52 protein-coding genes and 4 tRNA genes (2 of these 56 running past the window's edge) are annotated in these 56,219 nt (G+C 65.6%); 25 read left to right on the forward strand and 31 right to left on the reverse strand.

From position 1 onward, the window contains the following. Window positions 1-407, reverse strand: the 5' portion of a protein-coding gene (locus OEJ37_RS16100) for a heme-degrading domain-containing protein (RefSeq protein WP_034184078.1). The gene continues 91 nt to the left of window position 1, outside the view; the window shows 407 of its 498 coding nt (coding positions 1-407); the start codon lies at window positions 405-407; its stop codon lies off the left edge, out of view. Window positions 408-604: 197 nt separating this feature from the next. Here OEJ37_RS16100 and OEJ37_RS16105 point away from each other — a divergent pair. From OEJ37_RS16105 to OEJ37_RS16135, 7 genes are all read left to right on the forward strand, one after another. Continuing rightward, window positions 605-681, forward strand: a tRNA-Met gene (locus OEJ37_RS16105). 184 nt (window positions 682-865) lie between these two features. After that, window positions 866-1,411 carry an NUDIX hydrolase gene (locus OEJ37_RS16110; RefSeq protein ID WP_124454923.1) on the forward strand — a complete coding sequence of 182 codons (546 nt, stop codon included), beginning with the start codon at window positions 866-868 and terminating at the stop codon, window positions 1,409-1,411. A 10-nt stretch (window positions 1,412-1,421) separates the two neighbouring features. Continuing rightward, complete coding sequence (aat, locus tag OEJ37_RS16115; RefSeq protein WP_034184077.1) at window positions 1,422-2,186, forward strand: leucyl/phenylalanyl-tRNA--protein transferase; 765 nt, start codon at window positions 1,422-1,424, stop codon at window positions 2,184-2,186. 33 nt (window positions 2,187-2,219) lie between these two features. After that, entirely contained in the window at window positions 2,220-3,050 is an 831-nt protein-coding gene (locus OEJ37_RS16120) for an arginyltransferase (RefSeq protein WP_174421453.1), read from the forward strand. A gap of 98 nt (window positions 3,051-3,148) precedes the next feature. After that, window positions 3,149-4,186: a quinone-dependent dihydroorotate dehydrogenase gene (locus OEJ37_RS16125; protein WP_174421452.1), complete on the forward strand. Its 1,038-nt coding sequence runs from the start codon at window positions 3,149-3,151 to the stop codon at window positions 4,184-4,186. Window positions 4,187-4,292: 106 nt separating this feature from the next. Then, window positions 4,293-5,087, forward strand: a complete 795-nt coding sequence (locus OEJ37_RS16130; protein ID WP_152861510.1) for a cystine ABC transporter substrate-binding protein — start codon at window positions 4,293-4,295, stop codon at window positions 5,085-5,087. Between the two features lie 122 nt (window positions 5,088-5,209). Beyond that, window positions 5,210-5,902 carry an amino acid ABC transporter permease gene (locus OEJ37_RS16135; RefSeq protein ID WP_152861508.1) on the forward strand — a complete coding sequence of 231 codons (693 nt, stop codon included), beginning with the start codon at window positions 5,210-5,212 and terminating at the stop codon, window positions 5,900-5,902. Between the two features lie 52 nt (window positions 5,903-5,954). Here the strand turns inward: OEJ37_RS16135 and OEJ37_RS16140 are convergent, their stop codons facing one another. The 6 genes from OEJ37_RS16140 to rnr all read right to left on the reverse strand — a co-directional run bounded on the left by OEJ37_RS16140 (window position 5,955) and on the right by rnr (window position 13,184). Further along, window positions 5,955-6,941, reverse strand: coding sequence for a Gfo/Idh/MocA family protein (locus OEJ37_RS16140; RefSeq protein WP_175920329.1), 987 nt, complete (start codon window positions 6,939-6,941; stop codon window positions 5,955-5,957). 101 nt (window positions 6,942-7,042) lie between these two features. Then, window positions 7,043-7,759 (reverse strand): FadR/GntR family transcriptional regulator, encoded by a 717-nt coding sequence (locus OEJ37_RS16145; RefSeq protein WP_034184071.1) that lies wholly within the window; start codon window positions 7,757-7,759, stop codon window positions 7,043-7,045. Between the two features lie 289 nt (window positions 7,760-8,048). Then, window positions 8,049-8,744 (reverse strand): ribose-5-phosphate isomerase RpiA, encoded by a 696-nt coding sequence (gene rpiA, locus OEJ37_RS16150; RefSeq protein ID WP_152861502.1) that lies wholly within the window; start codon window positions 8,742-8,744, stop codon window positions 8,049-8,051. 91 nt (window positions 8,745-8,835) lie between these two features. Next, window positions 8,836-9,708 carry an N-acetylmuramoyl-L-alanine amidase gene (locus tag OEJ37_RS16155; protein WP_175920328.1) on the reverse strand — a complete coding sequence of 291 codons (873 nt, stop codon included), beginning with the start codon at window positions 9,706-9,708 and terminating at the stop codon, window positions 8,836-8,838. A 97-nt stretch (window positions 9,709-9,805) separates the two neighbouring features. Then, entirely contained in the window at window positions 9,806-10,549 is a 744-nt protein-coding gene (rlmB, locus tag OEJ37_RS16160) for a 23S rRNA (guanosine(2251)-2'-O)-methyltransferase RlmB (protein ID WP_034184068.1), read from the reverse strand. 148 nt (window positions 10,550-10,697) lie between these two features. Next, entirely contained in the window at window positions 10,698-13,184 is a 2,487-nt protein-coding gene (rnr, locus tag OEJ37_RS16165; protein WP_175920327.1) for a ribonuclease R, read from the reverse strand. Between the two features lie 248 nt (window positions 13,185-13,432). On the opposite strand from rnr, the gene OEJ37_RS16170 reads away from it, so the two are divergent. Continuing rightward, window positions 13,433-13,519, forward strand: a tRNA-Leu gene (locus tag OEJ37_RS16170). 70 nt (window positions 13,520-13,589) lie between these two features. Here OEJ37_RS16170 and OEJ37_RS16175 read toward each other — a convergent pair. After that, a complete protein-coding gene (locus OEJ37_RS16175) occupies window positions 13,590-13,880 on the reverse strand; it encodes a MarR family winged helix-turn-helix transcriptional regulator (RefSeq protein ID WP_263344886.1) in 291 nt (96 codons plus the stop codon). Between the two features lie 126 nt (window positions 13,881-14,006). Here OEJ37_RS16175 and OEJ37_RS16180 point away from each other — a divergent pair, with 126 nt between their 5' ends. Continuing rightward, complete coding sequence (locus OEJ37_RS16180) at window positions 14,007-14,996, forward strand: aliphatic sulfonate ABC transporter substrate-binding protein (protein ID WP_175920325.1); 990 nt, start codon at window positions 14,007-14,009, stop codon at window positions 14,994-14,996. A gap of 110 nt (window positions 14,997-15,106) precedes the next feature. After that, window positions 15,107-15,193: transfer RNA gene (locus OEJ37_RS16185), tRNA-Leu, on the forward strand. Between the two features lie 191 nt (window positions 15,194-15,384). Here OEJ37_RS16185 and OEJ37_RS16190 read toward each other — a convergent pair. Further along, entirely contained in the window at window positions 15,385-15,948 is a 564-nt protein-coding gene (locus tag OEJ37_RS16190) for a flavodoxin family protein (RefSeq protein ID WP_174421459.1), read from the reverse strand. Between the two features lie 446 nt (window positions 15,949-16,394). Between OEJ37_RS16190 and OEJ37_RS16195 the strand changes: the two genes are divergently transcribed. The 6 genes from OEJ37_RS16195 (at window position 16,395) to OEJ37_RS16220 (ending at window position 22,780) form a co-directional block, all read left to right on the forward strand. After that, window positions 16,395-16,481: transfer RNA gene (locus tag OEJ37_RS16195), tRNA-Leu, on the forward strand. 352 nt (window positions 16,482-16,833) lie between these two features. Then, window positions 16,834-18,081, forward strand: a complete 1,248-nt coding sequence (locus OEJ37_RS16200) for an ROK family protein (RefSeq protein ID WP_174421445.1) — start codon at window positions 16,834-16,836, stop codon at window positions 18,079-18,081. Continuing rightward, on the forward strand, window positions 18,068-19,621 hold the full coding sequence (locus tag OEJ37_RS16205) for a sugar ABC transporter ATP-binding protein (RefSeq protein WP_263344838.1): 1,554 nt from the start codon (window positions 18,068-18,070) through the stop codon (window positions 19,619-19,621). Before OEJ37_RS16200 ends, OEJ37_RS16205 begins: the two co-directional genes overlap by 14 nt. 41 nt (window positions 19,622-19,662) lie before the next feature. Then, a complete protein-coding gene (locus OEJ37_RS16210; protein WP_263344839.1) occupies window positions 19,663-20,700 on the forward strand; it encodes an ABC transporter permease subunit in 1,038 nt (345 codons plus the stop codon). Between the two features lie 84 nt (window positions 20,701-20,784). After that, entirely contained in the window at window positions 20,785-21,729 is a 945-nt protein-coding gene (locus tag OEJ37_RS16215; protein WP_174421442.1) for an ABC transporter substrate-binding protein, read from the forward strand. A gap of 115 nt (window positions 21,730-21,844) precedes the next feature. Further along, window positions 21,845-22,780, forward strand: coding sequence for a carbohydrate kinase family protein (locus tag OEJ37_RS16220; RefSeq protein ID WP_175920324.1), 936 nt, complete (start codon window positions 21,845-21,847; stop codon window positions 22,778-22,780). A gap of 22 nt (window positions 22,781-22,802) precedes the next feature. On the opposite strand, the gene OEJ37_RS16225 is transcribed toward OEJ37_RS16220, so the two are convergent. The 3 genes from OEJ37_RS16225 to OEJ37_RS16235 all read right to left on the reverse strand — a co-directional run bounded on the left by OEJ37_RS16225 (window position 22,803) and on the right by OEJ37_RS16235 (window position 25,857). Next, window positions 22,803-24,533 carry a SulP family inorganic anion transporter gene (locus OEJ37_RS16225; protein WP_174421440.1) on the reverse strand — a complete coding sequence of 577 codons (1,731 nt, stop codon included), beginning with the start codon at window positions 24,531-24,533 and terminating at the stop codon, window positions 22,803-22,805. Between the two features lie 24 nt (window positions 24,534-24,557). Next, window positions 24,558-25,184 (reverse strand): ParB-like protein, encoded by a 627-nt coding sequence (locus OEJ37_RS16230; protein WP_152861480.1) that lies wholly within the window; start codon window positions 25,182-25,184, stop codon window positions 24,558-24,560. 130 nt (window positions 25,185-25,314) lie between these two features. Continuing rightward, complete coding sequence (locus tag OEJ37_RS16235) at window positions 25,315-25,857, reverse strand: GNAT family N-acetyltransferase (protein ID WP_175920323.1); 543 nt, start codon at window positions 25,855-25,857, stop codon at window positions 25,315-25,317. A gap of 282 nt (window positions 25,858-26,139) precedes the next feature. Between OEJ37_RS16235 and OEJ37_RS16240 the strand changes: the two genes are divergently transcribed. The 4 genes from OEJ37_RS16240 to OEJ37_RS16255 all read left to right on the forward strand — a co-directional run bounded on the left by OEJ37_RS16240 (window position 26,140) and on the right by OEJ37_RS16255 (window position 31,256). After that, complete coding sequence (locus OEJ37_RS16240; protein ID WP_174421438.1) at window positions 26,140-27,360, forward strand: MFS transporter; 1,221 nt, start codon at window positions 26,140-26,142, stop codon at window positions 27,358-27,360. A 215-nt stretch (window positions 27,361-27,575) separates the two neighbouring features. After that, entirely contained in the window at window positions 27,576-28,394 is an 819-nt protein-coding gene (locus tag OEJ37_RS16245; protein WP_174421437.1) for a TetR/AcrR family transcriptional regulator, read from the forward strand. Between the two features lie 157 nt (window positions 28,395-28,551). Continuing rightward, window positions 28,552-30,306, forward strand: a complete 1,755-nt coding sequence (locus tag OEJ37_RS16250) for an AMP-binding protein (protein ID WP_174421436.1) — start codon at window positions 28,552-28,554, stop codon at window positions 30,304-30,306. Window positions 30,307-30,335: 29 nt separating this feature from the next. After that, window positions 30,336-31,256, forward strand: coding sequence for a DUF1571 domain-containing protein (locus OEJ37_RS16255; protein WP_263344842.1), 921 nt, complete (start codon window positions 30,336-30,338; stop codon window positions 31,254-31,256). 27 nt (window positions 31,257-31,283) lie between these two features. On the opposite strand, the gene OEJ37_RS16260 is transcribed toward OEJ37_RS16255, so the two are convergent. After that, the gene (locus tag OEJ37_RS16260; protein WP_174421434.1) at window positions 31,284-31,568 is read right to left on the reverse strand and encodes a hypothetical protein; all 285 of its coding nucleotides are present in this window, start codon (window positions 31,566-31,568) and stop codon (window positions 31,284-31,286) included. 293 nt (window positions 31,569-31,861) lie between these two features. Between OEJ37_RS16260 and hfq the strand changes: the two genes are divergently transcribed. Beyond that, complete coding sequence (gene hfq, locus OEJ37_RS16265) at window positions 31,862-32,446, forward strand: RNA chaperone Hfq (protein WP_174421458.1); 585 nt, start codon at window positions 31,862-31,864, stop codon at window positions 32,444-32,446. Window positions 32,447-32,528: 82 nt separating this feature from the next. On the opposite strand, the gene OEJ37_RS16270 is transcribed toward hfq, so the two are convergent. From OEJ37_RS16270 to OEJ37_RS16335, 14 genes are all read right to left on the reverse strand, one after another. Then, window positions 32,529-33,236: a DUF2968 domain-containing protein gene (locus tag OEJ37_RS16270; protein WP_175920321.1), complete on the reverse strand. Its 708-nt coding sequence runs from the start codon at window positions 33,234-33,236 to the stop codon at window positions 32,529-32,531. A gap of 56 nt (window positions 33,237-33,292) precedes the next feature. Then, window positions 33,293-34,684: a sigma 54-interacting transcriptional regulator gene (locus OEJ37_RS16275; RefSeq protein ID WP_174421432.1), complete on the reverse strand. Its 1,392-nt coding sequence runs from the start codon at window positions 34,682-34,684 to the stop codon at window positions 33,293-33,295. A 108-nt stretch (window positions 34,685-34,792) separates the two neighbouring features. Continuing rightward, window positions 34,793-36,826, reverse strand: coding sequence for a pilus assembly protein TadG-related protein (locus OEJ37_RS16280; RefSeq protein WP_263344845.1), 2,034 nt, complete (start codon window positions 36,824-36,826; stop codon window positions 34,793-34,795). A 5-nt stretch (window positions 36,827-36,831) separates the two neighbouring features. Continuing rightward, on the reverse strand, window positions 36,832-37,161 hold the full coding sequence (locus tag OEJ37_RS16285; protein ID WP_263344846.1) for a DUF3613 domain-containing protein: 330 nt from the start codon (window positions 37,159-37,161) through the stop codon (window positions 36,832-36,834). A gap of 20 nt (window positions 37,162-37,181) precedes the next feature. Continuing rightward, window positions 37,182-38,024, reverse strand: coding sequence for a tetratricopeptide repeat protein (locus OEJ37_RS16290; protein ID WP_263344847.1), 843 nt, complete (start codon window positions 38,022-38,024; stop codon window positions 37,182-37,184). Between the two features lie 18 nt (window positions 38,025-38,042). Further along, window positions 38,043-39,035, reverse strand: a complete 993-nt coding sequence (locus tag OEJ37_RS16295) for a type II secretion system F family protein (RefSeq protein WP_174421429.1) — start codon at window positions 39,033-39,035, stop codon at window positions 38,043-38,045. Between the two features lie 4 nt (window positions 39,036-39,039). Continuing rightward, entirely contained in the window at window positions 39,040-40,038 is a 999-nt protein-coding gene (locus tag OEJ37_RS16300) for a type II secretion system F family protein (RefSeq protein WP_263344848.1), read from the reverse strand. Continuing rightward, window positions 40,031-41,401, reverse strand: coding sequence for a CpaF family protein (locus OEJ37_RS16305; RefSeq protein ID WP_174421427.1), 1,371 nt, complete (start codon window positions 41,399-41,401; stop codon window positions 40,031-40,033). Before OEJ37_RS16305 ends, OEJ37_RS16300 begins: the two co-directional genes overlap by 8 nt. Before the next feature lie 3 nt (window positions 41,402-41,404). Continuing rightward, window positions 41,405-42,679: a fimbrial protein gene (locus OEJ37_RS16310; protein ID WP_263344849.1), complete on the reverse strand. Its 1,275-nt coding sequence runs from the start codon at window positions 42,677-42,679 to the stop codon at window positions 41,405-41,407. 60 nt (window positions 42,680-42,739) lie between these two features. Then, the gene (locus tag OEJ37_RS16315) at window positions 42,740-44,071 is read right to left on the reverse strand and encodes a type II and III secretion system protein family protein (protein ID WP_263344850.1); all 1,332 of its coding nucleotides are present in this window, start codon (window positions 44,069-44,071) and stop codon (window positions 42,740-42,742) included. A 65-nt stretch (window positions 44,072-44,136) separates the two neighbouring features. Continuing rightward, complete coding sequence (gene cpaB, locus OEJ37_RS16320; RefSeq protein ID WP_263344851.1) at window positions 44,137-45,060, reverse strand: Flp pilus assembly protein CpaB; 924 nt, start codon at window positions 45,058-45,060, stop codon at window positions 44,137-44,139. Window positions 45,061-45,153: 93 nt separating this feature from the next. Continuing rightward, entirely contained in the window at window positions 45,154-45,600 is a 447-nt protein-coding gene (locus OEJ37_RS16325) for a TadE/TadG family type IV pilus assembly protein (protein ID WP_263344852.1), read from the reverse strand. Beyond that, window positions 45,597-46,097, reverse strand: coding sequence for a prepilin peptidase (locus OEJ37_RS16330; RefSeq protein WP_263344853.1), 501 nt, complete (start codon window positions 46,095-46,097; stop codon window positions 45,597-45,599). Before OEJ37_RS16330 ends, OEJ37_RS16325 begins: the two co-directional genes overlap by 4 nt. A 117-nt stretch (window positions 46,098-46,214) precedes the next feature. Continuing rightward, window positions 46,215-46,424, reverse strand: coding sequence for a Flp family type IVb pilin (locus tag OEJ37_RS16335; RefSeq protein ID WP_174421951.1), 210 nt, complete (start codon window positions 46,422-46,424; stop codon window positions 46,215-46,217). Between the two features lie 677 nt (window positions 46,425-47,101). On the opposite strand from OEJ37_RS16335, the gene OEJ37_RS16340 reads away from it, so the two are divergent. The 4 genes from OEJ37_RS16340 (at window position 47,102) to OEJ37_RS16355 (ending at window position 52,461) form a co-directional block, all read left to right on the forward strand. Continuing rightward, window positions 47,102-48,694 (forward strand): collagen-like triple helix repeat-containing protein, encoded by a 1,593-nt coding sequence (locus OEJ37_RS16340; protein WP_263344854.1) that lies wholly within the window; start codon window positions 47,102-47,104, stop codon window positions 48,692-48,694. A gap of 40 nt (window positions 48,695-48,734) precedes the next feature. Continuing rightward, window positions 48,735-50,003 carry a collagen-like triple helix repeat-containing protein gene (locus OEJ37_RS16345; RefSeq protein ID WP_263344855.1) on the forward strand — a complete coding sequence of 423 codons (1,269 nt, stop codon included), beginning with the start codon at window positions 48,735-48,737 and terminating at the stop codon, window positions 50,001-50,003. Between the two features lie 144 nt (window positions 50,004-50,147). Continuing rightward, window positions 50,148-51,833, forward strand: coding sequence for a ShlB/FhaC/HecB family hemolysin secretion/activation protein (locus tag OEJ37_RS16350; RefSeq protein WP_175920313.1), 1,686 nt, complete (start codon window positions 50,148-50,150; stop codon window positions 51,831-51,833). A 166-nt stretch (window positions 51,834-51,999) separates the two neighbouring features. Continuing rightward, window positions 52,000-52,461 carry a DUF2147 domain-containing protein gene (locus OEJ37_RS16355; RefSeq protein WP_152863236.1) on the forward strand — a complete coding sequence of 154 codons (462 nt, stop codon included), beginning with the start codon at window positions 52,000-52,002 and terminating at the stop codon, window positions 52,459-52,461. A 103-nt stretch (window positions 52,462-52,564) separates the two neighbouring features. On the opposite strand, the gene OEJ37_RS16360 is transcribed toward OEJ37_RS16355, so the two are convergent. The 4 genes from OEJ37_RS16360 to odhB all read right to left on the reverse strand — a co-directional run. Continuing rightward, window positions 52,565-52,975: a transposase gene (locus OEJ37_RS16360; RefSeq protein ID WP_174421947.1), complete on the reverse strand. Its 411-nt coding sequence runs from the start codon at window positions 52,973-52,975 to the stop codon at window positions 52,565-52,567. Window positions 52,976-53,119: 144 nt separating this feature from the next. Further along, window positions 53,120-54,217, reverse strand: a complete 1,098-nt coding sequence (zapE, locus tag OEJ37_RS16365; protein WP_174421946.1) for a cell division protein ZapE — start codon at window positions 54,215-54,217, stop codon at window positions 53,120-53,122. Window positions 54,218-54,314: 97 nt separating this feature from the next. Continuing rightward, complete coding sequence (gene lpdA, locus OEJ37_RS16370; RefSeq protein WP_174421945.1) at window positions 54,315-55,745, reverse strand: dihydrolipoyl dehydrogenase; 1,431 nt, start codon at window positions 55,743-55,745, stop codon at window positions 54,315-54,317. A gap of 82 nt (window positions 55,746-55,827) precedes the next feature. Then, window positions 55,828-56,219 carry the end of a 2-oxoglutarate dehydrogenase complex dihydrolipoyllysine-residue succinyltransferase gene (gene odhB / locus OEJ37_RS16375; protein ID WP_174421944.1) on the reverse strand. 880 nt of this gene lie beyond the right edge of the window, so the window shows 392 of its 1,272 coding nt (coding positions 881-1,272); its start codon lies off the right edge, out of view; the stop codon is at window positions 55,828-55,830.

Consider the following 56,219-nt stretch of genomic DNA (forward strand, 5'->3'; position numbering starts at 1 on the left):
AGCCCCGACGCGGTGATCGAGCCGATCACGCCGGCGCCCGCGACAGTCAGCGGAAACGAACCGCCGTGCGGCGAATATTCGGCGATCGGCAGCCCGTGCTTGTCCGCCAGCGTGGCGCCGGCCTGCTGCATGCGCAGGCCGATCGCATACGAGCTGCGCCGGAAATGCGCGACGACGTTGCGCTTGCGGCGGACCCAGTCCGCGTTGTCGGGTGTCGCACCGGCGAGCGCCGCGTAGAACAGCGGCTGGCCGAACGTGACGATGTCGATCGCGATGGCATGGCCGCGCGACGTCGCGAGCGCATGCATCCGGTTGCCGAGCGCCCATGCGCGGGCCGGGTCGAAATGGGGAAACACGAGCGCCTGTTCCTGCGCGCCGATCGATTGAAGATCGTGAGCGATGTCCATGAATCCGTCGATGCAATAAGGTGAGTTGCAATGGTGCCGATGCGATCGCACACGACGCCGCTGCTGAAGAGACGAAACAAACCGCTCGATTCTAGCGCACGCCCCCACCGTGCCGTCCCCACGAGACGCGACACGCGATTGTCAGAAAGTGCTTGCACGCGCTCGGGTAACTCCTTATAATTCATTTCTTCGACGGACGCGGGGTGGAGCAGTCTGGCAGCTCGTCGGGCTCATAACCCGAAGGTCGTAGGTTCAAATCCTACCCCCGCAACCAACCCGTCCAGATTCATGCAAAAAGCCCGGTCTCGTACCGGGCTTTTTGTTTTTTCGCACTCGATCCCCGCCCGCTCTCCGCACCCGCCCGCCGCTTCGCGGCGGCACGCCGCCGGCATGCGCGGGCGTTCAAGAATGCCGCGCCCCGGTGATACACTCGCATCACCTCGTCCCTTCCACTCGACATGAAATTCTGCTCCGTCTGCGGCCACGAAGTCATCGCGCGTATTCCTCCCGGCGACAACCGCGAGCGATTCATCTGCGATCACTGCGGCACGATCCATTACCAGAATCCGCGCAACGTCGTCGGCACGGTCCCGGTCTGGGGCGATCAGATCCTGCTGTGCCGCCGCGCGATCGAACCGCGCTACGGGTTCTGGACGCTGCCCGCAGGCTTCATGGAAATGGGCGAGACGACGGCCGAAGCCGCCGCGCGCGAAACGCTCGAGGAAGCCGGCGCGCGCGTCGAGGTGCAGAACCTGTTCACGCTGCTCAACGTGCCGCACGTGCACCAGGTCCACCTGTTCTACCTCGCGCGGCTCACCGATCCGGGTTTCGAAGCCGGCGAGGAAAGCCTCGAAGTGAAGCTGTTCGACGAAGCCGACATCCCGTGGGACGAAATCGCGTTCCCGACCGTCAGCCAGACCCTGCGATTCTTCTTCGCCGATCGCGCCGCCGGCGACTACGGCGTACACACCGGCGATATCTTCCGCTCGCTGCGCAACGGCTGAGCCCGCCCCCATGGTCCCCTGGCTCGGCCCGGACGATCCGTTTCCGCCCATCGAACGCGCGCTCGGTCCCGCGACCGGCGCGCCCGGGCTGCTCGCCGCGAGCGCCGACCTGCTGCCGTCGCGCCTCATCGACGCGTACCTGCGCGGCATCTTCCCGTGGTACTCGGACGGCCAGCCAGTGCTGTGGTGGAGCCCCGACCCGCGCATGATCCTCGTGCCCGCCGAATTCAAGGTGTCGCCGTCGCTGCGCAAGACGCTGAAGCGCGTGCTGCGCGAGCCCGCGTGGGAAGTGCGCGTCGATCACGACTTCCCGGGCGTGATGCGCGCCTGCGCGCAGGCGCCGCGCCGCGGGCAGCGCGGCACGTGGATCACGGCGGAGATCATCGACGCCTATACGTCGCTCTACCGCTCCGGCAACGCGCACAGCATCGAGACGTGGCACGACGGGCGCCGCGTCGGCGGCCTGTACGGCGTGTCGTTCGGGCGGATGTTTTTCGGCGAGTCGATGTATGCGGATGCCACCGACGCGTCGAAAATCGCGCTGGCCGCGCTCGTCGCCCACCTTCGCGACCAGGGGCTGGAGATGATAGACTGCCAGCAGAATACGTCGCATCTAGCGTCGCTCGGCGGCCGCGAGATCGCACGCAAGGCCTTTGTCGCTCACGTGCGCCGCGCGGTAGCCGAACCGCCGATTCCGTGGCAGTTCGACAAGCGCGTGCTCGCCGCGCTGACGGGCCCCGCCGAAACGGCGGCGCCCTCCGGGATCGAGCGCTAGCGCGGCACTCCCTCCTTGCATCGAGAGCTGCCCATGACTCACCCGACTGAGCTGCCGCTTTCACCGCTTTCGGCGCTGCAATTCTATGCAACGGCGCCCTATCCGTGCAGCTATCTGGACGGCCGTATCGCGCGCTCGCAAGTCGCGACGCCAAGCCACCTGATCAACTCGGACATCTACACCGAACTCGTGAAGGCCGGCTTCCGCCGCTCGGGCGTCTTCACGTATCGTCCGTACTGCGACGGCTGCCGCGCCTGCGTGCCGGTGCGCGTGCCCATCGACGCGTTCGTGCCGTCGCGCACGCAGCGCAGGATGTGGAAACGGCACCGCGCGCTCGTCGCGACGGTCTCGCCGCTGCACTACGACGAAGAGCACTACGCGCTTTACATGCGCTACCAGTCCGCGCGTCACGCGGGCGGCGGAATGGATCGCGACAGCCGCGACCAGTACGAGCAGTTCCTGCTGCAGAGCCGGATCAACTCGCGCCTCGTCGAATTCCGCGACCTCGACGCCCCGGGCGGCGAGCCCGGCAAGCTGCGCATGGTCAGCATGATCGACATCCTCGGCGACGGGCTGTCGTCCGTCTATACGTTCTTCGAGCCCGACGACCGGCACACGAGCTACGGCACCTACAACATCCTGTGGCAGATCGAGCAGGCGAAGAGCCTCGGGCTGCCGTACGTGTACCTCGGCTACTGGATCCGCGAGAGCCCGAAGATGGCGTACAAGGCGAACTTCCACCCGCTCGAAGGGCTGATCGACGGCCGCTGGAAGATACTCGATCCGGAACGGGTCGACCTGCCGCCCGTCGACGCGGCGCTGGCCCGCGCGCCGCTGCCGGGCGGGCATTCCGGCTCGGGCTGACGCGCGCCGCGGGGGCTACGAAGCTAAGCACGCCCCGGCCGCGCAACTCCCGGTAAAATAGCGGGTTGTCATTCATTCCGGCTGCCCGCCCAATTCCCGTGTTCAGTTCCCTCTATCCGCTGGCCCGCGCATCCCTGTTCAAGATGGATGCGGAAGACGCTCACCACCTCACGCTGCGCGCGCTCGGTGCGGCCGGCCGCACCGGCCTCGCCTGCGCGCTGTCGGCCCGCGTGCCCGACGCGCCGCGCACCGTGATGGGGCTCACGTTCCGCAACCCGGTCGGCCTCGCTGCCGGCCTCGACAAGGACGGCGCGGCCATCGACGGCCTCGCGGCGCTCGGCTTCGGCTTCATCGAGGTCGGCACGGTCACGCCGCGCGCGCAGCCCGGCAACCCGCGCCCGCGGATGTTCCGCCTGCCACAGGCCGAAGCGCTGATCAACCGGATGGGCTTCAACAACCACGGCGTCGACCAGTTCGTGAAGAACGTCCAGGCCGCCCGCTATCGCGGCATCCTCGGCCTGAACATCGGCAAGAATGCCGATACGCCGATCGAACGAGCGGCCGAGGACTACCTGTACTGCCTCGAACGCGTGTACCCGTTCGCGAGCTACGTGACGATCAACATCTCGTCGCCGAACACGAAGAACCTGCGCCAGCTGCAGGGCGCGGGCGAACTCGACGCGCTGCTCGCCGCGCTGAAGGACAAGCAGCAGCGCCTCGCCGACCTGCACGGCAAGCTCGTGCCGCTCGCGCTGAAGATCGCGCCCGACCTCGACGACGAACAGGTCAAGGAAATCGGCGACACGCTGCTGCGCCACAAGATCGAAGCGGTGATCGCCACCAACACGACGCTGTCGCGCGCGGCCGTCCAGGGCCTGCCGCATGCGGACGAAGCCGGCGGCCTGTCGGGCCGCCCGGTGTTCGATGCGTCGAACGAAGTGATCCGCAAGCTGCACGCCGAAGTCGGCAGCGCAGTGCCGATCATCGGCGTCGGCGGCATTTTCTCGGGCGAGGACGCCCGGGCGAAGCTCGCGGCCGGCGCGTCGCTGGTCCAGCTTTATACGGGCTTCATCTACCGCGGCCCCGCGCTCGTCGCCGAATGCGTGAAGGCGATCGCCCGCGAGCGCACCGCGTAAGTTATATAGGCATAAACAAACGATATTTATCGATCGATTGCATTTTTGCTATCATCGGTCGCACTATCAGAACAGGAGCCCCCGCCGGGGCAAGGAAGCTCACACGATGAAATTTTCGCTGCTGAAGAAGCTGCTGGTTGCCGGCCTGATCGGCACGTCGTTCGCCGCCGCCACCGCGCATGCGGCCGACCTCCTCGACCAGGTGAAACAACGCGGCACGCTGCGGATCGGCCTCGAAGGCACGTTCCCGCCGTTCAACTCGAAAAATCCGCAAGGCGAGCTCGTCGGCTTCGACGTCGACATCGCGAAGGCCGTCGCCGCGAAGCTCGGCGTGAAGGCCGAGTTCGTGACGACCGAATGGAGCGGCATCATCGCGGGCCTGCAGGCCGGCAAGTTCGACGTGATCTCCAACCAGGTCGGCATCACCGACAAGCGCAAGGAGACGCTCGACTTCTCGCCCGCCTACACGTACTCGTCCGCGCAACTGATCCAGCGCAAGGACGACTCGCGTGACTTCAAGTCGCTGGAAGACCTGAAGGGCAAGAAGCTCGGCGTCGCGCTCGGCACGAACTACATGGACATGGCGAAGTCGGTGCCCGGCATCGACGTGAAGACGTACCCGGGCGCGCCCGAGTACCTGCGCGATCTCGCGGCCGGCCGTCTCGACGCAGCACTCAACGACCGCCTGATGCTCGCGTACCTGACGAAAAATTCGCAGCTGCCGCTGCGCCCGGGCGCGAACGTCGGCTCGGCGAACCCGTCGGGCATCCCGTTCAAGAAGGGCAATCCGAAGTTCCAGAAGGCGATCGACGACGCAATGGCGCAGCTCGAGGCCGACGGCACGTTCACGAAGATCTCGGACAAGTGGTTCGGCATCGACGTGACGAAGCCGATCAAGTAAGCACGCCTGCATTTCCCGCCTGACGGCGGGCCGGACAGGGCGGCATCCGCAACGATGCCGCCCTTTGCTTTATTCGTCCGGTTTATGATTGCGCTTTCGCGCACGCATCCGATTCGTATTCCATGTCGACAACGTCCCTGCTCGTCCAATCGCTGCCGGTGCTCGCCCAGGGCGCCGTACTGACCGTCAAGTTCGCCGTGCTGTCGATGGTGTTCGGCCTGCTCGGCGCCGTCGTGCTCGCGATGATGGGCATCCGGCAAAGCGAACCGCTCGAAGGCTTCGAACGCATCTGGGTCAACGCGCTCGCGGGGCTCGCGCGCGCGTACGTGAGCCTGATGCGCGGCACGCCGCTGCTGGTGCAGATCTTCGTCATCTACTACGGGCTGCCGAGCCTCGGCATCTCGCTCGACCCGACGCCGGCCGGCGTCATCGCGCTGTCCGCGAACGTCGCGGCTTACATGTCCGAAAGCATGCGCGGCGCGATCAACGGCGTTCACCGCGGCCAGTGGCTCGCGTCGTACAGCCTCGGGCTGTCGTGGGGGCAGACGCTGCGCTACGTGATCGGCCCGCAGGCGCTGCGCATCGCGGTGCCGAGCCTGTCGAACAGCCTGATCAGCCTGATCAAGGACACGTCGCTGGTGTCCGTGATCACCGTGACCGAACTGCTGCGCAGCGCGCAGGAAGTGATCGCGGCGACCTATCAGCCGTTGCCGCTCTATCTCGCGGCCGCGGCCGTGTACTGGATCCTGTGCCAGATCCTCGAATGGGTGCAGCGCTGGTACGAAAAGCGCCTGTCGCTGCCGTCACGGCACTGAGCGCGCGCCATCCGCCGGGCCGCGCACGCGGGCCCGGCACCTGCATTCACGCCTACTCGCCCGAATAGCGCACGCCGAGCACGGCGCGCGCTGCATCGGTCATCGCGATCATCTGCCGCGAATGCTCGTGCGTCATGATCGGGCTTTCGGTTTCGCCCGCGCGCAGCAGGTCGCAGAAATGCGCGGTCTCGTAGTTCAGCCCGCCGCCTTCGGCCGGCGCGTCGAGTTCGACGATGCGCCCGTCCGCATAGCGGATCGTCGCGCGCGCCGGATTCCACCACTTCTCGTGAATCGTCACGTGCCCGCCGGCCGCGGCGATCAGCGCGTCTCCGCGGCCCATCACGTCGAGCCCGCAAAAGAGCTGTGCGATCCCGCCGTTCGCATGCAGGCTGTTCAGGCTCGCGAACATGTCGACACCCGTCGCGCCGACGCGGCCGAGTGTCTGCACGTCGAGCGCCGCGCCGAGCCAGTCGACCGCGAGAAACGCCTCGTAGATCCCGATATCGAGCAGCGCGCCGCCCGCGCGATCGAGGCGATAGACGGAATGGTCGCCAGGTACCGACGACGATGCGCACCCCGCGCGCACAAGCCGGATCTCGCCGATCGGATCGGCACGCAAGTGCGCACGCAGCTGGCGGTACAGCGGAAAGAACGGCGGCTTCATCGCTTCCATGAAGAGCAGCCCGGCGTCGCGTGCCGCACGCAGCACGGTGTCGAGTTGCGCCGCATTCAGCGTCGCGGGCTTTTCGCACAGCACGGCCTTGCCGGCGGCAAGCGCGGCCAGCGTGTACTGCGCGTGACTGTCATGGAGCGTCGCGATGTAGACCGCGTCGATATCGCTCGCGAGGAGCGCTTCGAGGCTCGCGGCAGGCGTGCCGCCGCAGGTCTCGCAAAAGGCTGCCGCTGCGTCGGCGCGGCGGGCCCAGGCACCGGCGAGCGTGGCGCCCGGCACGTGCGCGAGGCTTTGCGCGAAGCGGCGCGCGATGCTGCCTGCGCCGACGATGCCGAAGCGCACCGGGCGGTGGTCGTTGTCGTTCATCCTGATCTTCCGAGTCGGTCGTATGACGGTGGCCGGCACGCTGCCGACCGGCCGTCATGATAAACGGCTCGCCGGCACTCGGATGAGCGACGCGAGCAGCGTCAGGCGCGCATGGGCACGTCGACGGAGAAATCGCGCGAGATCTCGTCGGCGCTGAAATCGATCAGCGCGAGCGAGGCCGCTTCGGCTTCGCGCGGATCGCGCCGCTCGATCGCATCGACGACACGCGCATGCGCCTTCACCGCGATCTCGTGCGCACCTTCCTTCTGCACGACGCGCGGATTCACGAGACGCACCGCCCCGCGCACGATCGCCGCCATCTGCTGGAAGAACTGGTTGCCGCTCGCCTGCACGATCCGCGTGTGCAGCAACTCGTCCGCCGTGTCGTAGCCGGGATCGCCGGGCTGCAGCACCTTGAACGCATCGAACGCTTCACGGATCCCCGCGATGTCGGCCGCAGTCGCACGCACCGCCGCCTGCGCGGTCGCGCGCGGTTCGATCAGCATTCGAAATTCGATGACGTCGCGCATGAACTGCGGATCGGGTTTTGCTCGAAATCGCCAGCTCACCACGTCTTCGTCGATCATGCGCCAGTCGCGCATTGGCCGCACGCGCGTACCGACTTTCGGCCGCACGTCCAGCATGTCGCGCGCAAGCAACATCGACAATGCTTCCCGCATCACCGTGCGACTTACATCGAACTCTTTCGACAGCACGTCCTGCGGCGGCAAGATGCCACCGTACTTGTCTTCGACGATACCCGAGACAAGCCCATCCATCACTTTGGCGACCAGTGACCGGTCTTTGCCCTGCTCCATGACACCTCCCCGTGCGTCGATTTGCGAACACCTGCTCCGCAGTTCCGCCGGCCCTGGTTACTACTGTTCTTATGATCTATAAGTTGATGAGTTCGAGGATATTTCGCTATCTGGTAAACACCTGACAGGGTTATCCCTCTTCTTGATGGGGTGATTTATAAGGCTTCAAAAAAGGCCCGGGAAGCGCGCTGCGCCTGCCGGGCCCGATTTCCACAAGATTTAACCATGCAGTCCATTACGGTCGACATGCCGTCGACATCGTGCCGCTACGGACTGCTTTTCATTTCTTTCAATTAGCCGAATAAACGATCGTTTCGACGCCGTTTTCCGTGCCGAGCAAGCACAGATTCGCGCCGCGCTCGGCGAACAGGCCGACCGTCACGACGCCCGGCCATGCGTTCACCTGCGCTTCGAAGCCGCGCGGATCGGTGATCTGCAGCCCCTTCACGTCGATGATCTCGTTGCCGTTGTCGGTGATGTACGGTGCGCCGTCCTTCGTCACGCGCAGCACGGGCACGCCGCCGAGCGCGGTCACGCGCCGGCCGATCGCCGTGCGCGCCATCGGCACGACCTCGATCGGCAGCGGAAACGCGCCGAGCACCGGCACGCGCTTGCTGGCGTCCGCGATGCAGACGAACGTGTCGGCCACCGATGCGACGATCTTCTCGCGCGTGAGCGCGCCGCCGCCGCCCTTGATCATCGCGCCGCTCGCGTCGATCTCGTCGGCGCCGTCGACGTACACCTGCAGCGAGTCGACCTCGTTCAGGTCGAACACCTTGATGCCGTGCGATTTCAGGCGTTCGGTCGTGGCGACGGAGCTCGACACGGCGCCGCGATAGCGCGACTTGACGACGGCGAGTGCGTCGATGAAGCAGTTGGCGGTCGAGCCGGTGCCGACACCGATCACGGCGCCTTCCGGCACGTTCTGGATCACATAATCGGCGGCGGCCTGGCCGACGAGGCGTTTGAGTTCGTCTTGAGTCATGGCGTGGTAATGCTGCGGGATTGCGGAAAACCGCCAGTTTACCGGACTCGGATGACGGCCCGCGTTTTTCGGCGCGCGGTGCGCCGCGCGTTCAGGGTGCGCCTGCCGCGGGCGCGTTGTCCGCCGGTTGCGTGTCGGGGAAGTATTTGTCGAGCAACGCCTGCGCGATCGCGTCGCTTTCGGCGTCCGGATTGCCCGCATAGTCGGACGGCCGGAAATGCATCTGGAACGCTGCGAATACGCGCCGCGTGCGTGTGTCGAGCACGCCGTCGGTCGGCACGTCGTAGCCGTAGCGCGCGAGCTTGAGCTGCAGTTCGCGCACGTCGACCAGTGCGTGCGGATCGCGACCGCCGAGCCGTGCGGCCACGGTCGCTTCGTCCGGCCACGCGCCGACGCCGGCCTGCGCAAGCGCATGCCACGGGAACAGCGGCCCGGGATCGATCTTGCGTTGCGGCGCGATGTCGCTGTGCCCGACCACGCGCGTCGGCGGGATCGCATAGCGCGCGACGATGTCCTTCGACAGGCGGATCAGTGCATCGACCTGTTCAGGGGGATACGGCTGCCAGGTGCGATTCTGCGGATCGAGCGGGCCGCGGTTCACGTTCTCGATGCCGATCGACGCCGCGTTCAGCTCGGTCGTGCCCTGCCACTCGCTGACGCCCGCGTGCCATGCGCGCTTCGATTCCGGAACGAGCTGGTACACGACGGGCATCCCGTGTTCGACGCGCGGCTGCGGCGGCACGACGTAATGCACACTGACCGAATCGCCCGTCAGCGTGCGCAGCGACTTCGCTTCGTCGCTTTCGGTGTAATGCATCACGAGAAAGCGGATCCGCGAATCGGCACCGCGCGCGTACAGGCTCGTGTCGGCGTAGTAGGTGCCGCGCTCGACGAGCGACGGCGACGTGCAGGCAGCCAGCAGGCATAGCACGGCGCATGATGCGCCGAGGCGAAACAGGGTCATCGGTCGCGAGTTCCGGAGAACCGCGTGCCGCGTCGCATCGCGGCACGCGTCGTTCGGGTCGTCCCAGTCCCGCGCACGTCGCGCGAGACCGGCTGCGTCAGCCCTTCACGCGCCGCTGGCGTACGGCTTCGTAAAGACACACGCCGCTTGCGACCGACACGTTCAGGCTTTCCACGCTGCCGGCCATCGGGATGCTCATCACTTCGTCGCAGGTGTCGCGCGTGAGCCGGCGCATGCCTTCGCCTTCCGCGCCCATCACGAGCGCGACGGGGCCGTCGAGCTTCGTATCGTAGAGCGTCGCCGACGCCTCGTCGGACGTGCCGATGATCCATACGCCGGCTTCCTTCAGCTCGCGCAGCGCGCGTGCGAGGTTCGTCACCGTGATGTACGGCACCGTATCGGCCGCGCCGCTCGCCACCTTGGCCGCGGTCGCGTTCAGGCCGACCGCACGGTCGCGCGGCGCGATCACCGCGTGCGCGCCGGCCGAATCGGCAACGCGCAGGCACGCGCCGAGGTTGTGCGGATCGGTGACGCCGTCGAGCACGAGCAGCAGCGCGGGGCCCTGGATGCCGTCGAGCAGCTCGGACAGGTTCTGCGCGAGGGGCACGTCCTCGACGCGCGCGACGACGCCCTGGTGACGCTCGGTATGGGCGAGACCCCACAGGCGCGTTTCGTCGGCCGCGATCAGCCGCACGCCCGCTTCCTTCGCGGTGTGCAGGAAGTCCTGCATGCGGCGGTCGCGGCGCGTCTGGTCGTACAGCACCTCCGCAACCGTCGATGCATCGTGCCGCAAACGTGCGGTCACCGCATGAAAACCGTAAAGAACCTTCAGACGTGACATGACTGGAACAACCTTCGATCAAACGTGCGGCCGCGCGACGCGCGCAGCCGCGATCCATGGAAAAGGAAAGCGCCGCGTTGCCGGCCGATGGCCGATGACGCGGCGTCTCTCGATACTGCAGGGCGTGCGCTTGCGCCGCCCCGAACGCTCAATACTTCTTGCGGGCGCGCGGCTTCTTCGCGGTCGGCTTCGCCGTCGCACCGCCGCCACCGCCGCCACCGCCGCTCTTCTTCTTCGCGGCTGCACGTGCGGCACGCGCTTCCTTCACCGCAACGCTCGGCGCGCTCGCTGCCTGTTTGCGGCGCGGCGTGAGCTCCTCCACCTGCGGCAGCGCGCGCACGCGCGGGCCGTTGCGATCGGCACCGGCACCTGCGGCAGCCGGCGCGGGCGACGGGCGCGGCGCCTTCACCGGCGTATCGCGCACGAGGCGGAAATCGATCTTGCGCGCGTCGAGATCGACGCGGCTCACCTGCACCCGCACGCGGTCCGACAGGCGATAGCGGATGCCCGTCCGTTCGCCGCGCAGCTCGTTCTTGATCTCGTCGTACTGGAAGTAGTCCGAGCCGAGTTCCGTGACGTGCACGAGACCTTCGATAAACAGCGTGTCGAGCTGCACGAAGATGCCGAACGACGTGACGCCGTTCACCATCCCGCCGTACTCCTCGCCGAGCTTGTCGCGCATGAAATAGCACTTGAGCCATGCCTCGACGTCGCGCGACGCTTCGTCCGCACGCCGCTCGTTCGCCGAGCAGTGCAGGCCGAGCTCTTCCCAGATCGCCGTGTTCGAGCGCGAGCGATTGCGCGCTTCGTCGTCGGCCTGCTGCATCGCGCGGGCGCGCGGCGACAGCGCGGTGTTCAGCTCGAAGCCCTCCGGCGCCTTCGGCGCATACTTCTTGCCGGACAGGATCGAGTAGATCGCGCGGTGCGTGAGCAGGTCGGGATAACGACGGATCGGGCTCGTGAAGTGCGCATACGCCTCGTACGCGAGACCGAAGTGGCCGATGTTGTCCGGGCTGTAGACGGCCTGCTGCATCGAGCGCAACAGCATCGGCTGCAGCATCTGCGCGTCGGGCCGGTCGCGGATCTGCGCCATCAGCGCCGCGTAGTCGCTTGCATGCGGCTTCTCGCCGCCGCCGAGCGACAGGCCCATGCCGCGCAGGAACGCGCGCAGGTTCTCGAGCTTCTCCGGCGTCGGCCCCGCGTGCACGCGGTACAGGCCCGGATGCTTGTTGCGCTTCAGGAAGTCGGCCGCGCAGACGTTCGCGGCCAGCATGCATTCCTCGATCAGCTTGTGCGCATCGTTGCGCTGGCGCGGCACGATCTGCTCGATCTTGCCCTGCGAGTTGCAGACGATGTAGGTCTCGGTCGTGTCGAAATCGATCGCGCCGCGCTTCTGCCGTGCGGCGAACAGCGACTTGTAGACGCCATACAGGTTCTGCAGGTGCGGCAGCAGGTCCGCGCGGCGCGCGGCCTCCGGCCCCTTCGTGTTCGACAGCACGGCCGCCACTTCGGTGTACGTGAGGCGCGCAGCCGAGTGGATCACGGCCGGATAGAACTGGTACGCCTTGATCTCGCCGCGCGCGGTGATCACCATGTCGCATACGAGCACACAGCGGTCGACCTGCGGGTTCAGCGAGCACAGGCCGTTCGACAGCTTCTCCGGCAGCATCGGGATCACGCGGCGCGGGAAATAGACCGACGTGCTGCGCTCGAGGGCGTCGGTATCGAGCCCGTTGCCAGGCTGTACGTAGTGCGACACATCGGCGATCGCGACGATCAGCCGGAAGCCGTCGCCGCGACCGACCTTGACCGGCTCGCAGTAGACGGCGTCGTCGAAGTCGCGTGCGTCCTCGCCGTCGATCGTCACGAGCGGCACGTCGCGCAGGTCGACGCGGAAACGCAGGTCGGTCGGCCGTACCTTGTCGGGCAGCGCGGCGGCTTCGTCGAGCGCCGGCTGGCTGAATTCATGCGGCACACCGTACTTGCGCACCGCGATCTCGATTTCCATGCCCGGATCGTCGATATCGCCGAGCACTTCGACGACACGGCCGAGCGGCTGCGAATGTCGGCTCGGGAAATCGGTCAGCTCGACGACGACGACCTGCCCGACCTTCGCCTTCTTCACGTTCTGCGTGATCAGGATGTCGTGGCCGATGCGCTTGTCTTCCGGCGCGACGATCAGCGCACCGTTCTCGTTGAGCAGGCGGCCGATCACGCGCTTGTTCGCGCGCTCGGTGACTTCGACGACATGCCCTTCCGGCCGGCCGCGGCGGTCGTAGCCGACGATCCGCGCGAGCACGCGATCGTTGTGCATCACCTTCTGCATTTCGCCGTTCGGCAAAAACAGGTCGTCCTGGCCGTCGTCGCGGATCACGAACCCGTAGCCGTCGCGATGCCCCTGCACGCGCCCGGCGACGAAATTCGACGGATGGGTCAACTGGTAGTGGCCGCGCTTGTCGAGGCGAATCTGGCCGTCGCGCTCCATCGCGGCGACACGCCGGAAGAATCCCTCGCGCTCCTGACGCTTGATCGACAATGCTTCGGCGATGTCGTTGGCAGCCAGCGGCGCATCGCTCGTACGCAGCACGCCGAGAATTTCTTCACGGCTCGGAATGGGGTACGGATATTTGCTCAAGGGTTTGTCGATGATTGTTCTCGTTGCGTTGACTGATGTGCACGGCATCAACATAGAGGTGTCCGTCAGACAGTTCTATATTGACGGCGGCGGGTCATTCTATCACCCGCCTGTGTCGCCAAATGACGGGAATGCCGCGGGCAGGCGCGACGGCGGCCGGTTTGCGATGCATCGCAAAAAAGTGTTGACACGAATAATTGGGGCGCTATAATTTCCCTTCTTTGCAGCAAGCAGCTACTGCAAAACGTGCCCAGGTGGCGGAATTGGTAGACGCACTAGGTTCAGGTCCTAGCGGTGGCAACACCGTGGAGGTTCGAGTCCTCTCCTGGGCACCATCTGTTTTCTAAAAAGGTCGGCTTCTAGCCGGCCTTTTTTCATTTCCGGCCCAGGAAACAAGGCGGCGATTTACTCGCCGCTGAACTTGCGCGGCAACCGGCACAGCTCGTCGAATTCGACCTTCGTGAATTTCCGCATGCGTGCATCGAGCACCTTCGATGCGATCTCCGGAATCCGCGCAACGACCGCCGGCCCCGCTTCCGCCGGCGCGAGGTTCACGATCCGCCGATCGCTCACGCCGCGCGAACGCTCGACGAGCCCCTTGCCCTCCAGATTGTCGAGCAGGCGCGCCATCAACCCCGCGCCAACCCCGAACAACTTCGACAACTCGAAAGGCGTCGTCGCGCCGTCGATCCGCATCAACAGCAGGACTTATATGCCCTCCGGTCGGATCGATAGAAGAATTTATCGGTTATCGCCTGCCCTCCCCGTTGGTACGTTAGCCGGCCCGCTTCATTGCAACGAACCCAACGAGGAGCACGATTCATGACGTCGATGAACCGCCGCGCGTTCGCACGCGCGATGCTGGCCGCAGGCTTCACTGCGGCGGGCGTCCGAACGCACGCCGAGACCACGCCTGCCGCGCTGCGCATCGGCTACCAGAAATCGTCGACGCTCATCACGCTGCTCAAGACGCGCGGCACGCTCGAGCAAGCGCTTGCACCGCTCGGCCTGCGGGTGTCGTGGCACGAATTCGCGAGCGGGCTGCCGCTGACCGAAGCGCTCAACGTCGGCGCCATCGATTTCAGCGCCGACGTCGCGGACACGGTCCCGGTCTTCGCGCAGGCCGCGCATGCGCGTTTCGTGTACGTCGCGCAGGAAGCGCCGTCGCCGAAGGCACAGGCGATCGTCGTCAAGCGGGACAGCGCCCTGCGCACGCTCGCCGATCTCAAGGGCAAGCGCATCGCGGTCACGAAGGCGGCCGGCAGCCACTACCTGCTGCTTGCCGCGCTCGCCCGCGTGAAGCTCACGCCCGCCGATGCTGCGATCCACTATCTGACGCCCGCGGACGGCCGCGCGGCATTCGAGCGCGGCAGCGTGGACGCATGGATCACGTGGGATCCGTATGTCGCGTCGGTCGACCGGAATCCCGACGTGCGGATTCTGGCCGACGGCGACGGACTCGCGTCGTACCAGCGCTACTACCTCGCATCGAGCAGTTTCGCCGCCGCGCGGCCCGACGTCGTCCAGATCCTGTTCGACCAGTTGTCGCAGGCCGGCACGTGGCTGCGCGATCACCAACAGGAGGCCGCGAATACACTCGCGCCGATCTGGGGGCTCGACGCGGCGACGATCGTGCGCGCGAACGCGCGACGCAGCTACCTCGTCCGCGCGGTGGTCGCGCAACACTTCGGCGAACAGCAGAAGATCGCCGACACGTTCTTCGCGGCCGGATTGCTGCCGGCACGCGTCGATACAGGCCAGGCGCAGCACTGGAATTTCGCGGCGAAACGCGCGGATCCGGTCGGTGCGTGAGACTCCGTCGCACAAGAGCTCAATATTTTTATCGAGTCGGATGAAATTGTGTTGACAGATTTCGAAGACACGCTAGAATAGCGGTCTTCGCATCGCAGCAAGCGAAACGTGCCCAGGTGGCGGAATTGGTAGACGCACTAGGTTCAGGTCCTAGCGGTGGCAACACCGTGGAGGTTCGAGTCCTCTCCTGGGCACCACTTATTTGAAAAGGTCGGCTTCTAGCCGGCCTTTTTTCATTTCCGGCCCGGAACACCGAACGAGATCCGGGCCGCGAATTCGAGACGTTCAACAAACGCAGCCGGCACGCGCCGAGCACGTCGAGCACGCATCGGCCTCGCCCATCCATCAGCCGGACAACCATCGAAACAGTGCCGCCCGGCCATCGACTTCAGGCACCGTTCCAGCGTTTCGCGGCAATCGCGACGCGCTCGCCCAGCACTTCGGCCGTCTTTCGATCGCTCTCGAGAATCGCATCGCCGCCCTCGTCCGCATTCGCCTGTGCCATCGCACCGAGGAACGACCCGAGCCGATTCAGATCGTTGACCGACCCCTTACTGTTGTTGTTGCCGGGCATCAGACCGAGGCTGACCCACAGCATCTGATGCTGGGCAGCGAAGACAGCCAGTTGCTGAAGTGTCGCCAGCTTGTCGCCGCTTTGCGAGGCCGATACCGTAAAGCCGGCCGCCAGCTTGTCTCGCCACTTGCCCCAATGCTTCGACGATGCGTCCATGAAGCCCTTGAACTGTGCGGACGCGCTGCCCATGTAGGTCGGCGAACCAAAGACGATCGCCTTGGCATCGCGCTCCAGGTACTCCCAGTGTTCGTCGATCGCGTCGACAGGGATCAGCTTGACCGACGCACCGTCGACTTTCTCGACACCACGAGCGACTGCGTCCGCAATGACGGCCGCATGGCCGTAGCCGCTATGAAAAACCACTGCGATTTCAGACATGAGGAACTCCTTGTCGCGGACAATTCCGCAAAAAACGTTACCGCGATAGTAACAGAAATGATCGTAATGCAACTATCTTCACCTGCATGTGTCGCGCGCCGCCATTGCGGCAGCCGACTACACGATGCGCGCGGCGCCGCCAAGCGAGCGGACAAAAGCGGCACAGAGCGGCGTCGCCTGCCTGTATTCGCGAGTCAGCGCGGCACGACAGGCACGCACCAACGATAATTTCTCCGGCGACAAACTGGAACCTGCGTCCAGGAAATTCGCGCGTTCCTCTCCGGCGGCAATCCTTCGCACCGGGATCGACCCGGCAGCGATACCCGGACACCGCGAATCCGGCACGCACCTCTTTCTCGTCCCGCTCAAAAGCCGCACAAAATCTGTTGACAGGCCGTTCGGGCACGCTATAATTGCGGTCTTTCGCATCGCAGCAAGCGAAACGTGCCCAGGTGGCGGAATTGGTAGACGCACTAGGTTCAGGTCCTAGCGGTGGCAACACCGTGGAGGTTCGAGTCCTCTCCTGGGCACCATCTGTTTTCTAAAAAGGTCGGCTTCTAGCCGGCCTTTTTTCATTTCCGGCCCCGCATCATTCACACCTTCCTGTTGATCCACACGGTGTGGCATCACCATCCCTTGCCATCTTCAAGACGGACAAATCGTCGTCCCTTCCACGGCGAGCGCCCGCCCGCCAAGCGAATTCCAAAGCGTTCGCCCCCCGGTTCTTCGACCCATCCCCATTTCCCGAGATCCGCCCTGCCACCCCTCATCCACGGCAAAAAACCGGGATTTCCCTAGGCTGACATGACGGCGCTCACGCGGTTAAATAAATCAACGTGATTTATTTAATGCGCCACCAGGCGGCGCAACATGGAAGGAGACGCCATGAGAAGCCCGCACATCGGCCAGGGGAGCAATTCGGCCAACGTGCGCCGTTACAACGAGCGCCTGCTGCTGAAGACGCTGCGCCGCGCCGGCAGCGCGTCCAAGGCCGACCTTGCGCGTCTCGCGAGCATGACGGGCACGGCGGTCGGCAGCATCATCTCGTCGCTCGCCGAAGCGAAGCTGATCGAATTCGCTGGTCGCACCGAAGGCCAGCGCGGCCAGCCGGCATCGCTGATCCGCCTCGACCCGCGCGGCGCGTTCGGCATCGGCGTCCATCTCGACCGGATGCGCATCGAGACGGCGCTCGTCAACTTCTCGGGCGACGTGCTCGGCCGCCGCTCGCACGACACGCTGCTGCCTCCGCCCGCCGACGTGCTCGAGATCGTGCGTCACGACATCGAAGCGATGCAGGCCCTGCTCCCCGACCACGAACGCGCCCGCCTGACCGGCATCGGCGTCGCTCAGCCTTACAACCTCGGCGCGTGGATGCGCGAACTCGGCCTCGCGCCCGACACGTTCCGCGCATGGGAAGACGTCGATTTCGCGAGCGACCTCGGTCGCGCGCTGTCGCTGCCCGTGTTCGGCGAAAACGACGGCAACGCGGCCGCGATCGCCGAGCTGTTCTACGGATACGGCCGGCAGTGCGACGACTTCGTCTACCTGTTCATCGGGCCGGCGATCGGCGGCGGCATCGCGATCGACGGCGACTGCCTGCGCGGCGTGACCGGCAATGCAGGCGACATCGCCGTGATTCCCGTGCCGCCGAGCCGGCTGGCATCCGCACCGCCGCCGCGCGGCCCGTGGGACATCTTGCTCGCGCGCGCCTCGCTGCACGCGCTCGTGCGCCATCTGCGCCATCACGGCGAGACGGTCGAAAACCGCGCGGATCTCGAAGCCTGCATTGCCCGCGGCCTGCCGGCCGTCGACGAATGGATCGACGACTGCGTCGACGCGCTCGCGCCGGCCTTGCGCGCGGTGCTGTGCGTGGTCGATGCGCCGGTAGTCGTGATCGACGCCGATACCGACGCGGGCCTGCTCGACGCGGTCACGACGCGCCTGCGCTCGGCACTGGTTGCCACCGCGCCCGAAGCGCGCGGCACGCCGACGCTCGTGCGCGGCACGTTCGGCGCCGACGCCGGCGCGATCGGCGCGGCCACGCTGCCGATGTTCTTCAACTTTTCCCCGCGGGCCGGCATCCTCAAGGGCGCCCGCACCGACTCGCAGGAGGTCAACCATGTCGCGGTCTGAGTCGCCCCGCCCGCTGCTCGAAATGCGCCGGATCAGCAAGACGTTCCCGGCCGTGCGCGCGCTGGACAATGTCAGCCTGACCGTCTATCCGGGCGAGATCCACTCGCTGATGGGTGAGAACGGCGCCGGCAAATCGACGCTGATGAAGATCCTGTCGGGCGCATACCGCGCCGACGCCGGCGGCGAGATCCTGATCGACGGCGAACGCATCGAGATCGACGGCCCGCTCGCCGCGCGCGATGCCGGTGTCGCGGTGATCTACCAGGAACTGTGCCTGTCGCCGAACCTGACCGTCGCGGAAAACATCTACGTCGGCCGCGAACTGCGGCGTGGCAACCGGCGCTGGGGCACGATCGACCGCGCGGCGATGGCGCGCGGCTGCCAGGACGTGCTCGCGCGCCTCGGCGCATCGTTCGGGCCCGAAACGCTCGTCGATACGCTGTCGATCGCCGAACAGCAGCTCGTCGAGATCGCGCGCGCCGTGCACACCCGCGCACGCATCCTCGTGATGGACGAGCCGACGACGCCGCTGTCGTCGCGAGAAACCGAGCACCTGTTCCGCCTGATCCGCCAGTTGCGCGAGGAAGGTCTCGCGATCATCTACATCAGCCACCGGATGGCGGAAATCTACGAACTGTCCGACCGCGTGTCGGTGCTGCGCGACGGCGCATACGTCGGCACGCTCGAACGCGAATCGCTGTCGGCCGAGCGTCTCGTCGCGATGATGGTCGGCCGCGACATCTCCGGCTTCTACAAGAAGGAACACGCGCCGTACGACCCCGGCCACCTGCTGATGTCGGTGCGCGACATCGCCGACGGCGCGCGCGTGCGCGGCTGCAGCCTCGACCTGCATGCCGGCGAGGTGCTCGGCATCGCCGGGCTCGTCGGCGCGGGCCGCACCGAACTCGCGCGGCTGATCTTCGGCGCCGAACCGCGCGTGCGCGGCGACGTGAAACTGGGCGACCGCACGTTCGGCGCGCACTCGCCGCGCGACGCTATCGACGCGGGCCTCGTCTACCTGACCGAAGACCGCAAGCGCCAGGGCCTGTTCCTCGACATGAGCGTGCGCGACAACATCAACATTTCCGTCTGCAGCCGCGATGCACGACTCGGCGCACTCGACCTCGCGCGCGGCGCCGAACGCGCGCGCGACGCGATTTCCTCGCTGTCGATCCGCGTACCCCACGCAAACGTCAACGTCGGCGCGCTGTCGGGCGGCAACCAGCAGAAAGTGCTGCTGTCGCGCCTGCTCGAAACGAAGCCGCGCGTGCTGATCCTCGACGAACCGACACGCGGCGTCGACATCGGCGCGAAATCCGAGATCTACCGGATCATCAACGAACTGGCCCGTGCCGGCGTGGGCGTGATCGTGATCTCGAGCGAGCTGCCGGAAATCATCGGCGTCGCCGACCGCGTGCTCGTGATGCGCGAAGGCGAGATCGCGGGCGAACTCGGCGGCCACACGCACACGCCCATTACGCAGGAAGCAATCATCGCGCTGGCCACCGGCTCGCAGGCCGAACTCGCCGACGCGCACTGAGCCGCGCTCCTTCACTTGACTCTTACATTCAGGCTACCGAAATGATCAACCCGACCAAACAGCGGAACCTCGCTTCCGCGACGGCCCATCCGGTGGGCGATCGTACTCCCCAGTTGCGCGTCGCCGATCATCGCGCACGCATGCAGTCGCTGATACGCACCGCCGGCATGCTGCCGGTGCTGCTGGTCCTGTGCGTCGGCTTCGGCTTCCTGACCAACGGCTTCTTCACGCTGCAGAACCTGTCGATCGTCACGCAGCAGGCGTCGATCAACATCGTGCTCGCCGCCGGCATGACCTTCGTGATCCTGACTGGCGGCATCGACCTGTCGGTCGGCTCGGTGCTCGCCGCCGCGGCCGTCGCCGCGCTGATCGCGTCGACCATTCCCGGCTGGGGCTGGCTCGGCGTGCCCTTCGCGCTCGTCGTCGGCCTCGTGTTCGGCGCGATCAATGGCGGGCTGATCTCGTTCCTGCGCCTGCCGCCGTTCATCGTCACGCTCGGTGCGATGACGGCCGTGCGCGGCGTCGCGCGCCTGATCGGCAACGACACGACCGTGTTCAATCCGCAGTTGCCGTTCGCGTTCATCGGCAACGGCACGATCCTCGGTGTGCCGTGGCTCGTCGTGATCGCGTGCGCGGTGATCGCGATCTCGTGGTTCATCCTGCGCCGCACGGTGCTCGGGATGCGGATCTATTCGGTCGGCGGCAATCCGGAAGCCGCACGCCTGTCGGGCATCAACGTGCGGGCGATCCAGATGTTCGTGTATGCGGCGTCGGGGCTGCTCGCGGGCCTCGGCGCGGTGATGTCGGCCGCGCGGCTCTATGCGGCCAACGGCCTGCAGCTCGGCCAGTCCTACGAACTCGACGCGATCGCCGCGGTGATCCTCGGCGGCACGAGCTTCGTCGGCGGCGTCGGCTCGATCGTCGGCACGCTGATCGGCGCGCTGATCATCGCAGTACTGACGAACGGACTCGTGCTGCTCGGCGTGTCCGACATCTGGCAATACATCATCAAGGGGCTCGTGATCATCGGCGCCGTCGCGCTCGATCGCTACCGCCAGCGCGATTCGGCGCGCACCTGACACCGTTCCCGTCCATTCAACCTTGCGGCGCAGGCAGGCACGCCTGCGCCCGTCTACCAACCAACCTCACGGAGACACAACGACATGATCAAGCACAAAGCCGCCCTGACCGCCATCGCCTGCGCACTCGCATTCGGCGCTTCCGCCGCGCACGCAGCCGACAAGCCGCTCAAATCGATCGGCGTCACGGTCGGGTCGCTCGGCAACCCGTATTTCGTCACGATCGTCAAGGGCGCCGAAGCGCGCGCGAAGCAGATCAACCCGAACGCGAAGGTCACGGCCGTGTCGGCCGACTACGACCTGAACAAGCAGTTCACGCAGATCGACAACTTCATTTCCGCGCACGTCGACATGATCCTGCTCAACGCGACCGATCCGAAGGCGATCGAGCCGGCGGTGAAGAAGGCGCAGGCGGCCGGCATCACGGTCGTCGCGGTCGACGTCGCGGCGGCCGGCGCGAATGCGACCGTGCAGACCAACAACGTGAAGGCCGGTGAGCTGGCGTGCGACTACATCGCGAAGAAACTCAACGGCAAGGGCAACGTGATCATCGAGAACGGCCCGCAGGTGTCGGCCGTGATCGATCGCGTCAACGGCTGCAAGACCGTGCTCGCGAAAAACGCGGGCATCAAGCTGCTGTCGAGCGACCAGGACGGCAAGGGCTCGCGTGAAGGCGGGATGAACGCGATGCAGGGCTACCTGACGCGCTTTCCGAAACTCGATGCGGTGTTCACGATCAACGACCCGCAGGCGATCGGCAGCGATCTCGCCGCGAAGCAGCTGAACCGTCCGGGCATCGTGATCACGTCGGTCGACGGCGCGCCCGATATCGAGGTGGCGCTCAAATCCAACACGCTCGTGCAGGCGTCGTCGAGCCAGGACCCGTGGGCGATGGCGCAGCAGGCCGTCAACGTCGGCTACGGGATCATGAACGGCCAGAAGCCGGCCAATCCGATGATCCTGATCGAGCCGATGCTCATCACGCGCGACAACGTGAAGACCTACAAGGGCTGGAGCTCCCCGCGCTGATCGCGCCACTCGCCCGCGAAACCGGGCGGAGCCGGGCCACGTCGCCGCGCGCGACGACCGGCGCCGCCCGCCCGCTCGCATCAACCGCTGCACGGCCCGGCCACCGGGCATCAACATGACGACGACGTTCCCCCGCCTGATCGTATTCGGCGAAGCGCTGACCGATTTCATCCGCGACGACGCACAGCGCTGGCACAGCGTCGCCGGCGGCTCATGCTGGAACGTCGCGCGCGTCGGCGCGCGACTCGGCGTGCCGACGGCCTTCGCAGGCACGGTCAGCCGCGACATCTTCGGCGACGAGCTGATGCGCAAAAGCGCCGACGCCGGGCTCGACATGCGTTTCACCCGGCAGGTCGACCGCGCGCCGCTGCTCGCGATGGTCGTGTCGAAGCAGCCGCCCCACTATTTCTTCATCGGCGAGAACAGCGCCGATCTCGCGTTCGACCCGGCAGACCTGCCCGCCGGCGCACTCGACGCAGCCGAGATCGTGCACATCGGCTCGCTCGGCGTCGTGCGCGAGCCGCTCGCGTCGCGCCTGATCGAGGCGGCACAGGCCGCGCGCGCGGCCGGCAAGCGAATCTCGTTCGATCCGAACTACCGTGCGCCGATGGCCGCGCCGTCGTATCGCGACACGCTGCGCCGGCTGGCCGCGCTCGCCGACTGGATCAAGGTATCCGACGAGGATCTTCACGGGCTGTTTCCCGAGCTCGACGAAACGGCTGCACTCGCGCAACTGCGCGCGTGGGCGCCCGATGCAACGATGCTCGTCACGCGCGGCGCATCCGGCATGCAGCTCCTGCATCGCGACACCGTGCTGTTCCAGCCCGCGTTCCCGACCGAGGTCGCCGACACGGTCGGCTGCGGCGACGCCAGCGTCGGCGGCTGGCTCGCGAGCCAGCTTGCGCGGCCCGATGCATCGGCCGCCGAGCATCTGCGCTACGCGGCCGCGTGCGCGGCGGTCGCCTGTGCGCACGCAGGCGCCTATGCGCCGACGGCTGCGGAAGTGGCCGGCATGATCGATCGCGCTGCCGACACCGTGCTGTCGCAATAGACCGCGCCGACGCGCCGCCCCATCACGCGGCAGTCGTTCCGCCGCTGCCGTCCGGAGGCATGCCGGCCTGCAGCAGTTGCAGACTTTCGTCGACGCTCAGTTCGGACATCGCGCCGTCGTGCAGCGTATCGTCCGCCGCGCGGCGCAATGCGTGCAGCGCGTGCATCTTGAGCCGCACGACCGCGAGCCGCAGCCCGCGCGCCGTGCATTCGGCCGCGAACGTGCGCAACGATTCGATCGTCGTGCCGTCGACATCCGGCGTTTCCTCGAGGCTCAACATCACGGTATGCGTATCCGGCGCGGCCTTCATCAACGCGCGCACGCGATTCAGCATCCGGTCCGCGTTCGCGAAGAACAGCTGCGCCTCGGGCCGCACGATCAGCACGCCCGGCACCGGCTTCGCGTCGGCATGGCTCGCGACGTCGACGAAGTCATGGCTGTCGCGCAGCCGGCCGAGCACGCTGACGTTCGGCTCGGACAGCTTGCGCAGCGTCAGCAGCAGGCTCACGCCGATGGCCGCCAGCAGCCCGTGCAGCACACCCAGCACGAGCACCGCGAGCAGCGCGGCGATCACGACGAGCCGGTCGCGATGCCAGTCCCAGTATGGCCGGAATACGGTCGGATGCAGTGAATGGCTGACCGCGAAGATCACGATCGCCGCAAGCACGGGCTCGGGCGTACGCGCGAGCTGCGGCAGCAGCAGCCAGACGATCAGCGCGACCACGCCGGCCGCCCACAGGCTGGCGAAGCGCGACTGCGCACCGGCCGCCTCGTTCGCCGACGTCGCCGAATAGCCGGCGCCGACCGGCATCCCGTGCAGCAGGCCCGACACGAGGTTCGCGCAGCCGAGCGCGACGAGGTCGCGGTTCGGCGACACGCTGTCGCCATGCTTCAGCGCGAAATTGCGGATCGATCCGTACGACTCCGCGTACAGGATCAGCATCAGCGCGAACGCGAGTTCGACCGTCTGCATCCACGCGTTGCGGTCGAGTTGCGGCAGGCCGAATTCGATGTGCCGGAAATCGATGTGGCCGACGATCGAGATCCCGTATCGCTGCCAGTCGATCGCATAGCCGGCCGCGATCGACAGCACGATCACGACGAGCGTCGCGGGCACGCGCGAGCGGCGCCCGAGCACGAACAGCAACGCCAGCGCGGTCGCGCCAAGCACGGCACTCGCGAGGTTCGCATGCGGTGCGCCGGTGATCAGGTCGAGCGCGACATGCGGCGCATCGCTGTGCTGCACGGAAATCGCGAGAATCTTCGGCAACTGCTTGATGACGATCGTCAGTGCGAGCCCGAACGTGAAGCCGCGCAGCACGGGCCGCGCGACGAAGTCCGACATGCCGCCGAGCCGCGCGACGCCCGCCAGGATGAACAGCACGCCCGTCATCGCGACCAGTGCAGCCGCAAGCGCGAGCTGTGCGGCAAGCGCCATTCCCGATTCCGCGAGCACGGTGGCCGCGAGCACGGCAGCCGACGACGACGTCGACGACACGATCGCGAAGCGGCTGCTGCCCGTGAACGCATAAACAACGAGCCCCGACAGCAGTGCGATGAGGCCGGCCTGCGGCGGCAGGTTGGCCAGCCCCGCATACGCGACCGCCTCGGGAATCAGCAGGCCCGCGATCGACAGGCCGGCCAGCGCATCGAGGCCGACGCGCCGCATGCGCGGCGGCGAGGCCGCGTCGAGCGCGGAGAAATGGTCGGCATGCTGCGGGCCGGCGTCGGGGCGGATCGGGGCGGTCGTCATGGAACGGTCGGCGCGGTGTGCCGGTCAGGGTTTGACGGCAATGATGCCCGACCAGCCGGGCAGATAACGCGCGTCCTGGTCGTGCGCGCGGCGCAGCGCGGCGTCGAGCGCCTTCGCGAAGTTCTTGCGGATCTGGTCGAGCGACACATGCTGGCGCAGGTAATCGGCCCACAGGAATTCGCTGAACGGCGTCGCATCCTTCGCGTAGCCGCCCGCGGTGCGCAGTTCGCCTGCGAGGCTGCGGTACGGATCGTCCTCCAGCCCCGTCAGCGCCTTCGGCAAATGCGCATAGTCGCGGCGCGACCCGTCCGCGCCGAACGGATGCACCCACTGGTTGTGCTCCATCATCCGCCAGAAGATCGTGTCGTCGAGCCAGGACAGATCCTTCAGCAGCATCGCATTCACGCGCGACTCGCCCTCCTCGATCAGCGCGAGGCCGAGATGGTGGTGATCGGTGATGTAGTGCAACCCGTCCGGGCCGATGACGGCAGGGAACCAGTGCGATTCGATCGCCGCCTTGCGCGCACGCTTGTCGAGCGTCTTCCAGTGCTTGCGCTTTGCCTTGACTTCGCGATAGCCGACCGTCATCTGCGTCGGACGCAGCGCGTCGAGCCTGACGGGAATGAGATGAACGTCTCTGCCGAGTGCCATGGTCGTACCCCATGTTGCGAAATTCCGGCAACGATACTCCTGATCGCGCGAGCCGTTAATACGTCATGACCTCGATACCTAGCCGATTGACGATCTCTGACAACCGCGCACGCGTGTACACGATGCCGCGCTACGCGCGCAGATCGTTGCGCTCGAGACGATGGCGAATGTAAGGAATGCCGTCGTGCACGACGCTCACGCGACGCATCCCGAGCTTGCGCGCGACGTTCAGCGAACCGCTGTTGGCCTCGGCGATATCGGCAATCACGCGCGGCAGGCGCACGGTATCGAATGCGTGCCGCACGACGGCGGCCGCGGCCTCGCTCGCGATGCCGCGCCCCCATGTCGTGCGCACCAGCCGCCAGCCGATCTCGACGTCGCGCGCACCGTTCGCATAGTCGGGAATCAGCAGGACCCAGCCGATGAACGCATCGGGTGCGGCCTTCTCGAAGATCGACCAGTAGCCGAGTCCCGGAGGATAGTCGCGCGTGATCCGGTGCGTGACGAAGCGGCGATGCTCGACGGGATCGTGCCACGGGCCCGCGACATGCCGCGTCACCTCGGGATCGCGATCCATCGCGATGCACGCGTCGAGGTCGGCCAGCACGCGCGGACGCAGCCACAGCCTGGCGGTTTCGAGCACGGGCAGCGCGGCATCGGAACGTTCGTTCATCGGGACTCCTGATTCGGTGACGATGCGCATCGAGCGCATTACATAACAAATACAAAAAGCCTTCCGGAATGATACAGATGCCTGTCGCCGGTCCGGCGCGGCTCCGTTTCCGTTTCCGAAACAGTTCATTTCGTAGGGATTATTCCCGATTCAGCGTTATCGCGCCCCACATCGCATGGCGCGGCGGCCTACACTCGATCAGTGCCCCCCGCACCGCGCGCAAGCCGGGCCGGCATCCGCATGCACATCGTGAGCGCGCAAGCCAACGAGGAGACCTCGGACATGAGCTGGACCCGCGAACAACGCAACGTCACGATCGCCGCCTACCTGGGCTGGACGCTCGACGCGTTCGATTTTTTCCTGATGGTTTTCGTGCTGAAGGACATCGCCGCCGAATTCTCGTCGACGATCCCCGCCGTTGCGTTCGCGCTCACGCTGACGCTCGCGATGCGCCCGCTCGGCGCACTGATCTTCGGCAGGCTCGCCGACCGCTTCGGCCGCCGCCCGACGCTGATGGTCAACATCGCGTGCTATTCGCTGCTCGAGCTCGCGTCGGGTTTCGCGCCGAGCCTGACCGCGCTGCTGGTGCTGCGCGCACTGTTCGGCATTGCGATGGGCGGCGAATGGGGCGTCGGCTCCGCGCTGACGATGGAAACCGTGCCGACCCATGCGCGCGGCTTCGTGTCGGGGCTGCTGCAGGCCGGCTATCCGAGCGGCTACCTGCTCGCGTCCGTCGTGTTCGGCCTCCTCTACCAGTACATCGGCTGGCGCGGCATGTTCATGGTCGGCGTGCTGCCCGCGCTGCTCGTGCTGTACGTGCGCACGCACGTGCCCGAATCGCCGGCGTGGAAACAGATGGAGAAACGCCCGCGCCCGAGCCTCGGGGCCACGCTGAAGCAGAACTGGAAGCTCACGATCTACGCGATCGTGCTGATGACCGCGTTCAACTTCTTCTCGCACGGCACGCAGGATCTCTATCCGACGTTCCTGCGCGAACAGCATCACTTCGATCCGCATACCGTGTCGTGGATCACGATCGTGCTGAACATCGGCGCGATCGTCGGCGGGCTGTCGTTCGGTGCGATCTCGGAACGAATCGGCCGGCGCCGCGCGATCTTCATCGCCGCGCTGATCGCACTGCCCGTGCTGCCGCTGTGGGCGTTCTCGAGCGGCCCGATTGCCCTCGCCGCGGGTGCGTTCCTGATGCAGATCTCGGTACAGGGCGCGTGGGGCGTGATTCCGGTCCACCTGAACGAGATCTCGCCCGACGAGATCCGCGCGACCTTCCCCGGCGTCGTCTACCAGCTCGGCAACCTGCTCGCGTCCGGCAACGCGACGATGCAGGCATCGCTCGCCGTGTCGCACGACAACAATTACAGCTTCGCGCTCGCACTCGTGGCCGGCACCGTCGCCGTCGCGATCGCCGTGCTGATCCTGTTCAGCCGCGAGCGACGTGGCATCGACATGACGCAATCGGTCAATACGCGTAGCGCGGTCGGCTGAACCCGCGCATTGACGCACCGCACCATCGCGCGCGCCCCGTCCCGCCGGGGTTGCGCGCCGCGCTTTCCGCAGATGCACATCGAACTAGAGGAATTTGACCAGATTCCCCACTTGCCCGCTCCGCCCGCGTTTTTTTATCTTAATAAAAACGACTGTTTGAATCAGACAATCAAATCACCTGTTCGCGGCCGGGCGACCGGCATGGGAGGCGGAACATGGCAGTAAGTCAGGAGGGGCGGCCATCCGCGGGACGGCCGTCCGGCGCTCGGTCATCCGGCACTCGGCAGACCGGCGGGACGAAGGCGCGCATCCTCGATGCGGCGGAGGACCTGTTCATCGAGCATGGCTTCGAGGCGATGTCGATGCGACAGATCACGTCGCGCGCGGCGGTCAACCTCGCGGCGGTCAACTACCACTTCGGCAGCAAGGAAGCGCTGATCCACGCGATGCTGTCGCGCCGGCTCGATCAGCTCAACCAGGAGCGCCTCGGCATCCTCGACCGCTTCGATGCGCAGCTCGGCACGCGCATCACCTGCGAGCACGTGCTCGGCGCGATGTTCATTCCCGCACTGAAGGCATCGCGCAACCCGGAACGCGGCGGGCCCGGGTTTCTCCGGCTGATCGGCCGCGCGTACACCGATCCGTCGCCGTTCGTGCGCAACTTCCTGACCGCGCACTACGCGAGCGTCGCGGGCCGCTTCTTCGACGCGTTCCAGCGCGCGTTGCCGCACCTGCCGCGCACGGAGCTCGGCTGGCGGCTGCACTTCGCGATCGGCGCGCTGTCCGGCGCGCTCGCGGGTGCCGAAACGGAAAGCCTGATCGACGAGTTCTCGCAAGGCCGCACGATGAACGACGTGCAGATGATCGCGCGGCTGTCGTCGCTGATCGTCGCCGCGCTGAAGGCGCCGATGCCCGACAGCGCGCAACTGTCGATCTTCGCGGCGGTACTCGACGACGCGGGTGCAAGCGAAGCGTTCGGGTTGCCGTCAAGTGCGGCTACCGCCGATACGGCGACGCTGCACTCCGCGAACTGAGCGCGCGAGGCCACGCGCGAGTTCCCGTTCACGAATTGATTGATACGCGGGGTCATGCGGCGCGCCGAGGCGCCCGTGTTGATCGCCCGTGAAGCATGGGGCATGGGCAGGCATGAAAGCGCCTGCCCTCGCCGAAAGCAAAGACCGGAGACACGTCATGTCATCTTCCGCAGCAACCGCAGCGGCCCAGGTTCCGCCGAACACCGACGGCATCTGGTACGCGTCATACCCGCCCGGCGTACCGCATGAAATCGACGTCGCGCAATACGCGTCGCTTGTGCAGTTCTTCGACGAATGCACGACACGCTTCGCGGAGCGCGTCGCCTATGTGAGCGCAGGCGCATCGATGACCTATCGCACGCTCGCGCAGAAAGTCGAAGCATTCTCGTCGTATCTGCAAACCATCGGCGTGAAGCCCGGCGACCGCGTCGCGATCATGCTGCCGAACACGTTTCAGTATCCGGTCGCGCTGTTCGGCACGCTGAAGGCCGGCGCGATCGTCGTCAACGTCAATCCGCTCTACACCGCGCGCGAACTCGCACACCAGTTGAAGGACAGCGGCGCGCAGACGATCGTCGTGTTCGAGAACTTCGCGAGCACGCTGCAGGAAGCGCTGCCGGAAACGCAGGTGAAGAACATCGTCGTCACCGCGCTCGGCGACCTGCTCGCCGACGGCTTCAATGCGAAAGGACGCCTGATCAATTTCGTGCTGAAGCACGTGAAGAAGCTCGTGCCGGCCTACCACCTGCCGCAGGCGATCCGGCTGCGCTCCGCACTTGCGCTCGGCGCACGCGGCAAACCGCAGCCGGTGCAGACGACGCGCGACGACCTCGCGTTCCTGCAATACACGGGCGGCACGACAGGCGTCGCGAAAGGCGCGATGCTCACGCACGGCAACCTGATCGCGAACCTGCTGCAGGCGAAGGCGTGGATCGCCGACCAGGTCTCGGGTGACGTCGAAACCGTGCTCACGCCGCTGCCGCTTTATCACATCTATTCGCTGACCGTGAACGCGTTCATCTTCATGGGGCTCGGCGGGCGCAACATCCTGATCGCGAACCCGCGCGACATGAAGATGGTGATGAAGATCATTCGCAACGAAACGTTCACGGGAATCACCGGCATCAACACGCTGTACAACGCGTTCCTCGACAACGAGGAATTCCGCAAGCGCGACTTCTCGAAGCTCAAGCTCGCGATGGCGGGCGGGATGGCGATGCAGCGCGCGGTCGCGGAGCGCTTCCAGCAGGTGACGGGACGGCCGGTGGTCGAAGGCTACGGGCTCACCGAATGCTCGCCGATCGTCACGATGAACCCCGTGAACCTGAACGACATGGCCTCGTTCAGCGGCTCGATCGGCCTGCCCGCCCCGTCCACCGTCGTGCGCTTTCGCCGCGAGGACGGCACCTGGGCCGCCATCGGCGAGCCGGGCGAGCTGTGCGTGCACGGTCCGCAGGTGATGCGCGGCTACTGGCAGCGTCCCGACGAGACGGCCAAGGTGATCGACGCCGACGGCTGGCTCGGCACTGGCGACATCGGCGTGATGGACGAACGCGGCTTCATCCGCCTCATCGACCGCAAGAAGGACATGATCCTCGTGTCCGGCTTCAACGTGTATCCGAACGAGATCGAGGAAGTGCTCGTGATGCACCCGGGCATCAGCGAGGCCGCCGCGATCGGCATTCCCGACGAGGTGCAGGGCGAGCGGATCAAGGTGTTCGTCGTGCGCCGCGACCCGTCGCTCACGGTCGACGACGTGCTCGCGCACTGCCGCAAGAACCTGACCGGCTACAAGATGCCGAAATTCGTCGAGTTCCGGGATGCACTACCGCAGACGAACGTGGGCAAGATCCTGCGCCGCGCGCTGCGCGACGAGGAACTCGCCAAACTCAAGGCCGCGAAGCAAGGCTGAACGATCCATCGCTCCGGGAGGCGCCGTCGATGAACGAAGGAATGAAACGCCGCGCGCGGCACGCTGCCGCCGCGGCGGTCGCGTGCATGCTATCGCTCGCGCGGCCGGGACTGCCGCATGCGCAGGAAACGGCCGACGCCGCAAGCGCGGCACTGGAGGTCGCGCTGCCGGCGGACCTGGCGAAAGTCACGCGCGAGCCGGTCGCGCAACAGGCGCGCTGGCTGCGCACGGCCGCGCAGCGCGGCACGCTCGCGCAGCTCGACGACGCGACGCTCACGACGCTGTTCAAGGCGCTCGATCCGCTCGCCGTGCCGCTTTATATCCGTAATGGTCCTAACGGCTATCCGTCATACCAGTTCACGATGGTGCGTCAGGAGCGCATCAGCGGGAAATGGTCCGACACGCCCGACCGCATGCTCGTGAAGACCACGCGCGAGCCGCTGCGGGTGTATGCGAAATGGCTGCCGGGCGGCGCGCATGCCGGACAGGAGACGATCTACGACACGACGCAGCGCAAGGACGAGATGTATGGCCATCTCGGCGGCCTGCTCGGCAAGATTCCGTTGTGGACGGCGCTCGACGGCGCGCTCTCGCGCGCCCAGTCGAATCACCAGGTGAAGGATCTCGGCACCGAGTTCATCACGAACCTGTACCTGACCGAAGGGAAGAAATACCAGGAAGCCGGCGTGCAGCGGCCGACCCGGGTGGAAGCAAAAGCGATCGACGGCGTGCGCGTCGTCGCGCTCACCTACGAAACGCCGACCGGCCGGCCGCAGTTCTACGCAAAGAAGGAAGTCCTCGGGCTCGACTTGCACGCGCCCTATTTCCGGACCGTCGAATCCTATGACAACGACGGCAAGATCTTCGAGCGGATCGTCATCGAGAAAATCGCGCCGGCGACGCTCGACGACACCGCATTCGCCCCGAAAAACCCCGACTACGCGTTCTGATGCGCGCCCGCGGGGCCTGCCTCGGGCTCAATCGTCATCGTCGTCGCCGTGGTGCTTGTGCCAGTGCCTGTAATAGTGCCTGCGCCACTTCCGGTAGCGATCGTCGTCGTCATCGCCGTAGTAGCCATAACCGTAGCCCGGATAGGCGACCACGGCCGGCTGCGGCGCCACATAGACCGGCGCCGGCTCGACATAGACCGGCGCGACCGGTACGCCGATGCCGACCGACAGGTCGACATGCCCCGCCATTGCACTCCCGGAAGCCAGCAACGCCACGCCCCCGATCAACCCTGCCACTTGCCTCTTGTTCATGCTCCGGATCCCTGATAAGCCGGCCCGCCCGGCTCGCGCGACAAATGTAAGTGCCGCCCGCGCACCGAGGTGATACGGCGTTGCGAGAGTCGTAACGCGACGTAACGAAACGGCGTTGGCCGTTCGGCCGAATCGCGAAAACTCGCCGCAACGTCTATAGTGGGTTACGGTTCGACACAATCACGACTGCGCGCTTCGCTATCGAACAGGGTAGAATTCCGCCAAACGCCTTGTGGACGAACACGCCACACACGCACAACATATTCTCTGACGCAGGCTCCTGCCGCACCTCAATGGCCAATCCCGCAGAATCCCATCCGCAAAACGACTTCATCAATTCGGCGCGCAAGGAACGTAAGCGCGTTGAAATCTATCTCGTCAACGGCATTCGTCTGACGGGATGTATCGAGTCGTTCGACCAGTACCTGGTGATGCTGCGCACCCCCGTGGGTCTGCAAGGCATCTACAAGCGCGCGATTTCCACGATCCAGCTCGACACCGGCGGCTCGCGCCCGGGCGGCGGCGGCCCCCGCGGTCCGCGCACCGGCGGGCGCCCCGGCGGCCGTGAAGGCGGCGGTCACAGCCCGTACGGCTCGCACGGCGGCCCGCGCGAATCGCGTGGCGACGGCGGCGGCTACGGTTCCCGCGAACCGCGTGAAGGCTATGGCTCCCGCGAGCCGCGCGAAGGTTACGGCTCGCGTGAACCGCGCGAAGGCTACGGCGCACCGCGCGAACCCCGTGAACCGCGCGAAAGCTATGGCGCACCGCGCGACGCCGGCGACGCATCCGGCAACACATCGCCGTCGGACGCACGCGGCGGCGGCAACGGGCCGGTGATCGTCACGCGCCGCCGGCGAATCGTACCGGACGGCCAGTAAAACAAAAGGGCAAGCCAACGGGCTTGCCCTTTTTTCTTGTGCGGCCGCCGGCGCGGCATGTCGCCGCACCGCCGCTCTCAGCTCAGCGTGCCGTCGCGGGCAGGCCCGCGTTGGCCTCGCGCTGCAGCGAACGCACCTGCTGCCGCAACGCGCGCAGTTGCGACTGGAGTTCGGCCTGTTGCGCCTGCAACGCGACCGTCTCGCTGCGTACGTTCTTCTGGCGATCCGTAACCGCTGCCTGCTGCTGGCGTGCGATCGAGATATCGGCCTGCAGACGCCGCGCGCGATCCTGCGTGACTTCGATCTGCTTGTCCATTTGCGCCTTCTGCGATTCCAGCTTCGCCGCCCGCAGCTCGTTGACGGCCAGCCGCTCCGCCTGATGCGAGAAATCGCGATAGATCGCTTCCGCACGCGTTTCGTCGTAAGTCTTGATGACGCGCCAGAACGCCTTCTGCTGGAACAGCGCGACGAAGTACGCACCGTCCTTCACGTTGAACAGCAGGCTCGCGCCGTAGCTGCCGTTGTAGCTCGTGCGCATTTCCGTCAGCGTGCGTGCCTGGATCTGGCGCTGCAGATCGTCGACCGTGCTCGGCCCCGTCGCCTCGCCCGCCTGCGGCTGCACCGACGTCTGGACCTGGGAATCGATCACCGGAATCGCGGCCACCGGCGCCGATGCCTGCTGCACCGCCGACGAATCGCTGCCTGCCAGCCCCTGCGCGTGAGCGCCCTGCATGCCCCCCACCATCGCGAGCAACACACACGCCCGCCCCCACCCCGTCATATGGCTCATGAAGTTTTTATTCCCCGCCCGAGTCGTTGTAATCCAGCGCGATTTTATCTCATTAATTACTCGCTTTCGCGTGTCTCGGGCTCTTCGTCGAATATCTGATACTTGCGCATCTTTTCCCACAACACCTTGCGGCTGATGCCGAGCTGCTGCGCCGTGTCCTGACGCCGCCAACCGTTTGCGTCGAGCGCCGTGATGACGCGGTTGCGCTCGTTCATGTCCCACTTGCTGCGATCGACGAAGACCTCGGCCACACTCTCCGCCGGCACCGGCTGTGCCGAGCTGCGCGCGTGCGCAATCAACCGCTGCAGCCGCGCGGCATCCCACCCGCCCGTCTGCCGCACCGTCACGCCGACACGCTCCGCGAGGTTGCGCAATTCGCGCACGTTGCCGGGGAAATAGCTGTCCGCGACCGAGTCCGTCAGCCAGTACGGCAGATCGGACACCTGGGCAAGCCGGTCGTCGCCGACGACCTGCGCGACGAACGACTTGAACAGCGCGATCTTGTCGACCGCGCCGCGCTCTTCCAGTGACGGAATGCTCAGCTCGATCACCGCGAGCCGATAGTAGAGATCCGCGCGGAACAGGCCTTCCTTCACGAGCTGCGGCAGCTTCTTGTTGCTCGCGGCGACCAGGCGGAAATCGACCTTGACCGACGTCGCCGCGCCGACGCGCAGCACCGCGCCGTCCTCGAGCACGCGCAGCAGCTTGACCTGCTGGTACAGCGGCAGATCGCCGACTTCATCGAGGAACAGCGTGCCGCCCGCCGCCTGCTCGAAATAGCCTTTATGCGCAACAACCGCGCCCGTGAACGATCCTTTCGCATGGCCGAAGAACAGCGATTCGAACAGGCCGTCCGGGATCGCGCCGCAGTTCACCGGCACGAATTCGCCGTGCCGGTAGCGCGAATGCTTTTCGTGCAGCAGTTGCGCGATGCGCTCCTTGCCCACGCCGGTTTCTCCGTGCAGCAGCACGTTGGTGTCGCAATCGGCGAACGTATCGACTTCGTGCAGCAGAGCCTGCATCGATTCCGAGTGCGCGACGAGTTCGGACGGCTGTAACGTTTCGGCCGCGTGCGCACGCAGTTGCGTGACGAGCTTGCCGATCATTCCGCGCAGTTCGGCGCACGTGAAGTCGAGCGGCAGGATATGCGAATACTCGGGCGGATAATGCGACGCGTCGTGGTCGCGCGCCGCGCCGACCCAGACGACCGGCATGCCGATGTTGGCCTGCCAGTCGCGCAGGAACGCCGCGCCGGTTTCGATCATCGACACGCTGATGATCGCCAGCGACGGCCGCAACGCGGCGCGCTCGGGCGAGATCTCCGCATTGTCGGCACGGATCACTTCGACGTCGAAGCTCGCCATGCACCGGGCGACGCGGTCGACAATATCCGCCTTGCCTTCCCAGACGTACAGGTCGAGTTCTGCGATTGCGGGCGTGGTTCTCATGATTCGGATGCGGCTTCAGTTATTGACGAGTTGCTTGGTATTGCAGGTCAGTGACCGGTTGCGGGCGGCAGCGACGCCGCCTGCTTCGATAACGGAACGCTCAGGCATTCATTGAACAAGCATGGGATTGCCGCATTTGATCGAGTCCGGTGTGTTCGTGACAGAGGCGTTCCCCAGGCTCAAACCGAGCAGGCCCGTGACCGAGGTTAGGAGCGAATCGATCGGTTGCAGGAGTAGCGGAACGAGTGTGGTCGCCAGCGCGGACAAGATCGGCCCGGTTATGACGCCCAATATGGGATTCACTATGACGCCCAGCCACGACAGCAAACCGCTGTTCGCCGACAGTTGCAACGACAGGCCGCTGTTCAAGATACCTTGAACAGCGGGCGACAGGAACTGATCCGTTCCTGTGCTCAGCATGTACGGCGACGCCGGGTTCGGCGAAGCCGACGACCCAGGCCCGGGATATGTGAACACCAACGGCGTCGGATTTTGATTGGCGACGGGAACCGTCAGCTGTCCGGGCAACAGGTTGATGTTGATCGAGATATCGGTCAGGTCGACGATTCCGAACGTCAGGGTTTTGACCAACGTCGTCAGCCCGGAAACCAGACCGCCGAGGTTCAACAGGTTGAGCAGGCTCTGCAGGTTGACGGACACCAACGTAATCGGTGCTGCGCTGCCGTCGGGAACATAACCGCTGGGCGCATTGAGATTGATCGGCGTATTCGCCGCGCCGCCGATGTAGACGGCCACTACCCCGGTCTGCACGTTTACCTGCGCGCTTTTCGTGCCGTCCGCGGTGCAATTGACGGACATCAGGCCCGCCTTCGCCGGCGCCACATAGGCAGTGATCGGCAATTGCACCGCTGCAAGCGGCGTCGCATTGCCGGACGGACAACTGCCACCCGGAAAGACCAGCGAGCCGTTGGAGCACGTCGACAGCAGCGAGATCGACGTATTGAGGAACACATTCCCCTGCGCGGTCGACGTGTTGGTCGTGCAATCGGACGTCCCGCAATTCGCCGGTCCGGGCGGACCGCTCGCGGTGGACGGCGGGTTCGCCCCCAACTTGACGGAACCCGACACGGTCACGTTCAGTAACGGTGCGAGCAACGTGGGTGTCTGGACCGCGACACTGGGAATGCTCACCGAATTCGTGCCGTTCGCGATCTGCAACGCCGTCGACAACAATCCGAGTGCATTGACGCTGGCATCGACGGCGGAACTTCCCGTAGCGGTTGCGGCGGAAACCAACTGGCCGAGCGCGATCTGCGGCCCGCCACAAATGCTGTTCGAACAAAGCGCGACGACGAGCGCATTCAGAACGTTCAGATTCGCTGCAGCCACATTCTGCTGCGTCGCCGCCTGCAACGTCGCATTGGCCAGCTGGCCGAGCGTCACGTTCCCGTTCAATACGGACGTACTCGAGCCGACTGGCAGATTGGCGAGAATACCGGCCAGTTTCAGGTTAACTTGCGCGAGCCCCTGATAATCGACAGCCTGCAGATTCAGCGCATTGGGCGAACCCGTCAGCGCCTTGAGCAACTGATTGGCCAGTCCACCGTTCAGCGACGCAAGCGACGTGGTCAGCGTAAAGGTATCAGTGGGCACGCTCTTGGCAATGGCCGACGCGTCGATGGTGATCCCGCTGCGAAAAATGCCCGAGACCGGCTCGGAAACCGTCACGCATACGGCGTTGACCGATTGACCATTGATCGTTCCGGGCGACAAGCCTGCGCATTGGCCGTTGGTTGCTGCGCCAGAGGTCGGCGTAAACAGCGGATTGCCGCTGCCCTGAGGCGCGGTCCAGACACCGCACGTCACGGAAACGGTCGAGTTGGCCGGCAGCGGATTCGCCGCCGGATTCGCGATTCGATTGGCTGCCGTCGTCGCCGCCGAGCAGGTCGAATCAGCGGTAATTTGCGACACGGCCGAAAGCGCGGCCAGATCGGCAGCCGCCTGCATGCTGCGCCGTTCAGAATAGAAACGGCCGATGTCGATCGCACCCAGCATGATGAATGCGACCGACACCCAAATCGCGGCCATGACCGCAATGGCACCGCGCTGGCGCTGCCGCCGCGGACGGCGTGCAACGCGACGCCGCCGCGCTACGTGTGCTTGATCTGCGTGCATCGCCATCCCGCTTACTGCATGCCCTGACCACCGCCCGACATGCCGCTGGCGGAACCGAGCTGCGAGCTCATCGAACCCGGAACCTTGTTCTTGAACGAATCGAGATACCGCTGGTAGACAAGCGACGCCACGTCGCCGAGCAACGGCTGCGTCGGTGCCGCCGCGCGATTGTCGCGTTGCATCGTGAGCCAGTCTCTTGTCGAGTGGCCTACGTCGGACGCGCCCGCTGTCACGGCCTCTTGCCCGTATGCCCCGGCGGAACCCGCCGCCGCGCAGACGATCGCGGCCAGCACCGCGATCCGACCCGCGCGCACGCTTCGATGATGTTTGTTGCCGTTCATGTCGTTCCCCCGATGCCTGTTCATTGTGCAAACCGTTGCAGCAGCGGCACGGTCTGATCGTAGCCAACATTGTTCGCCATCGGCGTGATCGGCGCGGCGGTGCCGCGCCGCGACACCACCGGCGGCGTCGCGACCGCGCGTTGCTGCGCGCGCGCCGCCGCGGTAATCCTCGCGGCGTCGCTGGCAATGTCCTTGCGGATATCCGCCGGCAGATGCTGCTGGTTCATCAGCCTCTGCGCGTCCTGCGCGCGGCCTGCTGCAAACAGGTAAAGCACGAGGTTGCTGACGATTTTCGGATTGCGCTGATCCAGTTCCGCCGCCTTCATCAACGGCACGCGCGCTCCGACAACATCGCCGCCGCGCAACTTCGCGTATGCGAGATCGGACAGCATCGACGCATCGGTCGGCGCCAGCTCCGACGCTTGCGTCAGCGTCTGCGCCGCGCGGTCGAAATCACCCGCCGCGCCCGCGAGCAGGCCGAGCCCGCGATAGCCGCGCGCGGCGAGCGGCGTCTTCAGCAACTGCGTGTAGGCGGCTGCGCTCGCGGCCGGCTGGTCGGTCATCCGCAGCGCGTCCGCGCGCAGCAGGATCGACTCCGGCATGACACCGTAGGTCTTGTCGTACGCGTCGATGTGCGCGAGCGACGCGTAATAAAGCCCCTGCGACTGCATCCGCTGGATCAGGCCGAGGTACATGCCCGGCGTATCCGGCACGGCCTGCTTCTGGTCGGCCGCCTGTATCAGCGCCGCGCGCTCCGTCTGCGCGCTCACGCCATAACCGCTGTCCTTGGTCGCGCACGCGCCCAGCAGCAACACCGCCGCTACCGCACCCGCCCGTATAGCCATTCCGCCGATCCGCTTCATCGTCATTCCTTCCGTCCGTCAATGATGCCGCGACAACGCGTGCATCACCGCCAACATGCCGGGCCCGGCCGTCACGATCAACAGCGCGGGCAACAGCGTCAGCACCATTACCCCGGTCATCTTCACGGTCAACCGCCCGATCCGCTCGCGCAGCATGGCCCGACGCGTTTCGCGCAGCCGGTCCCCGAACTGCTTGAGCGGCTCCTGCACCGCGCCGCCATGCTTGTCGACCTGGATCATCAATCGCACGATCGCGCGCAAGTCTTCGTTGTCGAATCCGACGGACAGCCGCTGCAGCGACTGCTCGCGCGTGCGGCCCGCAGCGAACTGGCGCTGCGCGATTCCCACCTCCGACGACAGCACCGGCAACATCCCGCGAAAATCGTTCGTCACGACTTGCAGGCTCTGGTCCAACGACAGTCCAACCCCTTGCAGCAAGCGCAGCATGTCGACGAGCAACGGCAGTTCGTCGACCACGCTCTGCCGACGCGCCGCCGCACGGCGCTGCACGTAGAGCTTCGGCAACATGAAGCCGAGCCCGAAGGCGGCGAACATGCCGACCATCCAGATACCGCCCTTCATGCGCCCGCTCGCGAAGATCGCGAACAGCAGCGGCAACCCGATCCCGCACGCGACCCGCGCGCTCAGGAACAGCCCGCGCGTGCGCGCGTCGACATAGCCGCATTGCTCGAGCAGGCGGCGATCCTCTTCCGCGACAGCGTATTTGCCGAACCCGGTATCGAGCCAGCGCACGCCCGCCGCCGACAGCCTGTCGAGAAAACGTTCGACGCGCTGCCCGCCACGCACGTCGGGCTTCGCAGGCGCATCGCCATCCGGCGCGGTTCGCGCTTTCGCTGCCGCGAGCGCGGCCATGCGCCGGTCCAGCGCATCGACCAGCGCGCGTTCGGCACGCGCCGCGGCACTCGCGCGCAACATGGCAACAACGCCGAGCAGCAGCACCCCGAGCGCGCCCACCGCCAACGCAATCGCCCCGATTTGAGTCGCTGTCATAACATCACCTGAGTCGAGCCATCCGATACAGCCATACGCTGCCGACCAATTGCATCAGGAACGCGGTCATGAGGAGCGTTCGCCCGCTCGGATCGTTCCACATCCCGTGCAGATACCTCGGGTTTGTCATCACGACAAAGCTGCCGATTGCGATCGGCAGCATCACGAGGACGAACGCCGACAGCCGCGTCTCCGACGACATCGCGGTCAATTCCCGCTCGGCCTGCTCCAGATCGCGCATGAACACGGCCATCCGTTCGAGCATGACGTCCGCACGGCCGCCGTATTTGACGGACAAGCGCAGCACCGAGCCCACGAGTTCGAACTCTTCGGTCCGGTAGACCTTCGCGATGTGCATCATGGCGCGATCGATCTCGATACCGCCGCGCAGCATCCGCGACACGAGGTCGAGGCAGCCGCGCAGCGGCTCCTCGGTCGTCAGCAGCGCGGACTGGAACGCCGCCGGCACGCTGTTGCCGAGCGTCACGAGACGCACGATCCCGTCGAGAAACGACGGGATCTGCCGGACAATCTTCAGTCTGCGCCGCTGAATTCGCGACGCGAGCCAGACGCCGAGTATCGAGCTGCCGCACGCGAGCGCCGCGAAGCACGCAAGCGCACCCCCGCGACTGCCCGCGAATGCCGCGGCAACAACCAGCACGGCAAGCGCGACGAGCGTCTTGCCTCGTGCATCCTCGATCCCGGCGCGACTCGCGAGGTTCGTCAGATACTCGGATGCAGTCGCATACCAGTGCGCCCAGAATGCGTCGGACGATACATTCCGTGCCGCGCCCGGCTGCGGTACGGTACGCGCAGCACCTGCCGCGGACGGCCGTGCCGGCTGCGCGGCGACACCGGCACGTGCGCCGGGTTCGAGCCGGCTGTCGATGAAGCGCTTCGCGTCGGTTCGTACGCGCCGGGTCTCCGCGTGACGCCACAGCATCATCGCCGCCGCGACGCACAGCATCGCGCACGCCAGCACCCATACCATCGCGCTATACATTGAAGCCCCCGCCGCCGCGGCCGAACCCGCCACCGCCGAAGCCGCCGCCAAACCCGCCATCGCCGAATCCGCCGCTCGTCAGCGTCTGACGGAAGCGCGCAAGCTTCGGCGAATGCGGATGAATGCCCAGCGTTTCCCAGTGGTCGACCTCCTCGCCCTCGGGCGTCACGCGTGCTTCGTAGCGGTAAAGCTCCTGCATCGCGATGATGTTGTCGGACAACCCGGTAACTTCGGTGATCGACAGGATCCGCCGCCGCCCGTTCGACAGGCGCCCGATCTGCACGATGAAGTCGATCGCGTTCGCGATCTGCCGACGCAGGCTCGACTCGGTCCCCTGGAAGCCCGCGAAGCCCGCCAGCATCTCGAGACGGTACAGGCACTCGCGCGGCGAACTCGCGTGCACGGTGCCCATCGAGCCGTCGTGACCCGTGTTCATCGCCTGCAGCATTTCCAGTACTTCGCCGCCGCGCACTTCGCCGACGATGATCCGGTCCGGGCGCATCCGCAGCGTATTGCGCAACAGATCGCGAATCGACACGATGCCGGTGCCGTCGAAGCCGCCCGGCCGGCTCTCGAGCCGCACGACGTGCGGGTGGTTCAGCGACAGTTCCGCCGTATCCTCGATCGTCACGACACGCTCGATCTCGGGAATGTGGAACGCGAGCGCGTTGAGCAGCGACGTCTTGCCGGAACTCGTACCGCCCGATACGAGAATGTTGCAGCGCGCCTCGACCGCCGCCTGGAGCAGCGTGTCGATCTCTTCATTGAAGGTCCCGTTGGCGAGCAGGTCGGACGGCTTCAGCGGATCCTTGCGGAATTTCCGGATCGATACGACCGGGCCGTCGATCGACAGCGGCTCGATCACGACGTTCACGCGGCCACCATCTGGCAGCCGCGCATCGACCATCGGGTTCGACTCGTCGAGACGGCGGCCGATCGGCGCGAGGATGCGCCGTACGATCCGCAACAGGTGCGCGTTGTCGGTGAAGCGCACCGGCAGCTTCGCGAGGATCCCGTGACGCGACACGTACACGTCGTTGTAGCCGTTGATCAGGATGTCCTCGACAGCCGGGTCCGCGAGCAGGTCCTCGATCGGCCCGAAGCCCGCGAGTTCCTTCGTCAGCGCCTCGGCGATCGCGCGCACCTCGTTCTCGTTGAGCGGAATACGGCGCAGGCGCACGAAGCTGTCGATCTCGAGATCGACGAACTGGTTGATCGCCTGGCGGGACCATCTGCCGAACTCGGCGCCCAGTTCTTCGATGCGCGTCAGCAAGTGCTCGTGAGCGGCATTCTTGATGTCGTGGAATTGCTGCGTCTGGGAGAACGGCGCTGCGCCGTCGGCGAATTGAATGTCGTGTGCCATCGCTTACGACCGCTTGGACGAGGGTTGAATGAGGCGCTTCAGCGCAGACAGGCCGGATGCCGGACGCGATGCGGCCGATCTGACCGGTACGCCTGGCAGCCGCGCGGCGAGCGACTCGAGCGCGCGCACGTACGGGTCGCGCTCCGCCATGTCGACGATGAGCCGGCCCTGGTTCGCCGCACGGCCGATCGCGACGCGGCGCGACGGCAAGGTTCCGGCCAGCGACAGGCCGAGGCGTTCGGCGATCTGCGCGGGCGTCAGGTCGAGTGCGGGGTCGTACTGGTTGACGACGAGCCGCACGCGATCGGTTTCGACACCCGCGTCGCGCAGCCCGGTCAGCAGATCGGCTGCGGATACGATCGACGCGACGCCCTGATCGCAGACGAGCCACGCTTCGTCGGCCGGGCTCGTGATCTGGGCGACGAACTCGCGGTTCGAAAAGCCGCCGAGATCGACGATCTGCTGATCGAAGAAGGCGCGAAAGCGGTTCAGCAAACCGGCACACGACGCATACGAGACGTCGCGCAGCCCGCCGAGATCGGCCGGCAGCGTCGTCAATGCGACGCCGCTCTCATGCCGCGTCAGCGCGGTATTCACGAAGGTCCGGTCGATGCGGCGCAGGTTGTGAACCGCATCGATGAAATGGAATTCGCAGCGGGTATTCAGGAACAGCGCGCCATCGCCTGCCGGCAGCCCCAGGTCGACGAGCGCGGTCTGGCGACCGGCCGGGGTGCCGCCATTCGGCACCCCGGCCGCCCCCGGGCTCGCCGCGCGCTTCTGCAGCCATACGGCGAGATTCGCCGCGAGCGTGCTCACGCCCATGCCGGCGCGCGCACCAAGCAACGCGACCAGCTTGCCGTGGCGGCTCGCCGGCTCGGCTACGTTCGCAAGCAGCCCGCGCGTCGTGCGCAACGCCTCCTCGACCGGTGCCGACACGTCGATGAAATCGCGAACGCCGGCGCGCAATGCGGCGAGCGTGCTCTCCGGCTGTGCGAGCGAGCCGAGCGCGACGATCGGCAACCCCGGATGCGCGGCGCGAACCGCGGCGGCGGCAATGCTCGCTGCCGTGCTGCCATCCGAGAAATCGATGAAGACGAGCGCCGGATTGAGGCCCGTGATGCGCTGTGCCAGCACGCCCGGTTCGAGCGATGCGGCCTCGACCGCGCCGGCCGACACGAGCGTGTCGGCCAGCCAGCGGACATGCGCGTCCTGTTGCGATGCGCAAATGAAATAGTCGGTCACGGCGGGTTCACACAATGATTGGGTTCGCGCGTTCATGTTGAACACCCCCGATTACGCAAGGCGTGCCGATGCACCGCCACACGCGATGCGTCGCACTCATTTCGAAAACCCCGGTGCAGCGTCCGGCGACGCGGCGCCGCCCAGATACGACTGCCAGACCGGCCCGTTCCGCTGTTCGGACAGCTCGCCCGGCGTTGCGGGCAGCACCGCCCCCTTCGCGATAGGCGCGACGAGATGCGGCGTGACGATGATCAGCAGCTCTTTGTCATTCTGCTGATAGTTCAGGTTCTTGAAGAACGTTCCGATGATCGGCAGATCGCCGAGCAACGGCACCTTGCTCACGTTCGACATCGTCTGGCGATCGATCAGGCCGCCAATCACGAAACTCTCGCCGTCGCCGAGTTCGACGGTCGTATCCGCGCGGCGGGTCGTGATACCCGGAACCGCGACGCCGCTGATCGTCACGCTGTTCACGAAATCGAGCTGGCTCGACTCGGGCGCGACCTTCAACGCGATCCGCTGCGGGCTCAGCACCGTCGGTGTCAGCGAGAGCCCGACACCGTATTGCTTCCACTGGATCGCGGTCGAGCCGAGCCCTTGCGGCGACGGCACCGGAATCTCGCCGCCCGCGAGGAAGCTCGCACTCTGCCCGGACAGCGCGACAAGCGTCGGCTCCGCGAGCACGCGCGCAAGATTGTTCGCCTCCAGCAGCGACAGGTCGGCGAAGATGCCGTGCCCGGCTGCGTTCACGACCAGGTTGAAGGCCGACGCCACGGGCGCACCGAGCGTCGGGATGTAGCCGGCGGTACCGGGGCCCGCTCCGCCGTTGTATGACTGCACACCGCCCGGCGAGAACGAGCCGAACGAGAACCCGTTGCTTTGCTTGAAGAAGTTGAAACCGACCTGCTTGAGCACCGAGCGGCTGAATTCGACGACGCGCACATCGACCTGCACGACATTCTTGCCGGCGATCGTCGAGCGATCGATCACGACACCTTTCGCGCTCATGTTCTTGCCGACCGCGACTGCGCGGTCGTGCGCATCGAGCGATGCCGACGTTCCCTGCAGCACCGCCGTTCCGCCGTACGCATTCACGCGCGGCGTGGAGCCGTCGAGCACCGCATGCGCGGACGCATCGACGACTTCGACGTTCCAGACCGTCGGTTCATCGCGGCCGCGCTCCCACAGCATCACGTTCGTCGCACCAGGCGCCTTCGCGATCAGCAGCACCGATCCGGAACGGCTGCCCTTCATGATCAGCATGTCGGCGACCGCCGGATCGCCCACCGCAACGCGCTGCAACGCGCGGCCGGCCGAAATCTGCCGTTGCGCGCCAACGGCGAGTTCGATCGTGCCGCTCGCGCTGGCGAGCGATGCAAATGTCATGGCCCAGATAGCAATCGCGAATGCAATCAGTGTGTTTTTCATTGTTCGTTGGACCGTCTCGCGGCCTTTTACTCGTCGTCGCTGATATCGATGCCAGTCGATGCCTTTCAATAAGCAACCGTTTCCGACCGGCCGCCGCGAATCACCTCGATACCGCCACCCCCGCTCGGCCGCACGGCCGGCGGCAAGCGCGACGGCAGCGGTGGCACGTTCACGTTGGCCACCGCATTGCGCTGCGTGCCGGACAGTTGCTGCAGCGTCACACCGGCTGCCGCGAGCACCGACGGCGACAGCTTGTTGTCCGTGCGCACCGCAACCGTCTGCATCGCAAGCTCGTCATCGCGCGGGTTACGCAATGCGAGGGTCAACCGGCCGCTCGCCTCGCCGAGCGTCAGCGCATCGACCTGCGCGGTCGGCACCGCAAGCACTGCGATATGCACATTCGACGGCTGGCCGTTATTGCCGTTCGTGTTGTTGCCGCTGTCGCGTTCGGTCGTTGCATCGCCGAACGACAGCACACGTACCTTCGACAACAGCAGCCGAGCCTGCGTCTGCGAGATTTCCCCGTCGAACATCGAGTTGCCCTCGCGCTTGAGGTTCAGGAACACGTCGACGAAATTGCCGGGGCGCAGCCGATTGCCGACCGCGTTGGTCTCGTCGACGCGAACCGCAATCGCGCGCTCGCCCGGCTGCACGTCCTCGGCAATTCCCGACACCAATGCGCCCGAGACAACCGGCGACGAAACCGGAATGTCCCGCGTCGGCACACGGCCGACGAGCTCGCCCGGATTGCCGAACGCACCGCCCGGCATCGACGCGGTCGATTGAACCTTCAACGCGTCGGCGGTAATCGGCTGCCCCGCCGGCAACATGCGCGCCGCGATCACGACCGGCACCGGATTTGCCACCGCGATCTGCTGCGCCGGCACGGGAGCCGGCGAACTACGCCCGAGCATCCACGCATAGACTCCGAGCAGAACAGCGATCGCAATCAGTAGCCCCGCGATGATCTTGGTTAGGTTGTTGGCCATGTTTTTGTATGAATGTCGGAATAAATGTCCGAGTAAGTTTTTCCTGCTGCTCTATTCATGTGCTCGCGAGCTCGTCGCGTCACGATGCCTCTCTCATAGGATGGACTGCGGGATCTGCACGACCGCCGTACTCGTCAACGGATTGGTGATGATGGCCCCAAGGAATGGCATGGTCGTGACCCACGCTTCCGGCGAGTAGCTCACCGTAACCGTCAGGCAATACAGCGTCGGCGGATTCGTCGTGTCGTAACTGCACTGCGGCGCAGCCACCTGCGGCGGGCTGATATTCAGCCAGCCCAAGACATTCTGTGCGGCAGTCGTTGCGTTCGTCACACGCGCGGCCAGGGTCGGCGCGTAATTCAAGCCCGCACGCGCGCCTTCGCTGGCCGCCAGCGTCAAGCTTTGCTGAATGACGAAGATCATCCCGAAACTGAGGATCGCGTAGACGATCATGAAGAACAGTGGGAAAACGATTGCGAATTCGACTGCTGTCGCCCCGCGCTGCCGCCGGTATCCCAGTGGCTGCCTCAGTCGCTTCATCGCATGCCCCCCGTTGCAACCAGATAGACGAGCCATGCCGCAGCCGGTATCGCCAGACATGCCGCATAGGGCGTCGCCCGATATTTGCCGAGCGCCAGCGCGGGCTCGCCGCGGCGCCACAATGTGCCGAGCGACGTACCCGACAACAGCATTAGGACAACTGCATGAATGCCGGCGGCAAGACTCGCGGCGACCCAGAGCCACAGCAGCGCGTGCGCTCCGCACCATGCACCGAGCACGGCGAATATCTTCACGTCTGCCGCGCCCATCAGGCGAAGCATGAAAAAGGGGAAAAGGCCAACCAGCCCGGCCAGCATGCCGAGCATTGCCTGAAACGGCGAGATCCCGAATGGGTTCGCGTTGAAAAACGCGCCGCCTAATCCAATGACCAGCCCGGTCAAGGCGAGTGGATTCGAGATGCGTCGAAAACGGATATCGCTTGCCGTGACGAACGTCGCCCAGACCAGGAATACCCCGCTGAAAATAAGATGTGCCATCGCGCCACAGCCCGCCGCAAATGTCGGTAGCGAGCGAATTGCCGAGGCAATCCGCTTGCTACCAACCCAAAACAGCTTTCACGAAATGTGAGCCGTTCAAATTATTTACGGAGGCGGTCAGGAACCCCAAATCGTGGTAGACGAACAGGCCGTAGCCGTACGCGTGGTCACGCAAGTACCGAGTTTGGTGAACATGTTCCCGAGACTGTCACCGATCGACGTTACTCCAGCAACGATCGCGACAGCGATAAGACCCGCGATCAGCCCGTACTCGATCGCGGTAACCCCTTTGTTTTCCCTAAGGAAACGCTTGATGATTGCCTTCATTTTATTCCTCGTGCCTGTATTTACGTTCTTTGGCCTTTTATACGTATACATCTCTGCATATCTGGCCGTTGCCCCGCGCTGTTCGCCATATCTGCTGCAACGACAACCGGGTGCGCTTTCTTTATAGGTCGCCCCGAAGGGCATGTCTCACGATTTGATGCAAGTTAACATTCGCGATAGTGACCCTCCTCGAACGTTGTGTACCGAACCGTACATTTGCTTACATCTGCCTCGGATTCTATATCCGATCCTATTTATCTTCCAACCTCTTTCAACGGCTCGGATCGAAAAAAATGACCTCGAGCACGACGTATTTGTACGGCGTTTCGGTAGGTCTTACACATAGGATTTACGATAGGTTAGATGTGCATACCTAATCCACCAGTAAAACAATTGCCTCGTCCACCAAGCCCGCGCGGACCCCACGTTACGCCGCACCCGTAACGCCAATGTTGTGACGTTACGTTACGAAACGGCCGAAACCGTTCTCATTTGCCCACGCTTAAACAGATTCAACAATCTTTCAATTTCCATAATTTCCTTTTCTGACAAGGAATTGCCTCGTTTAAAACGTGTTATCGAACCGTCGGGCGTCGAAATGGCACGACAGTTGCAGAGTAGTCCTCGCGGCACTCAACACAACGAAGTTCACAACACATTTTGAATGCGAGGAAGAAATGGACATTAAGGTTATCCCTCATGGCGTGTTCCGGACGACTCTGATCGCGGCCACCGTTGCAGCCATGCTTTCCCTCTCCGCGTGCGGCGGCTCCGGCTCCATCAGCCAGGGCCTCGGCGGCGGCTCGAGCTCCGGCAGCGGCGATTCGATCTCCACGTCGGGTGGCGGCACCTCCGGCGGCACGTCGGGTTCGACTAGCGGCGGCACGTCGGGCAGCACCAGCGGCTCGACCAGCGGCAGCACGAGCGGTTCGACGAGCGGCAGCACCAGCGGCTCGACGAGCGGAACGACCAGCGGCACGAGCGGCACCTCGGGTGTGTCGTCGAACGCGGTGGGAAATGTCCTCGCAAACGGAAGCAATCTCGTCACGGGTGTCGGCGGAGCCGTCTCGGACCTCGGCACCGTCATCGCCAACCAGTCGCTGCCAGGCGTCAACCCGGCCACCACGCAAGCCGCGGGCGGCATCGTGCAGAGCGTCGGCGGCGCGGTGACCGCGCTCGGCAACGGCCTCGGCAATGGTCTTGGCCAGCTCGGCGCGACGAAGGATCCGATCGGCACCACGGTCGCCAGCACGGGCGGCGTGGTCAATCAGCTCGGCGGTGCCGTCACGCAGACCGGCAACCTGGTCACGAGCCTCGGCAGCGGCCCGCTGTCGCCGCTCGCGCCGGTCACGGGCGCCGTCGGCGGCCTCGTGTCGACGCTCGGCGGCGCCGTATCGAACGGCGGCACCACCCTCACCAATGCGCTGTCGACCGGCCCGATCCAGCAGGTCACGCAGACGGTCAGCTCGGCCATCACGCCGATCACGACAATGGTCGGCCAGACGACCCAGACGATCGGCACGACGACCGGCCTCGGTGCCCCCGTCAACACGCTGCTCGGCACGGTCGGCAACGGCCTGAACCAGGCCGGCGCGCTGCTCGCGTCGGCAGGCGGCAACCCTGTCACGACGGGCCTCGGCAACACCGTCTCGGCGACGGGCAATACCGTGAAGGCAGTCGGCGGCCTGCTCACCGGCGGCACCGGCGGCGCGACCAACCCGCTCGCTCCGCTCACGGGCCTCGTCTCCACGGTTACGGGTGCTCTCGGTGGCGCAACGGGCGGCGGCAGCGGCCCGCTCGCCCCGGTCACCGGTCTCGTCTCCACGGTCACCGGCGCACTCGGTGGCGCAACGGGCGGCAGCGGCAGCCCGCTCGCCCCTGTCACCGGTCTCGTCTCCACGGTCACCGGTGCACTGGGTGGCGCAGCGGGCGGTAGCGGCAGCCCGCTCGCCCCGGTCACGGGCCTCGTCTCGACGGTCACGGGCGCGCTCGGCGGTGCAACGGGCGGTACGAGCGGTAGCCCGCTCGCCCCGGTCACGGGTCTCCTCGGCGCAGTCACGGGCGCGCTCGGCGGCGCGACGGGTGGCGCGGGCGGCAGCAGCCCGCTCGCACCGGTGACGAACGTCGTGTCTACGGTCACCAGCACGGTCAGCGCACCGGCACTGACCGGCGGCACGGGTGCCGTCACGAACTCTGGCTCGTCGTCGAATCCGCTCGCGCCTGTCACGTCGCTGATCGGCGGCCTGCTCGGCGGCACACACGGCAAGTAAACCGATATCCATTCATCGACAAGACAGCGAGGAGTCCATCATGTCCCAGCAACGTTCTCTCACGACGGCCACCCTGCGCCAGTGGCGCGCGCCCCTCACCGCCTTCGCCGCAGCGTGCCTGCTGGCCGCCTGCGGCGGCGGCGGCGTCAGCTCGCCGCCGACCAGCAGCAACACCGGCCCGAGCAGCACGAGCGGCACGCCCAGCACGAGCGGCACCAGCGGCACATCCACGGGCACCAAGGGTGTCGTCAGCACGGTCGGCCAGACGGCCACCGACCTTGGCAGCACGGTCGGCAACATCAGCCTGCCGGGCCTCGGTGACGGCGTGACGAAGGGTGTCGGCAGCACGCTCTCCAGCACGAGCACGATCGTCGGCGCGGCCGCCGATGCGGTAAGCAACGGGCTGGGACAGATCGGCTCGACGAAGGATCCGGTCGGCACGACGGTTGCCGGTCTCGGCAATGTTGTCGGCGCGACGAGCAACACGGTGTCCGGCCTGAGCTCGACGGTCAAGGCGATCGGTACGGGCCCGCTCGCGCCGCTCGCCCCCGTCACGACTCCGGTCGGCACCGTGCTCGACACGGTCGCCAACGGCCTGTCGGCCGCCGGCACGACGATCGGTTCGACGCTGTCGTCGGGCGCCGTGCAGCAGGTCACGCAGCCGCTCAGTTCGGCGATCACGCCGCTCGTGATCACCGCCGGCCAGGTCACGCAACAGGTCGGCACGACAACCGGCCTCGGCCAGCCCGTCTCGGGCCTGCTCGGCCAGGTCGGCGGCGCGATCAGCTCGGCCGGCAAGCAGGTCGGCAGCACGTCGAACCAGCCGCTCGTCGGCGATGTCGGTCAACTCGTGACCGCAGTCGGCAACACCGTGACCAACGCGGGCGGCCTCGTCAATCCGAACGGCCCGAACGGCGCGGCACCGATCCCCGGCCTGATCACGAGCCTTGTCGGCGGCTCGACGGCTACCGTCCAGAACGGCACGTCGTCGGGCTCCGGTTCGACGAACCCGCTCGGCGGCCTGTTGTCGGGTCTTGGCTCGACGCCGCTCGGCTCGCTCACTGGCGCACTCGGCGGCGCAACGGGCGGCGCAGGCAGTGCAAACCCTCTCGCGCCTGTCACCGGTTTGCTGAATACTGTCACCGGAGCGGTGGGCGGTGCAGCAGGATCCGGGGGGGCGAGCCCGCTCGCGCCGATCACGTCGCTGGTCGGCGGCGTGTCGGGTACGGCATCGTCGGGTGGCGGTTCGACGGGCCTGCTGGCACCGGTAACGGGGTTGCTGGGCACGCTGGGTAGCGTTGGCAAGTAAGGAGGACGGTCGCACCTTCGCAGCCGGAGCGAATCGCGCGACCGTACCAATACATCCGGCATTGCGGCACGCGGCGCGCGACACCCTGGTGTCGCGCGCCGGCATTAGAAAGAAGATGAAAAGCAAGGCCAACGAGGAATAACAATGAAATCCAGACTCGACAGATGGATGATGCTGCTCGCCATCGCGGCGGCAAGCACGGCACAAGCACAAACGCGCGTCGGGGGTAACCCGCTCGACTCCCTGCCCCAGATCAACGCACCGAAAACCGGCCCGAACGTCACAGTGCAGGTCGCACCCCAGGCGCCGCAACTGCAGGAGTTGCTGTCGCGACACCTGACGCCGACGACGTTCCAGGTCGAAGGCGTGAAGTCGGTGCCGTTCGAGGAAATCTCGCGTCGCTTCACGCCCCTCGTCGGCAAGGACATCACGATCGGCGAGTTGATCGAAACCGCCAACGGCGTGACGAAGCTGTACCAGGATCGCGGCTACGCGTTGTCGTTCGCGTTCGTTCCCGCGCAGACGTTCGAGAACGGCGTCGTGCGCATCACGGTTGTCGAAGGCTATGTGTCGGACGTCAAGGTCACCGGCAAGCCCGGCGCGATGGAACCGAAGATTCGTGCGATCGCCGCGCATATCACTGCAGATCGCCCGCTGCGCCGCGCGACGTTCGAGCGCTACGTGAACACGTTCGGCCTGCTGCCCGGCCTCACTGTGAAGGCGAACGTGCCGCCGCCGCAAACCACCGAAGGGGCCACGACACTCGAACTCGCGGTCGACCGCAAGCCGTTCAACGTCAGCACCGGTATCGACTTCAACCACCCGGGCGTCCAGGGCCTCATCACCGCGACCGAAAACGGTCTGACGTCGTTCGGCGAGCAACTGAGCATCTCCGCGCTGGCGCCGCCGGGGCGTGACAAGCAGACCTACTTCGCGTTCAGCGGCGCAGTACCCGTCGGCAGCAGCGGCCTGATCACGCGCCTCGACGCAAGCACCTATCGCGGCAAGCCGACCAACAACCCGGGCCTGCCGTCATATGTCGAACGCACCGTCAAGAACGAGAAGCTCGGTCTTTCGGCATCCTATCCATTGCTGCTGAACAACCAGCGCAGCCTGCTCGGCACCGTTTCAGGCTACGCATCGCACAACGAAGACCGTTACCAGAACCAGATCAACGGCGCGACGCTCGACACGCGCTCGCAGGTCCGCGTGCTGCAGATGCAGCTCGACTACACGAGCGTTTCGCCGAAACAGGTTCAGAAGCTGAGCGTCAACGTTGCGAAGGGGTTCAACATCCTCGGCGCGTCGAAAGCGCAGGACGTGACCGTCGGCACGACGACGACTTCGGTGAACAGCCCGATTTCGCTGACCTTCGTCCGCACCGGCGCGACCTTCACTCAAACCAACGAATGGCCGTTCCGGATCGGTACGTCGGTTTCGCTGACCGGGCAATACAGCCCCGACTCGCTGCCGACATCCGAGCAGATCTCGTTCGGCTCGACTCGCTACGCGCTCGGCTACCAGCCTGGCGAAACGTCGGGCGACTCGGGCTGGGGGATGTCGCTGGAGGTCAACCGCGGCTTCTCGCCCGGCTGGACGTATATGAAATCCGTCACGCCGTACATTGCGTATGACATGGCGCGCGTGTACCTGCACTCGGGCACGCCGTCGCCAAGCCGCATGTCGTCGGTCGGCATCGGCGTGCGGTTCACGGACAGCCGTTACTACAGTCTCGACCTGAACGTCGCGAAACCGGTTGGCGACGCGCCGGTCGAAAGCGCATCGCGCAGCCCGCGCATCAACGCCGCATTCTCATATCAGCTCAACTGATCGGTCACCAAACAGCCCGCGTCACGCAGGCTGTTTCGATTAGAGTCCCCCCTATAAAACGTGGCGCGCGGTTTCACGTATTCTGGCGAAGCTCGCAACATGGCCGCCCCATGCAGGCGGTCGTGCGGGCGAATCGAACACGACATGCAAAACAAGGAGGATGACAATGATTCAACTGACCCGCCCGTTGCGTGCAATCGCCGTCGCCGGCGCACTGCTCGCCTGCGCAGCACCCACGTTCGCACAAGCCGATAACCCCATCGGCATGTGGCAGACGATCGACGACAACACCCATCAGCCGAAGGCACTCGTGCAGATCGCCGAGGACGGCGACGGTGCGCTGTCGGGCAAGGTCGTCAAGGGCCTCGGCGCGAACGATACGCCCGATCGCCGCTGCACCGCCTGCACGGACGAGCGCAAGGATCAGCTCATCAAGGGCATGACGATCATCAAGGCGATGAAGAAGGAAGGCGACCACTGGGACGGCGGCAACATTCTCGACCCGGAAAACGGCAAGGTCTACAAATGCAAGATGACGCTTGAAGACGGCGGCCAGAAGCTCATCGTGCGCGGTTACATCGGCGTGTCGCTGCTCGGCCGTTCGCAGACCTGGGTGCGCCAGCAATAACGCAGCACGCGCCGATACGCGCGGCTCAACAAAAAAATCGGCCTGCGACGAAGTCGTCAGGCCGATTTTCTTTTGGTGCGGGCGCAGAAGCAAACGACGGACATCACGCCGCGTGCTTCAACGTGTCCGATGCATAGCCGCCCGGTGTGCGACACACGGGCGCTACGCTGCTACGCGCCTGCGCTGCCTTCGATTGTGTGTGCTTGCGCATCCGCGTGGACAATTCGTTGCACAGATTCACGCCCGAATCGCCATAGAGCTCGCGCATCACGTTCAATAACGTGCCCGTCTCGTGCCATACCTTGAAGCGGCGATGGCATGTCTGATACGAAGGGTAACGACGCGGCATGGCGGACCACGTCGCGCCGCTGTAGATCACCCAGAGCACACCGTTCAGCACGGCACGCGTATTGGCTAGCGGTCGGCCGCGCAACTCGGTGCGCGGCTGCATTTCGGGCAGAAGCGGCGCAACGCAGCGCCACTCGTGGTCGGTCAGATCGCGATACGGTGTCATGGACATCTCCAGCCTTGGTAACCATGACACAACGATATCGGCTCACCTCAACAATGAATATAAGACAAATCCGAAAATACCCCGATATTGCATGAATTTGACCGGAATTGACGTTTGAATCGCGCCGATTACCGGAAATCGCAATCAGGTCAGCGAAGTGTCGACGATGCGGCGCGGCGTTTCGAGATACTCCTTCGACTGCATCTCGACGATACGCGAGACCGTGCGCGCAAATTCGTTGGCCATCGGGCCTTCGACATACAACTGCTCCGCCGGCACCGCCGCGGACATCAGCAACTTGACCTTGTGGTCGTACAGCACATCGATCAGCCAGGTGAAGCGGCGCGCCTCCGACGCCATCCGCGGCGACATCTGCGGCACCTCGGACAGCACGATCGCGTGGAAACGGCTCGCGAGTTCGAGATAGTCGTTCTGCGATCGCGGGCCGCCGCACAGCGTCGCGAAGTCGAACCATACGACGCCGTCCGCCTTGCGCAGCGCCTTCAGCTCGCGCTTCTCGATATGCAGGATCGGACTTTCGTCGGGTACCGCGGCGAGCTTCGCGAACGCATGGCGCAGTTCGCGATCGGCGTCGGCGCCAAGCGGCGTGTGATACATCTGCACCTGCGCGAGCGTGCGCTGGCGATAGTCGACACCCGCGTCGACGTTGAGCACGTCGAGCCTTTCCTTGATCAGCGCGATCGCCGGCAGCATGCGGTCGCGATGCAGCCCGTCCGGATACAGGTCGTCGGGATCGTAATTGGACGTCATAACGAACTGCACGCCGTTGTTGAACAGGCGATCGAGCAGACGGTACAGGATCATCGCGTCGGCAATGTCCGACACGTGGAACTCGTCGAAGCAGATCAGCCGGTAGCGCTTCGCGATGCGCCGCGCGAGTTCGTCGAGCGGATCGGCCTGCCCTTTCAGTTCCTCGAGCTCGCGGTGCACTTCGCGCATGAATTCGTGGAAATGCAGGCGCGTCTTGCGCTGCACGGGTACGACCGCGTAGAAGCTGTCCATCAGGAAGCTCTTGCCGCGACCGACACCGCCCCACATGTAGACGCCGCGCGGCAGGTCCGGATGAATGATGAGCTTCTTGAACGCGTTCGAGCGGCGCGACTTGTATTCGACCCACTCGTCGAAACAGCGCTGCAGGCGATCGACCGCGGCGCGCTGCGCGGGGTCGGACTGATATCCGCGCGTGGTCAGTTCGCGCGTGTAGTATTCGGTGACGTTCATCGGGCAAACCGGAAAGAACGAAGGCGAGCGGGAAACCCCGCCCGCCTTCGTCATGAGACGGCTGCGCCGGCCGAGGGCCGGCTGGCGCTTACCGCGCTCAGCTATTCAGCGAGCGCTTGTCGACGGCGAGCGCCGCTTCGCGCATCACTTCCGACATCGACGGGTGCGGATGGCAGATGCGGGCGATGTCTTCCGACGCCGCCTTGAATTCCATCGCCACCACGGCTTCCGCGATCAGGTCCGACGCGTTCGCAGCGATCACGTGCACGCCGAGCAGTTCGTCGGTCTTCGCGTCCGCGATCATCTTCACGAAACCATCCGGTGCGTTCATGCCGAGCGCGCGGCCGTTGATCGAGAACGGGAACTTGCCCGTCTTGATCTCGCGACCTTCCGCCTTCAGTTGCTGCTCCGTCTTGCCGACCCACGCGATTTCCGGGTACGTGTAGATCACCCACGGAATGCAGTTGTAGTCGATGTGCGGCTTCTGGCCGTCGATCACTTCCGCGACCAGCACACCTTCGTCTTCCGCCTTGTGCGCAAGCATCGGGCCGCGCACCACGTCGCCGATCGCGTAGACGTTCGGCACCGCCGTGCGGCAGTGGTCGTCGACGTCGATGAAGCCGCGCTCGTTCGCCTTCAGGCCGATTGCCTCGAGGCCGAGGTTGTCGGTGTTCGGCACGCGGCCGACCGACACGATCAGACGGTCGGCGTCGAGCGTCTGCGCGTTGCCGTCCTTGTCCGTGTAGGCGATCGACACGCCGTTCGCGGTCGTCTTCACTTCGCCGATCTTCACGCCGAGATGGATGTCGAGGCCCTGCTTCTTGAACAGCTTGGCCGCTTCCTTCGCGAGCGCTTCGTCGGCTGCGCCGAGAAACGCCGGCAGCGCTTCGAGCACCGTCACTTCGGCGCCCAGGCGACGCCACACCGAGCCGAGCTCGAGGCCGATCACGCCTGCGCCGATCACGGCGAGCTTCTTCGGCACCGAGTCGAACGTCAGCGCACCTTCGTTGTCCGACACGATCTTGTTGTCGACCGGGATGCCCGGCAGGTGACGCGCCTTCGAGCCCGTCGCGATGATCACGTTCTTCGCGGTGACGACTTCGGTTTCACCCTCGCCGCTCACTTCGATCTGCACGCCGGCGTCGGTCTTGCCGGCGAACTTGCCATGGCCCTTCAGCCAGGTGATCTTGTTCTTCTTGAACAGGAACTCGATACCGGACGTCATCTTCTCGACGATTGCGTCCTTGCGGCCGATCATCTTCGCGATGTCGATCTTCACGCCGTCGACCGTGATACCGTGGTCGGCCAGGTGATGCGACGTGTTCTCGAACTCTTCCGACGATGCGAGCAGCGCCTTCGACGGGATGCAGCCGACGTTCAGGCAGGTGCCGCCGAGCTTCAGCGCGCCGGCCGGGTTCTTCCACTTCTCGATACAGGCAACGGTCTTGCCGAGCTGTGCGGCACGGATCGCGGCGATGTAGCCGCCGGGGCCGGCGCCGATCACGACGACGTCAAATTCCTTGGACATGACAATCCTTTCTTCTTGTGCATCCGCACGGTCGCGCGTTTCGCGCGCCCGTGCGGAGCGGGTCAATGCGGTGAAACTCGGCTTACAGGTCGAGCAGCAGGCGTGCCGGATCCTCGAGCGCATCCTTCATCGCGACGAGCGACAGCACGGCTTCGCGACCGTCGATGATCCGGTGGTCGTACGACAGCGCGAGGTAGTTGATCGGACGGATCACGATCTGGCCGTTTTCGACGACCGGACGTTCCTTCGTCGCGTGCACGCCGAGGATTGCCGACTGCGGCGGGTTGATGATCGGGGTCGACAGCATCGAGCCGAACACGCCGCCGTTCGAGATCGAGAACGTACCGCCCGTCATTTCCTCGATCGACAGCTTGCCGTCCTTAGCCTTCTGGCCGAATTCGGCGATCTTCTTCTCGATGTCGGCGAGGCTCAGTTGATCCGCGTTGCGCAGGATCGGCACCACGAGACCGCGCG

The sequence above is a fragment of the Burkholderia sp. BKH01 genome, from assembly GCF_025685725.1.
GTDB lineage: Bacteria > Pseudomonadota > Gammaproteobacteria > Burkholderiales > Burkholderiaceae > Burkholderia > Burkholderia pyrrocinia_C.

Excerpts from the sequence above, each read along its gene's own strand:
- OEJ37_RS16110 (WP_124454923.1), top strand. The coding sequence starts at position 866 with ATGAAATTCTGCTCCGTCTGCGGCCACGAAGTCATCGCGCGTATTCCT.
- aat (WP_034184077.1), top strand. The coding sequence starts at position 1,422 with ATGGTCCCCTGGCTCGGCCCGGACGATCCGTTTCCGCCCATCGAACGC.
- OEJ37_RS16120 (WP_174421453.1), top strand. The coding sequence starts at position 2,220 with ATGACTCACCCGACTGAGCTGCCGCTTTCACCGCTTTCGGCGCTGCAA.
- OEJ37_RS16130 (WP_152861510.1), top strand. The coding sequence starts at position 4,293 with ATGAAATTTTCGCTGCTGAAGAAGCTGCTGGTTGCCGGCCTGATCGGC.
- OEJ37_RS16135 (WP_152861508.1), top strand. The coding sequence starts at position 5,210 with ATGTCGACAACGTCCCTGCTCGTCCAATCGCTGCCGGTGCTCGCCCAG.
- OEJ37_RS16140 (WP_175920329.1), bottom strand. The coding sequence starts at position 6,941 with ATGAACGACAACGACCACCGCCCGGTGCGCTTCGGCATCGTCGGCGCA.
- OEJ37_RS16145 (WP_034184071.1), bottom strand. The coding sequence starts at position 7,759 with ATGGAGCAGGGCAAAGACCGGTCACTGGTCGCCAAAGTGATGGATGGG.
- rpiA (WP_152861502.1), bottom strand. The coding sequence starts at position 8,744 with ATGACTCAAGACGAACTCAAACGCCTCGTCGGCCAGGCCGCCGCCGAT.
- OEJ37_RS16155 (WP_175920328.1), bottom strand. The coding sequence starts at position 9,708 with ATGACCCTGTTTCGCCTCGGCGCATCATGCGCCGTGCTATGCCTGCTG.
- rlmB (WP_034184068.1), bottom strand. The coding sequence starts at position 10,549 with ATGTCACGTCTGAAGGTTCTTTACGGTTTTCATGCGGTGACCGCACGT.
- OEJ37_RS16175 (WP_263344886.1), bottom strand. The coding sequence starts at position 13,880 with ATGCGGATCGACGGCGCGACGACGCCTTTCGAGTTGTCGAAGTTGTTC.
- OEJ37_RS16180 (WP_175920325.1), top strand. The coding sequence starts at position 14,007 with ATGACGTCGATGAACCGCCGCGCGTTCGCACGCGCGATGCTGGCCGCA.
- OEJ37_RS16190 (WP_174421459.1), bottom strand. The coding sequence starts at position 15,948 with ATGTCTGAAATCGCAGTGGTTTTTCATAGCGGCTACGGCCATGCGGCC.
- OEJ37_RS16200 (WP_174421445.1), top strand. The coding sequence starts at position 16,834 with ATGAGAAGCCCGCACATCGGCCAGGGGAGCAATTCGGCCAACGTGCGC.
- OEJ37_RS16205 (WP_263344838.1), top strand. The coding sequence starts at position 18,068 with ATGTCGCGGTCTGAGTCGCCCCGCCCGCTGCTCGAAATGCGCCGGATC.
- OEJ37_RS16210 (WP_263344839.1), top strand. The coding sequence starts at position 19,663 with ATGATCAACCCGACCAAACAGCGGAACCTCGCTTCCGCGACGGCCCAT.
- OEJ37_RS16215 (WP_174421442.1), top strand. The coding sequence starts at position 20,785 with ATGATCAAGCACAAAGCCGCCCTGACCGCCATCGCCTGCGCACTCGCA.
- OEJ37_RS16220 (WP_175920324.1), top strand. The coding sequence starts at position 21,845 with ATGACGACGACGTTCCCCCGCCTGATCGTATTCGGCGAAGCGCTGACC.
- OEJ37_RS16225 (WP_174421440.1), bottom strand. The coding sequence starts at position 24,533 with ATGACGACCGCCCCGATCCGCCCCGACGCCGGCCCGCAGCATGCCGAC.
- OEJ37_RS16230 (WP_152861480.1), bottom strand. The coding sequence starts at position 25,184 with ATGGCACTCGGCAGAGACGTTCATCTCATTCCCGTCAGGCTCGACGCG.
- OEJ37_RS16235 (WP_175920323.1), bottom strand. The coding sequence starts at position 25,857 with ATGAACGAACGTTCCGATGCCGCGCTGCCCGTGCTCGAAACCGCCAGG.
- OEJ37_RS16240 (WP_174421438.1), top strand. The coding sequence starts at position 26,140 with ATGAGCTGGACCCGCGAACAACGCAACGTCACGATCGCCGCCTACCTG.
- OEJ37_RS16245 (WP_174421437.1), top strand. The coding sequence starts at position 27,576 with ATGGCAGTAAGTCAGGAGGGGCGGCCATCCGCGGGACGGCCGTCCGGC.
- OEJ37_RS16250 (WP_174421436.1), top strand. The coding sequence starts at position 28,552 with ATGTCATCTTCCGCAGCAACCGCAGCGGCCCAGGTTCCGCCGAACACC.
- OEJ37_RS16255 (WP_263344842.1), top strand. The coding sequence starts at position 30,336 with ATGAACGAAGGAATGAAACGCCGCGCGCGGCACGCTGCCGCCGCGGCG.
- OEJ37_RS16260 (WP_174421434.1), bottom strand. The coding sequence starts at position 31,568 with ATGAACAAGAGGCAAGTGGCAGGGTTGATCGGGGGCGTGGCGTTGCTG.
- hfq (WP_174421458.1), top strand. The coding sequence starts at position 31,862 with ATGGCCAATCCCGCAGAATCCCATCCGCAAAACGACTTCATCAATTCG.
- OEJ37_RS16270 (WP_175920321.1), bottom strand. The coding sequence starts at position 33,236 with ATGAGCCATATGACGGGGTGGGGGCGGGCGTGTGTGTTGCTCGCGATG.
- OEJ37_RS16275 (WP_174421432.1), bottom strand. The coding sequence starts at position 34,684 with ATGAGAACCACGCCCGCAATCGCAGAACTCGACCTGTACGTCTGGGAA.
- OEJ37_RS16280 (WP_263344845.1), bottom strand. The coding sequence starts at position 36,826 with ATGGCGATGCACGCAGATCAAGCACACGTAGCGCGGCGGCGTCGCGTT.
- OEJ37_RS16285 (WP_263344846.1), bottom strand. The coding sequence starts at position 37,161 with ATGAACGGCAACAAACATCATCGAAGCGTGCGCGCGGGTCGGATCGCG.
- OEJ37_RS16290 (WP_263344847.1), bottom strand. The coding sequence starts at position 38,024 with ATGAAGCGGATCGGCGGAATGGCTATACGGGCGGGTGCGGTAGCGGCG.
- OEJ37_RS16295 (WP_174421429.1), bottom strand. The coding sequence starts at position 39,035 with ATGACAGCGACTCAAATCGGGGCGATTGCGTTGGCGGTGGGCGCGCTC.
- OEJ37_RS16300 (WP_263344848.1), bottom strand. The coding sequence starts at position 40,038 with ATGTATAGCGCGATGGTATGGGTGCTGGCGTGCGCGATGCTGTGCGTC.
- OEJ37_RS16305 (WP_174421427.1), bottom strand. The coding sequence starts at position 41,401 with ATGGCACACGACATTCAATTCGCCGACGGCGCAGCGCCGTTCTCCCAG.
- OEJ37_RS16310 (WP_263344849.1), bottom strand. The coding sequence starts at position 42,679 with ATGAACGCGCGAACCCAATCATTGTGTGAACCCGCCGTGACCGACTAT.
- OEJ37_RS16315 (WP_263344850.1), bottom strand. The coding sequence starts at position 44,071 with ATGAAAAACACACTGATTGCATTCGCGATTGCTATCTGGGCCATGACA.
- cpaB (WP_263344851.1), bottom strand. The coding sequence starts at position 45,060 with ATGGCCAACAACCTAACCAAGATCATCGCGGGGCTACTGATTGCGATC.
- OEJ37_RS16325 (WP_263344852.1), bottom strand. The coding sequence starts at position 45,600 with ATGAAGCGACTGAGGCAGCCACTGGGATACCGGCGGCAGCGCGGGGCG.
- OEJ37_RS16330 (WP_263344853.1), bottom strand. The coding sequence starts at position 46,097 with ATGGCACATCTTATTTTCAGCGGGGTATTCCTGGTCTGGGCGACGTTC.
- OEJ37_RS16335 (WP_174421951.1), bottom strand. The coding sequence starts at position 46,424 with ATGAAGGCAATCATCAAGCGTTTCCTTAGGGAAAACAAAGGGGTTACC.
- OEJ37_RS16340 (WP_263344854.1), top strand. The coding sequence starts at position 47,102 with ATGGACATTAAGGTTATCCCTCATGGCGTGTTCCGGACGACTCTGATC.
- OEJ37_RS16345 (WP_263344855.1), top strand. The coding sequence starts at position 48,735 with ATGTCCCAGCAACGTTCTCTCACGACGGCCACCCTGCGCCAGTGGCGC.
- OEJ37_RS16350 (WP_175920313.1), top strand. The coding sequence starts at position 50,148 with ATGAAATCCAGACTCGACAGATGGATGATGCTGCTCGCCATCGCGGCG.
- OEJ37_RS16355 (WP_152863236.1), top strand. The coding sequence starts at position 52,000 with ATGATTCAACTGACCCGCCCGTTGCGTGCAATCGCCGTCGCCGGCGCA.
- OEJ37_RS16360 (WP_174421947.1), bottom strand. The coding sequence starts at position 52,975 with ATGACACCGTATCGCGATCTGACCGACCACGAGTGGCGCTGCGTTGCG.
- zapE (WP_174421946.1), bottom strand. The coding sequence starts at position 54,217 with ATGAACGTCACCGAATACTACACGCGCGAACTGACCACGCGCGGATAT.
- lpdA (WP_174421945.1), bottom strand. The coding sequence starts at position 55,745 with ATGTCCAAGGAATTTGACGTCGTCGTGATCGGCGCCGGCCCCGGCGGC.